General features: G+C 58.8%; 51 protein-coding genes and 1 riboswitch (2 of these 52 running past the window's edge). Of the genes, 43 read left to right on the forward strand and 8 right to left on the reverse strand.

Going from position 1 to position 57,671, the window contains the following annotated elements:
* On the forward strand, positions 1-1,570 hold the 3' portion of the coding sequence (locus tag PGS25_RS09140; RefSeq protein ID WP_270418371.1) for a DUF4914 family protein. It extends 305 nt beyond the left edge of the window; only the last 1,570 of its 1,875 coding nucleotides appear in the window; the start codon falls outside the window, past its left edge; it ends in the stop codon at positions 1,568-1,570.
* 86 nt (positions 1,571-1,656) lie between these two features.
* Here the strand turns inward: PGS25_RS09140 and tsaA are convergent, their stop codons facing one another.
* Positions 1,657-2,337: a tRNA (N6-threonylcarbamoyladenosine(37)-N6)-methyltransferase TrmO gene (gene tsaA / locus PGS25_RS09145; protein ID WP_118360841.1), complete on the reverse strand. Its 681-nt coding sequence runs from the start codon at positions 2,335-2,337 to the stop codon at positions 1,657-1,659.
* Positions 2,338-2,479: 142 nt separating this feature from the next.
* Between tsaA and PGS25_RS09150 the strand changes: the two genes are divergently transcribed.
* The 3 genes from PGS25_RS09150 to PGS25_RS09160 all read left to right on the forward strand — a co-directional run bounded on the left by PGS25_RS09150 (position 2,480) and on the right by PGS25_RS09160 (position 6,394).
* Positions 2,480-3,160, forward strand: a complete 681-nt coding sequence (locus PGS25_RS09150; protein WP_110435133.1) for a response regulator transcription factor — start codon at positions 2,480-2,482, stop codon at positions 3,158-3,160.
* Positions 3,161-3,163: 3 nt separating this feature from the next.
* Complete coding sequence (locus tag PGS25_RS09155) at positions 3,164-4,615, forward strand: sensor histidine kinase (RefSeq protein ID WP_270418372.1); 1,452 nt, start codon at positions 3,164-3,166, stop codon at positions 4,613-4,615.
* A 183-nt stretch (positions 4,616-4,798) separates the two neighbouring features.
* Positions 4,799-6,394 carry a S1C family serine protease gene (locus tag PGS25_RS09160; RefSeq protein WP_270418373.1) on the forward strand — a complete coding sequence of 532 codons (1,596 nt, stop codon included), beginning with the start codon at positions 4,799-4,801 and terminating at the stop codon, positions 6,392-6,394.
* 163 nt (positions 6,395-6,557) lie between these two features.
* Here PGS25_RS09160 and PGS25_RS09165 read toward each other — a convergent pair whose 3' ends face one another.
* Positions 6,558-7,760 carry an ATP-binding protein gene (locus PGS25_RS09165; protein WP_270418374.1) on the reverse strand — a complete coding sequence of 401 codons (1,203 nt, stop codon included), beginning with the start codon at positions 7,758-7,760 and terminating at the stop codon, positions 6,558-6,560.
* A 110-nt stretch (positions 7,761-7,870) separates the two neighbouring features.
* Entirely contained in the window at positions 7,871-8,035 is a 165-nt protein-coding gene (locus tag PGS25_RS09170; protein ID WP_270418375.1) for a hypothetical protein, read from the reverse strand.
* Positions 8,036-8,169: 134 nt separating this feature from the next.
* Between PGS25_RS09170 and PGS25_RS09175 the strand changes: the two genes are divergently transcribed.
* The 32 genes from PGS25_RS09175 to PGS25_RS09330 all read left to right on the forward strand — a co-directional run bounded on the left by PGS25_RS09175 (position 8,170) and on the right by PGS25_RS09330 (position 40,178).
* Positions 8,170-8,379 (forward strand): putative Se/S carrier-like protein, encoded by a 210-nt coding sequence (locus PGS25_RS09175; protein WP_270418376.1) that lies wholly within the window; start codon positions 8,170-8,172, stop codon positions 8,377-8,379.
* A gap of 1 nt (position 8,380) precedes the next feature.
* A complete protein-coding gene (locus PGS25_RS09180) occupies positions 8,381-9,508 on the forward strand; it encodes an aminotransferase class V-fold PLP-dependent enzyme (protein WP_270418378.1) in 1,128 nt (375 codons plus the stop codon).
* Positions 9,509-9,725: 217 nt separating this feature from the next.
* Positions 9,726-10,544: a diadenylate cyclase CdaA gene (cdaA, locus tag PGS25_RS09185; protein ID WP_242988095.1), complete on the forward strand. Its 819-nt coding sequence runs from the start codon at positions 9,726-9,728 to the stop codon at positions 10,542-10,544.
* Positions 10,541-11,911 (forward strand): CdaR family protein, encoded by a 1,371-nt coding sequence (locus PGS25_RS09190; protein ID WP_270418379.1) that lies wholly within the window; start codon positions 10,541-10,543, stop codon positions 11,909-11,911. Before cdaA ends, PGS25_RS09190 begins: the two co-directional genes overlap by 4 nt.
* Positions 11,912-11,916: 5 nt before the next feature.
* On the forward strand, positions 11,917-13,488 hold the full coding sequence (locus PGS25_RS09195; protein WP_270418442.1) for an NAD(P)/FAD-dependent oxidoreductase: 1,572 nt from the start codon (positions 11,917-11,919) through the stop codon (positions 13,486-13,488).
* 113 nt (positions 13,489-13,601) lie between these two features.
* Positions 13,602-14,015, forward strand: coding sequence for a SoxR reducing system RseC family protein (locus PGS25_RS09200; RefSeq protein WP_158574681.1), 414 nt, complete (start codon positions 13,602-13,604; stop codon positions 14,013-14,015).
* A 117-nt stretch (positions 14,016-14,132) separates the two neighbouring features.
* The gene (locus PGS25_RS09205; protein ID WP_270418380.1) at positions 14,133-15,065 is read left to right on the forward strand and encodes a DUF5685 family protein; all 933 of its coding nucleotides are present in this window, start codon (positions 14,133-14,135) and stop codon (positions 15,063-15,065) included.
* The gene (locus PGS25_RS09210) at positions 15,052-15,684 is read left to right on the forward strand and encodes a J domain-containing protein (protein WP_110435122.1); all 633 of its coding nucleotides are present in this window, start codon (positions 15,052-15,054) and stop codon (positions 15,682-15,684) included. The genes PGS25_RS09205 and PGS25_RS09210 overlap by 14 nt, the downstream gene beginning before the upstream one ends.
* Before the next feature lies 1 nt (position 15,685).
* Positions 15,686-16,192, forward strand: coding sequence for a hypothetical protein (locus PGS25_RS09215; protein WP_270418382.1), 507 nt, complete (start codon positions 15,686-15,688; stop codon positions 16,190-16,192).
* Between the two features lie 18 nt (positions 16,193-16,210).
* Positions 16,211-17,086 carry a YicC/YloC family endoribonuclease gene (locus PGS25_RS09220; RefSeq protein WP_270418383.1) on the forward strand — a complete coding sequence of 292 codons (876 nt, stop codon included), beginning with the start codon at positions 16,211-16,213 and terminating at the stop codon, positions 17,084-17,086.
* Between the two features lie 30 nt (positions 17,087-17,116).
* A complete protein-coding gene (locus PGS25_RS09225; RefSeq protein ID WP_110435119.1) occupies positions 17,117-17,380 on the forward strand; it encodes a DUF370 domain-containing protein in 264 nt (87 codons plus the stop codon).
* A complete protein-coding gene (gmk, locus tag PGS25_RS09230) occupies positions 17,373-17,930 on the forward strand; it encodes a guanylate kinase (protein ID WP_118478414.1) in 558 nt (185 codons plus the stop codon). Before PGS25_RS09225 ends, gmk begins: the two co-directional genes overlap by 8 nt.
* 69 nt (positions 17,931-17,999) lie before the next feature.
* Complete coding sequence (gene rpoZ, locus PGS25_RS09235) at positions 18,000-18,398, forward strand: DNA-directed RNA polymerase subunit omega (RefSeq protein WP_118730261.1); 399 nt, start codon at positions 18,000-18,002, stop codon at positions 18,396-18,398.
* Positions 18,399-18,401: 3 nt separating this feature from the next.
* Positions 18,402-19,598, forward strand: coding sequence for a bifunctional phosphopantothenoylcysteine decarboxylase/phosphopantothenate--cysteine ligase CoaBC (gene coaBC, locus PGS25_RS09240; RefSeq protein ID WP_270418384.1), 1,197 nt, complete (start codon positions 18,402-18,404; stop codon positions 19,596-19,598).
* Positions 19,599-19,933: 335 nt separating this feature from the next.
* The gene (gene priA, locus PGS25_RS09245) at positions 19,934-22,384 is read left to right on the forward strand and encodes a replication restart helicase PriA (protein WP_118730262.1); all 2,451 of its coding nucleotides are present in this window, start codon (positions 19,934-19,936) and stop codon (positions 22,382-22,384) included.
* A gap of 35 nt (positions 22,385-22,419) precedes the next feature.
* Positions 22,420-23,019: a GNAT family N-acetyltransferase gene (locus PGS25_RS09250; RefSeq protein WP_270418386.1), complete on the forward strand. Its 600-nt coding sequence runs from the start codon at positions 22,420-22,422 to the stop codon at positions 23,017-23,019.
* Positions 23,020-23,023: 4 nt separating this feature from the next.
* Positions 23,024-23,515, forward strand: coding sequence for a peptide deformylase (gene def / locus PGS25_RS09255; protein ID WP_110435113.1), 492 nt, complete (start codon positions 23,024-23,026; stop codon positions 23,513-23,515).
* A complete protein-coding gene (gene fmt / locus PGS25_RS09260; RefSeq protein ID WP_270418388.1) occupies positions 23,515-24,438 on the forward strand; it encodes a methionyl-tRNA formyltransferase in 924 nt (307 codons plus the stop codon). Before def ends, fmt begins: the two co-directional genes overlap by 1 nt.
* A gap of 92 nt (positions 24,439-24,530) precedes the next feature.
* Positions 24,531-25,241, forward strand: coding sequence for a zinc metallopeptidase (locus PGS25_RS09265; RefSeq protein WP_119189900.1), 711 nt, complete (start codon positions 24,531-24,533; stop codon positions 25,239-25,241).
* The gene (rsmB, locus tag PGS25_RS09270) at positions 25,231-26,577 is read left to right on the forward strand and encodes a 16S rRNA (cytosine(967)-C(5))-methyltransferase RsmB (RefSeq protein WP_270418390.1); all 1,347 of its coding nucleotides are present in this window, start codon (positions 25,231-25,233) and stop codon (positions 26,575-26,577) included. Before PGS25_RS09265 ends, rsmB begins: the two co-directional genes overlap by 11 nt.
* Positions 26,578-26,707: 130 nt before the next feature.
* Positions 26,708-27,757 carry a 23S rRNA (adenine(2503)-C(2))-methyltransferase RlmN gene (gene rlmN / locus PGS25_RS09275; protein WP_270418392.1) on the forward strand — a complete coding sequence of 350 codons (1,050 nt, stop codon included), beginning with the start codon at positions 26,708-26,710 and terminating at the stop codon, positions 27,755-27,757.
* Between the two features lie 44 nt (positions 27,758-27,801).
* A complete protein-coding gene (locus PGS25_RS09280; protein ID WP_118564022.1) occupies positions 27,802-28,554 on the forward strand; it encodes a Stp1/IreP family PP2C-type Ser/Thr phosphatase in 753 nt (250 codons plus the stop codon).
* A gap of 6 nt (positions 28,555-28,560) precedes the next feature.
* Positions 28,561-30,663, forward strand: a complete 2,103-nt coding sequence (pknB, locus tag PGS25_RS09285; RefSeq protein ID WP_270418396.1) for a Stk1 family PASTA domain-containing Ser/Thr kinase — start codon at positions 28,561-28,563, stop codon at positions 30,661-30,663.
* Positions 30,664-30,912: 249 nt separating this feature from the next.
* A complete protein-coding gene (gene rsgA, locus PGS25_RS09290; protein WP_243022142.1) occupies positions 30,913-31,812 on the forward strand; it encodes a ribosome small subunit-dependent GTPase A in 900 nt (299 codons plus the stop codon).
* On the forward strand, positions 31,782-32,438 hold the full coding sequence (locus PGS25_RS09295; protein WP_117488788.1) for a thiamine diphosphokinase: 657 nt from the start codon (positions 31,782-31,784) through the stop codon (positions 32,436-32,438). Before rsgA ends, PGS25_RS09295 begins: the two co-directional genes overlap by 31 nt.
* A 147-nt stretch (positions 32,439-32,585) precedes the next feature.
* Positions 32,586-33,785, forward strand: coding sequence for a pyridoxal phosphate-dependent aminotransferase (locus tag PGS25_RS09300; RefSeq protein WP_270418400.1), 1,200 nt, complete (start codon positions 32,586-32,588; stop codon positions 33,783-33,785).
* A gap of 302 nt (positions 33,786-34,087) precedes the next feature.
* A complete protein-coding gene (gene purB / locus PGS25_RS09305; protein ID WP_117488786.1) occupies positions 34,088-35,518 on the forward strand; it encodes an adenylosuccinate lyase in 1,431 nt (476 codons plus the stop codon).
* A gap of 329 nt (positions 35,519-35,847) precedes the next feature.
* Positions 35,848-38,238, forward strand: coding sequence for a protein translocase subunit SecD (gene secD, locus PGS25_RS09310; RefSeq protein WP_270418402.1), 2,391 nt, complete (start codon positions 35,848-35,850; stop codon positions 38,236-38,238).
* Between the two features lie 220 nt (positions 38,239-38,458).
* Entirely contained in the window at positions 38,459-38,914 is a 456-nt protein-coding gene (gene nrdR / locus PGS25_RS09315) for a transcriptional regulator NrdR (protein ID WP_270418404.1), read from the forward strand.
* A gap of 59 nt (positions 38,915-38,973) precedes the next feature.
* Positions 38,974-39,564: an HD domain-containing protein gene (locus tag PGS25_RS09320; protein ID WP_270418407.1), complete on the forward strand. Its 591-nt coding sequence runs from the start codon at positions 38,974-38,976 to the stop codon at positions 39,562-39,564.
* A 105-nt stretch (positions 39,565-39,669) separates the two neighbouring features.
* Entirely contained in the window at positions 39,670-39,915 is a 246-nt protein-coding gene (locus tag PGS25_RS09325) for a hypothetical protein (protein ID WP_118285681.1), read from the forward strand.
* Positions 39,912-40,178, forward strand: coding sequence for a phage holin (locus tag PGS25_RS09330; RefSeq protein ID WP_270418408.1), 267 nt, complete (start codon positions 39,912-39,914; stop codon positions 40,176-40,178). The genes PGS25_RS09325 and PGS25_RS09330 overlap by 4 nt, the downstream gene beginning before the upstream one ends.
* Positions 40,179-40,250: 72 nt before the next feature.
* Here PGS25_RS09330 and hisC read toward each other — a convergent pair whose 3' ends face one another.
* On the reverse strand, positions 40,251-41,306 hold the full coding sequence (hisC, locus tag PGS25_RS09335) for a histidinol-phosphate transaminase (protein WP_270418410.1): 1,056 nt from the start codon (positions 41,304-41,306) through the stop codon (positions 40,251-40,253).
* Between the two features lie 272 nt (positions 41,307-41,578).
* Here hisC and PGS25_RS09340 point away from each other — a divergent pair, with 272 nt between their 5' ends.
* A complete protein-coding gene (locus tag PGS25_RS09340; RefSeq protein WP_199667355.1) occupies positions 41,579-42,829 on the forward strand; it encodes a replication-associated recombination protein A in 1,251 nt (416 codons plus the stop codon).
* A gap of 52 nt (positions 42,830-42,881) precedes the next feature.
* Here PGS25_RS09340 and PGS25_RS09345 read toward each other — a convergent pair whose 3' ends face one another.
* Positions 42,882-43,820, reverse strand: a complete 939-nt coding sequence (locus tag PGS25_RS09345; protein ID WP_270418412.1) for a S1 RNA-binding domain-containing protein — start codon at positions 43,818-43,820, stop codon at positions 42,882-42,884.
* A gap of 119 nt (positions 43,821-43,939) precedes the next feature.
* Between PGS25_RS09345 and PGS25_RS09350 the strand changes: the two genes are divergently transcribed.
* From PGS25_RS09350 to PGS25_RS09370, 5 genes are all read left to right on the forward strand, one after another.
* Positions 43,940-44,179, forward strand: a complete 240-nt coding sequence (locus PGS25_RS09350; protein ID WP_118647765.1) for a FeoA family protein — start codon at positions 43,940-43,942, stop codon at positions 44,177-44,179.
* Positions 44,176-46,023: a ferrous iron transporter B gene (feoB, locus tag PGS25_RS09355; protein WP_270418415.1), complete on the forward strand. Its 1,848-nt coding sequence runs from the start codon at positions 44,176-44,178 to the stop codon at positions 46,021-46,023. Before PGS25_RS09350 ends, feoB begins: the two co-directional genes overlap by 4 nt.
* Before the next feature lie 275 nt (positions 46,024-46,298).
* Positions 46,299-48,680 (forward strand): diguanylate cyclase, encoded by a 2,382-nt coding sequence (locus PGS25_RS09360; protein WP_270418417.1) that lies wholly within the window; start codon positions 46,299-46,301, stop codon positions 48,678-48,680.
* Between the two features lie 14 nt (positions 48,681-48,694).
* Positions 48,695-49,042 carry an Hpt domain-containing protein gene (locus PGS25_RS09365; RefSeq protein ID WP_270418418.1) on the forward strand — a complete coding sequence of 116 codons (348 nt, stop codon included), beginning with the start codon at positions 48,695-48,697 and terminating at the stop codon, positions 49,040-49,042.
* A gap of 255 nt (positions 49,043-49,297) precedes the next feature.
* Positions 49,298-50,179 (forward strand): aldose 1-epimerase family protein, encoded by an 882-nt coding sequence (locus PGS25_RS09370; protein WP_270418420.1) that lies wholly within the window; start codon positions 49,298-49,300, stop codon positions 50,177-50,179.
* 51 nt (positions 50,180-50,230) lie between these two features.
* On the opposite strand, the gene PGS25_RS09375 is transcribed toward PGS25_RS09370, so the two are convergent.
* A complete protein-coding gene (locus PGS25_RS09375; RefSeq protein WP_330671883.1) occupies positions 50,231-51,499 on the reverse strand; it encodes a 2-hydroxyglutaryl-CoA dehydratase in 1,269 nt (422 codons plus the stop codon).
* On the reverse strand, positions 51,477-54,458 hold the full coding sequence (locus PGS25_RS09380) for an acyl-CoA dehydratase activase (RefSeq protein ID WP_270418421.1): 2,982 nt from the start codon (positions 54,456-54,458) through the stop codon (positions 51,477-51,479). Before PGS25_RS09380 ends, PGS25_RS09375 begins: the two co-directional genes overlap by 23 nt.
* A 252-nt stretch (positions 54,459-54,710) precedes the next feature.
* A riboswitch (SAM riboswitch) is annotated at positions 54,711-54,815 on the forward strand.
* Positions 54,816-54,895: 80 nt separating this feature from the next.
* Between PGS25_RS09380 and metK the strand changes: the two genes are divergently transcribed.
* On the forward strand, positions 54,896-56,083 hold the full coding sequence (gene metK, locus PGS25_RS09385) for a methionine adenosyltransferase (RefSeq protein ID WP_270418422.1): 1,188 nt from the start codon (positions 54,896-54,898) through the stop codon (positions 56,081-56,083).
* Between the two features lie 1,017 nt (positions 56,084-57,100).
* Here metK and PGS25_RS09390 read toward each other — a convergent pair.
* Positions 57,101-57,671 carry the 3' end of an MATE family efflux transporter gene (locus tag PGS25_RS09390; RefSeq protein ID WP_270418424.1) on the reverse strand. The gene runs 797 nt beyond the window's last position, so the window shows 571 of its 1,368 coding nt (coding positions 798-1,368); its start codon lies off the right edge, out of view; it ends in the stop codon at positions 57,101-57,103.

Raw genomic sequence — 57,671 nt, forward strand, 5'->3', positions numbered from 1 at the left:
TGTGTACGGCTACAAGTTTGACAAGCTGCGCCGCGAGACCATGGACTGGTTCAAGACGCAGGAGCTGATCCTCATGCCGTTTAATTCCGGCGGCAACCAGTACGGCTACGGCTCCATGCTCGTATGCCCGAAGCAGTGCGCGTTCTTCGCATTTGCGCTGGCACATCTGCAGGGCTTTGTAAGCGCAGAGGAGACCGAGGGCTACAAGCCGCGTGCGATCATCTACGTTGCACCTCCGTTCCGTCACACCCACTTTGAGGGCAAGCAGGTCGTTGTTCACAACCGTCTGGATGACTGCCACGAGGTATTCTCCTACAACCTGTATCCGGGCCCGTCTGCCAAGAAGGGTGTTTACTCCGTACTGCTCGACATTGGCGAGCAGGAGGGCTGGACCACCTGCCATACTTCCGCAGGCCGTCTGATCACCCCGTACGAGAACGAGCTTGTCATCATGCACGAGGGCGCTTCCGGCGGCGGCAAGAGCGAGATGCTGCAGGACATCGCCCGCGAGCCGGACGGCGAGGTGCTGCTCTCTACCAACACGGTAACGGGCGAAAAGACCTACCTGCATATCAGCTCCACCTGCAAGATCGAGCCGGTGTGCGACGATATGGCTACCTGCTATCCGGGCGTGCAGAACAAGTCCGGTAAGCTGGTACTCGTTGACGGTGAGGACGGCTGGTTCCTCCGTATGGACGGCGTAACCCACTACGGCTGCGATCCGGTTTACGAGCGCATCTGCACCGAGCCGAAGGAGCCGCTGTGCTTCTTCAACATGGAAGGCCATCCGGGTGCAACCCTGCTGATCTGGGAGCACACCCTGGATTCCAACGGCAAGCCGTGCTCCAACCCGCGTGCCATCGTGCCGCGCTGGGATGTTCCGAACATCGTCAAGGAACCGGTAGAAGTAGACGTACGCTCTTTCGGCGTTCGTATGCCCCCCTCCACCCGCGATAACCCGAACTACGGCATCATGGGTATGCTGCATATCATTCCGCCGGCACTGGCTTGGCTGTGGCGCCTGATCGCACCGCGCGGCTTCAATAACCCGTCTATCGTAACCGGCAACGAGCTGAAGAGCGAGGGCGTTGGTTCCTACTGGCCGTTTGCAACCGGCAAGCGCGTAAAGCAGGCCAACCTGCTGCTGCACCAGATCGTGGACAGCCCGAACACCCGCTACGTCCTGATCCCGAACCAGCACATCGGCGTTTACAAGGTCGGCTTTGCGGCTGAGTGGATCTCCCGTGAGTATCTGGCACGCCACGGCGGCGCAAAGATCCGCCGCGAGCACCTTGAGCCGGCACGCTGCCCGCTGCTCGGCTACGCGATGAAGGATCTGACCATCGACGGCCAGAAGATCCGCTCTAAGTTCCTGCGCGTTGATACGCAGGACCGCGTAGGCACCGACGGCTACGACGCAGGCGCAAAGATCCTGACCGACTTCTTCCGCAAGGAACTGGCGAAGTTCGATACGCCGGAGCTTGAGCCGCTCGGCAAGCAGATCATCGACTGCTTCATGAACGGCGGCACGCTGGAGGACTTCGAGAAGATCACTCCGACCGGCCTCTAATAAAACGTAAAAGAAAATCACCGAAACAAATCGTTTCGGTGATTTTTTTGTTTTCGGCACGGAATAGACGGGGAACATGAACCGCGTTAGCGACTCTCGATTTGCAGAACGGTCAGCAAGTCACCTTCCACGGTGAATTTTACCTCAAATCCCGCAAACGGGAACCCGTACACGCGGCCTGCCTCGTGCTGATAGCCCGGTCTCGGGTCCTGCGCGAGCACGTTCAGCAGGGTTTGACGGCGTTCCTGCGGCAGCTTTTCGAGCAGGCTTGCCGGACATTCCACGCGCACAGCATCGGTCGTGAGCGCAAAGCCGCCGAGCGCCTCCGGATGCGAGTCCGTGTACGCAAGATACGGCTTGATGTCGAAAATCGGCGTGCCGTCCATCAGATCCGCGCCCGAAATGTGCAGCACCGGACCGTCCGGCGTGTTGGGCTCCACGCGGTCAAGCCGCACCGAGGACAGCCCGATCTCGTTCGGCCGGAACGGCGAGCGTGTCGCAAACACGCCGATGCGCTTATTGCCGCCCAGCTTGGGCGGGCGCACGGTCGGCGACCAGCCGTCGCGCACGGCTGCCGAAAACTGCCAGATCAGCCACAGGTGCGAGAAACCCTCTATGCCGCGCAGCGCATCCGCGTTGCGGTATTCCGGCTCGAATACAATGCGCGCCGGTACGTCCGCCAGTCCGCTCTGCCGCGGAATGCCGAATTTGGTGGGAAAATCGCTGTGTATCCGCGCAATAATATGCATTTCTACCGTCTGTGACATAAAAATTCTCCTTTTGGGTGATATATTCAGTATAGCACAGGAACTGTCAGGTGCAAAGCGGTGTTTTACAGATTGTTAATGCTTTTTCCTCAAAAACGCGCTATAATAGAATTAGATTAAACTGGGAAAGCAGGGGAGAACTATGCCCAAGAAGATATTGATCGTAGAGGACGAGGCCAACATCCGTGAGCTGCTGCGCCTGTATCTGGAGCGCGAAGGCTACACGGTGCTCGAGGCGGAAAACGGCGTGGAGGGCATCAAAAAGTGGAAGTCGGACAAGCCGGACATGCTGCTGCTCGACGTGATGATGCCGGTGATGGACGGCTGGGCGGTCTGCAGGGAGATCCGCGCGGAGAGCGATGTGCCGATCATCATGCTGACGGCCAAGGGCGAAACCGCCGACCGCGTTTCCGGTCTGGAGATGGGCGCGGACGACTACATCGTAAAGCCGCTCGAAATGCCGGAGGTCATTGCGCGCGTGCGTGCGGTGTTCCGCCGCATGGCGCCGGATGATGCGCCCGAGAAGCTGTCGTTTGACAATCTTGTCATCGACAAGCAGGCGTACGATCTGGTCATCAAGGGTAAGCGCGTGGACGCACCGCCGAAGGAGATCGAGCTGCTGTACTTCCTCGCGTCCAGTCCGAACCGCGTGTTCACCCGCGCACAGCTGCTCGACGATGTCTGGGGCTTTGACTATTTCGGTGATACGAGAACGGTTGACGTACACGTCAAGCGTCTGCGCGAAAAGCTGGAGGGCGTTTCGGACAAGTGGGAGCTGAAAACCGTATGGGGTGTCGGCTACAAGTTTGAGACCAAGGAGTAAGCCATGGGCAGACGCAGTTTTTTCTTCAAGGACTATGTGGCCCATCTGGTTTTGATCGTGTGCGCGTTTGCACTGGCCGGCGTGGTGTTCTGCTACCAGATGAGCAGCTACGCGCTGCACGCCAAGCAGACCGAGCTGCGCACGACCGTGCAGAGCCTTGCCGAGCAGAGCAAGCTGCTCGAGGGTACGGACTCTGACGTGATCCGTCAGATTTATGTGCTGTCTATCGCGCGCGTGGCCAAGGAGGATGAGCTGACCGTGCTCATCACGGACGCGGACGGCAACATTGAAATGGGCGCCAAGCCGGACGGCACGACCTACACGCTGCCCGGCTATCATATCTCAAACGAAGTGGTCGCGGAGATGCACAAAAACGGCAGTTATGCGTCTGTCGGGTCACTCGGTGTGCTGAGTGAGTCCTCGTTTTACACGGTGGGCACCTGCGTCAAGGATGATAACGGCGATGCGGATTTGATGATCTTCGTCTCCACGCAGGACCCGAATTCGGCAGGCGTGGTGCGTCACTCGACGCAGACGCTCGTGCTCATCCTGCTGGTGACACTGGCGGTCATGCTGGTGATTTCGTTCATAATCTCTCAGCACGTCACGCGTCCGCTCAAGACGATTGCCGCCGCCGCTAAGGAATTTGCGGGCGGCAACTTCGATGTGCGCGTGCCCGAGGACAACCGCTGCTATGAGATTGACGAGCTGGCGGTCTCGTTCAACAACATGGCGCGCGACCTTGACCAGCTCGAGGAGCTGACCCGCGGCTTCATTTCCAACGTCAGCCACGAGTTCAAGACCCCGATGACGACCATCGGCGGCTTTGTGGACGGCATGATCGACGGCACGATTCCGCTCGACCAGCGCGACAAGTATCTGAAGATCATCGCGGAGGAGACCAAACGCCTGTCCCGCATGGTAAACCGCATGCTGGATGCCGCAAAAATTCAGTCCGGCGAGCTGATCCTCAGTCCGGCGCCGTTCGACTTTACCGAAATGACGGCGCAGATCCTGCTCTCGTTCGAGCAGAAGATTGAGAAAAAGAAGCTGGATGTGCAGTGCGATCTCGAGGAACGGCTGACCGTCATGGGCGACCGCGACCACCTGTACCGCGCGGTGTACAACCTGACCGATAACGCGGTAAAGTTCATCGAGGACGGCGGTACGCTGGGGCTGAAGGTCCATCAGGAGGGACAGCTGTGCGTGTTCGCCATCAGCAACACCGGTATCGGCATCTCGGCGGAGGATCTGCCGCATGTGTTCGACCGCTTCTACAAGACCGACCGTTCGCGCTCGATGGATAAGACCGGCGCAGGTCTCGGCCTGTATATTGTGAAGAATATCATCAACCTGCACGGCGGCGAGATCTCCGTCCGCTCGGGCGGCGGCGAAACCGAGTTTGAGTTCACCCTGCCGCTCGCACCGGAGCAGAATAAACCGAATAACGCCTAAAAAACGACCTCCGTGTGCAGCAATGCGCAGGGAGGTCGTTCTCTGCACGGACACAGATTCTTGATTGAGTGTTCAAAAAATATTCATATTGTTTTCAACAAACTGCCACATTGAGAAACTATGATAGAAGCATCAACAGAGGGAACGGAATGGTCCCGCGAATAACAACAGGAGGTCAGTATCATGGACGACTTCAACATGAACAACAAAACACCGCTGAACAGCAGCGATCAGAATAACGAACAGCCGGCCGCCGAAACCCGGAACACTGCACCGCAGAACGAGCAGCCGATGCAGCAGCCGCAGGCAGAGCAGCCCGCACAGGCTCCGCAGAGCGAGCAGCCGATGCAGCAGCCGCAGGCGGAACAGCCCGCACAGGCACCGCAGAACGAGCAGCCGCAGGCAGAAGAGCCGCGCACGCCGTTCCAGACGCCGGTGCAGCATCCGGAGTTCCATCAGGCGCAGCAGCAGACCGGCTTCGGCGAGGTTCCGCCGATGAGTCAGAAGCCGCACACCCCGAAGAATAAAAAGCACAGCAGAGGCTTAGCGCTCGGCCTGTGCGGTGTAGCAGCTGCGTGCCTGCTGTTTGCAGGCGGCGCCGTTGTCGGCAATATGGCGTTCGGCGGCAATGCAAACAGCGATTCCGGCGCTTCGGCATCGACCTCGGATTCCGCGCCGACGCTGCAAATCAACAGCAAGCCGACCTCGGATTCGAGCAACTCCTCGGACAACTACGACACCGCGGATGGCATGGCCGGTGAGGATATCTATAAAAAGGTCAATCCGTCGGTCGTATCGGTTATCTCCACCACCTCGGAGGGCACAGGCAGCGGCTCGGGCGTCATCATGAGCAAGGACGGCTACATCATCACCAACAACCACGTTGTGGACGGCGCGCAGTCGGTTTCGGTACAGCTGAGCGACGGCACCTCTCTTGATGCCGAGATCATCGGCACGGATGAGCAGACCGACCTTGCGGTCATCAAGGTAACGCCGACAAGCGACCTGACCGCCGCAGAGTTCGGTGACTCGGATGAGCTGGAGCCGGGCGAGTATGCCTACGCGATCGGTTCTCCCGGCGGCGTGCAGTTTGCGAACACCATCACCGGCGGCCGTATTTCCGCCATCAACCGCGATCTGACCGTCAATGACCGTGTTATGACGCTGATTCAGACCGATGCTTCCATCAACAACGGTAACTCCGGCGGCGCACTGATCAACAAGTACGGTCAGGTGGTCGGCATCACGTCCGCTAAGCTGTCCGGCAATGCGTTCGGCAGCGCCACCGTTGAGGGCATGGGCTTTGCCATCCCGATCAACACCGCCAAGGATATTGTTGATGAGCTGATTCAGAACGGTTACGTCTCCGGCCGTCCGTCCATCGGCATCACCGGCCAGAACGTCGAGTCCGCGGACGGCAAGGTGTCTGGCGTGCAGGTATATTCCATTGATTCCCGTGCAAAGGCAGCCAGTGAGGGTCTGCAGGTCGGTGATGTCATCACCGCCGTTGACGGTACCCCGACCCCGGACATGGATAAGGTAAACGAACTCAAGCAGGATAAGAAGGCCGGCGACAAGCTGACGCTGAGCGTATACCGCATTTCGACCGGCAAGACGCTCAATATCACCATCACGCTGACCGATTCGCACGACCTCGAGGGCGATGACCCGAATGCCCAGACCCAGCAGCGCCAGAGCAGCCAGAGCGATAATTCGCAGCAGAATGACGGCTACGGCAGCTATCGGTTCTCCAGTCCGTTTGGTTCGTTCGGCTGGTAAATAATTGAGGATTGAAAATGGAGCGGTATCCCATAGGGTGCGCCGCCTTCGGCACACCCTATGGCAAAGATGCTGCAAATGGTAAAACAAAAGGCAGATTTTCAAACGAAAATCTGCCTTTTCTGCACACGAAGTGGAAAATGAAATCATTCTCCATTTTCAATTACTTGCCATACTGCTCCGCCAGCTGCTGGCTGATGAACTGTCTTGCGGTACGCGGCGAGCGGCCGTTGCGGCGCAGCGCAAAGCGCTCTGCAAGCAGGTGCAGCTCGTCCGTATCAAGGTTCAGCTCGTTCTCCTTAGCCAGCTGCTCGACGATGTACAGATACTCGTCCTTATCCGGCACGGAGAAGGTGATCTCCAGACCGAAACGGTCGGACAGCGAGGTGACGGTCTCGAGGGTGTCACGCACGCGCACCTCATCGCCCTGACGGTCAGCCATGCTCTCACGGATGAGATGACGGCGGTTGGACGTTGCGTAAATGACCAGATTGGACGGTTTTCCGGCCAGACCGCCCTCGATAAATGCCTTGAGCGCGGCAAAGTTGTCGTCCTCGCTGCTGAAGGTCAGGTCGTCGAGGAATACGATGAAGCGGAACGGCGAACGCAGGGTCTGCTCGAACAGCTTGGGGAAGTTGGTGATCTGCCGCGGAGACATCTCGATGATCTTCAGGCCGCAGTCGGCGTACTCATTGGCAACCGCCTTGACGGTCGAGGACTTGCCGGTGCCCTTGTCGCCGTAGAGCAGGATGTTGTTGGCATCGCGTCCGTCGAGGAAGGCAAGCGTGTTCTTGAGGATTTTCTGCTTCTGCATTTCGTAGCCGGGCAGGTCGTGCAGACGGATGGCGTCCGGATGCACGATCGGGGTCGCCGAGCCGTCGTCCTGCATGGCAAACGCAGAGGACTGTGCGAAGAAGCCGTAGCCCTCCTCGCGGTAGTAATCGGCAAGAGCCGCACCGGTGGAGAACGGAAGCGAGTCCGCGGCCTCGAAGTCCGGCAGATCCTCGAGGGCAGGCTCGTAGAACTTGTCCGCTGCTGCGGACTTGAAGGCTTCGCCATCGAGCGCGAGCAGAGCGTTCAGCACGTCCAGATCGTGGGTTGCGGCATTGAGCACAGCCGCTTCCGGTGCGTTGATGGTATCGGTCAGGGTGTTGGTGTCAAAGTGCACGGCATCGAGCACTGCCTGCGCGATATCGACGCAGGAGAAGCGGGTCGCGCACAGTGCGCCGTAGCGGTCGGCAAAGTCGGCGGCTGTGCCGTCGAGCGCGGTCAGCGCGTCGCTGTAGGCGCGCACCAGCGGATGGGGGAGCAGTCCGCGCAGCACGGAAAGCGCGCGCAGACGCAGGGAAAGGGCGGAAAGCTCCATTGTTTTCAACTCCAGTCGGGATTGTAGTTTATAACTTACTCAGCATAGCACACTTTTTCGCTCATTTCAACATAGTATGAGGGGAGAAACCTTAGGGTAACACCGCACAATTAAAGCTGCGGCTCCTTGCGCAGGCTCCGGTCGCGCTGCCGCGGCTCCTTGCGCAGGCTCCGGTCGCGCTGCCGCGGCTCTTTGCGGAAATTTTGTGCCCTGACTTTGGCTTCGGTTCCTTGCGCGAGTTCCGTCCGCGCTGCCGAGATTTCACGGTAATACATCAAGTATTACCGCAAAACTGCGCCTCGTCAGTCCGCAAAATTTACTCACAAATCGCTTTTGTTCAATTATGCGGTATTGCCTTAGTTTCTCAGAATTGGGAGGGAGGAGTGCCCTTATGGGCGGTTATGCGCTGTTGATCTGCCGCAGTCAGACCGAGGCCATCGGCCTGCGGCGGCATTTGGCGCGGTTGGGTGTACCGGGAGAGGTCACGCGCCCGCCGCGTCACGAACGAACCGAATCCTGCGGATGGGCGGTGCGCGTGAGCGCGCAGCAGGCGGACTGGGCTGTGCATCGGCTGCGGCAGCTTGGTGCGCCGCCGTGCCGTGTGCTGCGGGAGGACTGACATGATCTATCTGGATAATGCTGCCACCACCTTGTATAAGCCGCGGGCGGTCGAGCAGGCGGTTCGCCGTGCGATGTATGGCGCGGCAGGCTACGCACGAGGCAGCTACGCGGCAGCCGGTCGAGCGGGAGAGCTGGTGTACGCCTGTCGGGAGCAGGCAGCGGCGCTGTTCGGCGTGGGCGAGCCGGAGCGCGTCATTTTTACGCTGAACGCCACACATGCGCTGAATATTGCGGTAAATGCTCTGGTTGCGCCGGATTCCCGCGTCATTGTGAGCGGTTACGAGCACAATGCGGTCATGCGGCCGCTGACGGCTCGAAATATTGAGCCGACCGTGCTGGATACGCCGCTGTGGGACGGCGCGGCTATGGTTTCCGCGCTGAAACAGGCGCTTGTGCAGGGCGCCGACCTGATGATACTCAGCCATGTTTCCAACGTGTTCGGCAGCATTGCGCCGCTGGACGAAATTGCGGAATTGCTGACGGCGGCAGGCGTGCCGCTCATCCTGGATGCGTCGCAGTCGGCGGGCGTGGCGGAGATTGACGTAAAGCGCTATCCGTGTCTTGCGGCGGTGTGCATGCCCGGACACAAGGCGCTGTACGGACCGATGGGCACGGGCATTCTGCTGGCGCTCGACGACCGGATTGCCGCGAAGCCGCTGCTGACCGGAGGAACGGGCAGTCTGTCCGAGAAGCTGCGTCAGCCGGATTTTCTGCCGGATGCGCTCGAGAGCGGCACGCCGAATGTGCCCGGCATCGCGGGACTCGCGGCGGGCATCGCCTTTGTCCGGGCGGTCACGCCGGCACACATTGCCGGGCAGGAGAGACGGCTGGTGCATGAGCTTGCCCGTGCGCTCTCCCGCGAAAGCAAAATCGAGTGCTTTGCCGGAAAGGAGCAGACCGGCGTGCTGTCCTTCCGTGTTCCCGGCACGCCGAGTGAGGTGCTCGCGGATATGCTCTCGGACGAGGGCGTGTGCACCCGGGCGGGGCTGCACTGTGCGCCGCTCGCGCACCGGACGGCGGGCACGGAGGACACCGGAACCGTGCGGCTGTCCCTGTCGTTCTACTCAACGGCGCGGCAGCTGGAGCAGGCCGCAGACAAAGTTTGCAGATTGGTAAAAAAACTGTGAACACGCTATACAGAAAGCCGGATTTGTGGTAGTATAAGTAAGGTAAAACATGGTGTTTGCGTGCAATCTGCTGCGTGCATCCGCAAATGCCCGCGAATATGAGGAGCAAGTTAGGATAGGTGACAAAATGGGAGCGCTGCAAAATGTATTCTCACCGAATTTATCATGGCGGACCATAATAAGTTCTTTTTTCAGTGCGTTTGATCAATTCCGCACAATGACGCCGATCGACGTGGTGGATATCCTCGTCGTGGCGTATATCATTTACCGTGTTATGAAGCTGCTGAAGGATACCAGCGCCGCACGACTGGCCAAGGGTATTCTTATTCTGGTGCTTATCATGCTGTTCGCCAGCTTCCTGCATCTGACCATGATCTCGTGGCTGCTGCGCAACGCGCTCAGCGTCGGCGTATTCGCCGTTGTGGTCATTTTTCAGCCGGAGCTGCGCCGCCTGCTCGAGCAGATCGGCAAGGGCAACCTCAGCCGCATGCTGATTCCGGATACCGACCCGAATGTGGTGGAGAGCATGATCGTTGCAACCGTTTCCGCGTGCGCGGATATGTCCAGGACCAAGACCGGCGCGCTCATCGTGTTCGAGCGCAAGGAGCGTCTCGGTGAGATCATCGCCACCGGCACGAGAGTGGACGCAGCACCGTCTGCCGAGCTCATCAAGAACATTTTCTTCAAGAACAGCCCGCTGCATGACGGTGCCATGATCGTCCGTGCCGGACGGGTGTGCGCTGCAGGCTGCGTGCTGCCGCTTTCCGGCAATCAGGGTCTGTCGCGCGACCTCGGCACGCGCCACCGCGCGGCTGTCGGCATGAGCGAGACTGCGGACAGCGTGCTCGTTGTCGTCTCCGAGGAGACCGGCGCGATCTCTGTCGCCATCGGCGGCATGCTCAAGCGCCATCTGTCGCCCGAGATTCTGCAGAAAATGCTCGAGAGCGAGCTGCTCGGCGATGAACTCAGGAACAGGAACGAAAAAAGCCGTATTGCCGCCATCCGCGACAAGTGGAAGGGAGGTGCCGGCAAGTGAAGAAGAATTTTATCAAAAAGCAGGATTTTCTGCTGAAGCTCCTGTCGCTGGCGCTGTCTATCGTTCTGTGGGCAGTTGTTATGGATATTGACAATCCTGAGCGCAACATGCGCTTTGACGATGTGCCGGTGCGCGTCATCGGTGCGTCGCAGCTGAAAGCATCGACCGGTCTGGAACTCATCGAGGGCGAGAACACAACGGTCACTGTCAGCCTGCGCGGTCAGAGCAAGAGCGTCGGCGAGGTCCGCGCCAGCCAGATCACCGCAACGGTGGATATCTCGGGTCTGACCGAGGCGAATGAATACGATCTTCCGGTCACCGTGTCGGTCAGCAAGTCCGGCGTGGAGACTAACTATGTCAATCCCGGCAAGGTGCACGTCCGCGTGGACCGCGTGGAGAGCAAGGATGTTCCGATCGAGGTCAATGTGACCGGCACACCGAGCGACGGCTACCGCGCAGGCAAGCCGACCGCGGCCACCAAAAAGGTCACCGTTTTCGGTCCGGCAACCGATCTGGCGCAGGTGGCCAAGGCGGTTGCAGCCGTGGATGTTACCGGCCGCAATTCCTCGCTGACCAACTACGAATGCAGGATAACCCTGTATGATCAGGACGGTGCGGCGTTCACCTCGAACTATATCACCAGCCAGACCGAAAAGATCAAGGTTTCGGTTCCGATCTACCGCGTCAACAACATTCCGCTGACCGTTATCCTCAAGGACGGCGGCAGCCTGACGCAGAATCAGGTGCAGTGCGTCATCGACCCGGAGAACGTAGAGGTTATCGCGAGCGATCAGGCGGTGCTGAGCGACATCAAGGAGATCAACCTCGGTGAGATCGACCTCGGCAGCGTCCACACGGGCACGCCGATCTCCATGTCCATCAAGGATAAGCTGCCGAGCGGCGTTTCGCTCGTCAGTGGTCAGCCGGAAACGGCAAACGTCACCATCTCGGTGGACGGTATTGCAACCCGCAAGGTGCAGGTCTCCAAGTTCGCGTGGAACGATACCGCGCAGGAGAATACGCCGTACAAGGTTTCCATCCTCACCAAGTCGGTCGAGATGGAGCTGCGCGGCAGTGAAAGCCAGCTGCAGAAGGTCGATGTGAATAACCTGTCCATCGGTCTGACCTACGATTCGGTATCGCTCGGCGTCGGCAGACACACGGTCAAGGGCGTGGCTACGACCGTCGGTCTGCCGAGCGGCGTAACGCTCGTCGAGGAGGATATCGAGGTCGAGATTGAGATCACCGACCCGCATGTGTCGGATGAGACGATCACCTCGGATAAGACAGACAGTACAGACGATACGGACAGCACGGCCGCAGAGCCGACCGTGCACCGTACAAGAAAGGGCGGTGACAGCCAGTGAGCCTGATGGTAACCGGCATCCGTCTGCCGTTTGATCTGCCGGAGCAGGCCGCCATTGCGGAGGCACGCCGGCTGACCGGTCTCACGGCAAACGACATACAAGCGGCGGTCTGCCGCGTCAGCATTGACGCGCGGCGCGGACAGATCAGCCGGGTATATTCGGTGCGTCTGGACGCGCCGTTCGACGAAAAGGCATTTGCGGAAAAACTGCAAATGCCCTTCGTGCGTTATAAACCCAATACGAAAATCGTCATTCCGCACGGCGAAAAGCGGCTCGAGCACCGTCCGGTGGTGGTCGGTCTCGGCCCTGCGGGACTGTTCGCCGCCTATGTGCTGGCAAAGCACGGCTACCGTCCGCTCGTGCTCGAGCGCGGCGGAGATCTGGACGAGCGCGACAAGGTCGTGGACGCGTTCTGGAAGGGCGGTGCGCTCGATACCGACTGCAATATCCAGTTCGGCGAAGGCGGCGCCGGCGCTTACTCGGACGGCAAGCTGACCACGCGCATCGGTGATCCGCTGTGCGACAATGTGCTGGAAATTCTTGCCGCGCACGGTGCTCCGGCGGATATCGTCAAAAAGGCGAAGCCGCACGTCGGCACGGATATCCTCAAGGATGTAGTTCGTGAAATGCGCCGCGAGATCATCAAAAACGGCGGTGAAGTGCGCTTCCGCACGCCGCTGACCGGCGTTTCGGTCAAAAACGGTGCGCTCTGCGCCGTTCAGGCAGACGGGCAGGACATCGCCTGCGAGCGGGCGGTGCTGGCCATCGGTCACTCGGCGCGCGACACCTTTGCCGCGCTGCATGGAAACGGCGTGTACTTTGAGCCGAAGGCGTTCTCTGTGGGCGTGCGCATCGAGCACCTGCAGACCGAGATCGACCGCGCTCTGTACGGAAAGGCGGCGGGACATCCCATGCTGCCGCCTGCGGAGTACAATCTCTCGCGCAGAGCCGACGGACGCGCGTGCTATTCCTTCTGCATGTGCCCGGGCGGCGTGGTCGTTGCGGCACAGAGCGAGGAGAACACGGTCGTCACCAACGGCATGAGCTATCATGCGCGCGACGGCAAAAACGCCAACGCGGCGCTTGCCGTGTCGGTTGACCCGAAGGACTACGACGACGGCACGCCGTTCGGCGGCGTGGCGCTGCAGCGCCGGATCGAGCACGCGGCGTACACGCAGACCGGCTCGTACCGCGCGCCGTGCCAGAAGGTCGGGGATTTTCTGAACGGCAAGCCGACCCGAAAACTCGGTGCGGTCAAGCCCAGCTATCCCATCGGCGTGGAGCTGGGAGAGGCGGCAGCCTGCCTGCCGGACTTCGCGCAGACCATGCTGCGGGACAGCCTGCCGTATTTCGGCCGTAAAATCCGCGGCTATGACACGGCGGACGCGCTGCTGACCGGTCCGGAAACGCGGACCTCGTCTCCGGTGCGCATGACGCGCGGCGAGGACCTGTTCGGACTCGGCTGCAGCGGCATCATTCCGTGCGGCGAAGGCGCCGGATACGCCGGAGGCATTATGTCCGCCGCCGTGGACGGTATCCGTGCGGCATTTCGGATTATGGGAGAGTTTGCAGATTGAAAATGGAAAATGGAGAATGAATGTGCTTTGTGCATGACCATAATTTTCAATTCTCCATTCTCAATTTCCCATTACTGCAACTGGTTTTGAATAATAGAGAGGAAGATTTCAACGTGACCCAACAGGGAACCATCAAAAAGCTGCTGCCGAACGGCCTGGCAGAGGTCGAGGTAACGCGCCGCTCGGCGTGCGGCCATGACTGTGCCAAGTGCGGCGGCTGCGGCGGTCTGGAAACCCAGACACTTTACGTTACCGCACGCAATCACGCGCATGCGTCCGTCGGCGACCGCGTGCTGCTCGAGGGCGAGACCAAGCAGGTGCTCGGCTTTGCCGTGCTCGTGTATCTGCTGCCGCTCGTGCTGTTTTTTGTCGGCTACGGCGTTGGCGCAGGAATGAAACTTGGCGGCGGACTGTCCGCGCTCATCGGCGGCGTGCTGTTCGTCGGCGGCATTCTGGCGGCGATGTGGTACAGCCATAAGCTGAAGCTCAGAAATGAAGCGCCGTTTGCCATCACCGAGCGGCTTTGATGCGGAATAGAGTCGGTGAAACCGTGGTTTCACGACAGGCAGTTTTAATTTTTTATGAATTTTCGCCAATTTTCTGTGTTCGCCCTTGTCAGATACGCAAAAGTTCGGTAAAATAGATTGAATACGAAAGTCCGTGCACACCGCACGGCGGGAAAGGGCTATGCGATGTTTGGCTTTATCCGTCCGGTGAAGGCCGAGCTGCGGGTGAAGGAGGCTGACCGTTTTCAGCAGGTTTACTGCGGCTTATGCCACACGATCCGCGCAGAATACGGCAGATTTTACACCTTGTTTTTAAGCTACGATATGACGTTTTTTGCACTTGTTGCAGGAAGTGAGGAGGCGGAGACTGCTCCGCCGTGCAGAAAACGATGCGACGCTTCTCCGTTTCGGCGGAAAAGCTGCGCTGAGACAGACGATGCACTTCGTCTGGCGGCGGACGCGAGCATCCTGCTGACCTATCACAAGTTTCAGGATGATCTGGCGGACGAAAAGGGCGCGAAACGCGCGCTTGCGGCGCTGCTGTGCCGCCTTGGCCGCCGCGGCTACGAGAAGGCGCGCGCACGCATGCCCGAAGCGGACGAGGACATCCGGCAGGCACTCGAGGATCTGCGCTGTCTGGAGGCGGAACGCTGCCCGTCCATGGATCGTGCGGCGGATACGTCCTCGCGCATGACGGCTGCCGTTGTGCCGCGCACCGGAGACACCCGCGAGCGTATTCTGCACCAGATGTTCTACCAGATCGGCAGGTGGATCTACCTTGTCGATGCGGTGCAGGACATCCAAAAGGATATGGAAGAGAACAGCTACAATCCGGTCGTTCTGCGGTACGAGCTGCAAACGCCGGACATCTCTGCGGTAAGGGAACCGCTCGAGCGCACGCTCGAACGCTCACTGGCGGATATCTGCATGGCATTTGACCTGCTGAGTCCCCGGAGAGATGCGGACCTGATCCGCAATATCATTTTTCTTGGTATGCCGACCGTTACCCGACAGGTACTGAACGGCACCTACCAGACGAACGAAGGAAGGGGCAAACATGGATCCCTATAAAGTGCTCGGTGTAACACCGCAAACAAGTGATGATGACGTCAAGCGTGCGTACCGTGAACTGGCGCGCAAGTATCATCCGGATAACTATGTAAACAATCCGCTGGCAGATTTGGCCGAAACCCGCATGAAGGAGATCAACGAAGCGTACGACATGATCATGAACGAACGCAGGAATCCGGCGGGAGGCAGCAGCGGACAGCAGCAGAGCTATGGCGGCGCATACAACGGTCAGCAGTACGGCGGCTATCAGCAGCGCACCTACACCGGTGCGAATGCTGCGCTGTACAGTCAGGTGCGGCAGGCCATCAATCAGGGCAACCTCGGCATGGCGGAGGCGCTGCTGCAGCGTGCCGCAGGACGGGATGCGGAGTGGTTCTATCTGACCGGCACGGTATACTACCGCAAGGGCTGGTACGATGAGGCCGCCCGCGCGTACACGCAGGCGTGTCAGATGGACCCGAACAACGCGGAGTACCAGCACGCGCTGCAGAATCTCCATCTGTCCGGCGGCTACGGCGGCTACCGGCCGATGCAGGAGACAAGCATGTGCGACTGCTGTGTGCAGACGCTCATCTGCAACTGCTGCCTGAACATGTGCTGCGGCGGAGGCGGCTGCTGATATGAGCACGCGCGAGATCGCCCGCGGCGGACTTCTGGCAGCGGCGGCCACGGCGTGGCTGTATTTCGGCGGCGTGATGCCGCAGATCGGACCGGCGGCCTGCCTGATAGCAGGTGCGGCCTCAGCGATACCGCTGCTGCGCCGCGCAAACGTGAAAACGGCGGTGCTGCTGTACCTCGTCACCTCGGTACTGGGACTGCTGCTGACACCGCGCAAGCTGATCGCGGCGGCCTATGTGCTGCTGTTCGGCCTGTACCCGATCGTGAAATATCTGATCGAGTGCCGTCTGCCGGTTTTCACGCAGCTGAGCGGCAAACTGGCGTATTTTAACATTGTGCTGGTGCTCGCGGCTGTTCTGGTAAGCTGCGGTCTGTTTCCGCAGCTGGAAATGCCGGGTATTTTTCGGCTTGCCGGACTGTGGATCGCGGCAAATATCGGCTTTATTGTATATGATATCGGGCTGTCAAAGGTGATCGCGCTGCTGCGCCGCACCCTGCCGCCCGAATAAGAAGGGAAAGAGATATCTATGAAGAGTATGACCGGCTACGGACGTGCCAAGCAGGAGCTGCACGGCAGAACCATCACAGCAGAGCTGCGTGCGGTCAACCACCGCTATCTGGACTGCACGGTAAAGGCTCCGCGTCAGTACGGCTTTCTGGATGATGCCGTAAAAAAGGCCGCTGCGGCGCGTATTGCACGCGGCAAGGTTGAGGTTTACATCGGCGTGGAGACGCAGGAGGGCGGCGACATTGCGGTTACGGTGAACCATACGGTCGCGGAGCACTATCTGGCGGCGCTGCATGAGCTGGCCGACAAGTACGGTCTGCGCGATGACGTGAGCGTGATGAGTCTGGCGAAGCTGCCGGATGTGCTCGGCTCCGAGCGCATCGAGCAGGACGCGGACGAGATGACCCGCGATGTGCTGTCCGTATTTGGCGAAGCCTGCGACAATTTCGACGAAATGCGTACCCGCGAGGGTGCTAAACTGGCTGAGGATGTGCGAAACCGCGCGTCCGAGATCGAGCGCATGGTCGGTGAGGTGGAGGTCCGCTCGCCGGAGCGCGTGCGCGAGTACCGCGAGAAGCTGCTCGCCCGCATGAAGGAGGTGCTGGCGGATACGTCCATCGACGAGACCCGCATCGTCACCGAGGCGGCCATCTACGCGGACAAGACTGCTGTGGACGAGGAAACCGTGCGTCTGCGCAGCCATCTGCAGCAGCTGGACGGCATGCTGAATGAGGTCAAGCCGGTCGGCCGCAAGCTGGATTTTCTCGTGCAGGAAATGAACCGCGAGACCAATACCATCGGCTCCAAGGCAAACGATGTGTCCATGGCGCAGGTCGTGGTCAATATCAAGAGTGAAATTGAGAAGATCCGCGAACAGATTCAGAATATCGAGTAATTTACAGTATATCGAGGAGTGAGGTCAGCGATGAAGCTCATCAATATCGGATTTGGCAATATGGTCGCTTCGTCGCGGCTGATCGCCATTGTCAGCCCGGAATCCGCGCCGGTCAAGCGCACCGTGCAGGAGGCCCGCGACCGCGGCATGGTCGTGGACGGCACCTACGGCAGACGCACCCGCGCCGTGCTCATCATGGACAGCGACCATGTGGTGCTCAGTGCTCTGCAGCCGGAGACCGTTGCGGCTCGTTTTGCGGGCGAGACCGAGGAAGGAGAACCAGAAGATGCGTAAGGGAACGTTGTATGTATTCACCGGACCGTCCGGTGCAGGCAAGGGCACCGTGCTGTCCAGGCTGCTGAGCGAGGACGAGAAGCTGTTCTTCTCGATCTCTGCGACGACCCGTGCGCCGCGTCCGGGCGAAAAGGACGGCGTACAGTATTATTTCCTCACGAAAGAGGACTTTGAGGCGAAGATCGCCGCTAATGCGTTCCTCGAGCACGCGAAGTACGTGGATAACTACTACGGCACGCTGGAGGCTCCGGTGAACGAAAAGCTGGAGGAAGGCTGCGATGTTATCCTCGAGATCGAGGTGCAGGGCGCGATGCAGGTGCATGAAAAGCGTCCGGATGCCGTGATGGTGTTCATTGCGCCGCCGTCGTTCGAGGAACTTGCGAACCGTCTGCGCGGACGCGGCACCGAGGACGAAGCCAAGGTGCAGAAGCGTCTGGAAACGGCGAAAGGCGAACTCGCGCAGCAGGATAAATTCGATTACGTCGTCGTAAACGACACGGTGGAGCGTGCAGTAAACGAACTGCATGAAATCCTTAACAAGCGTCGATAAGCGACAGTATATAAACAGAAATTTTCATAAAATAAAACTATATCTGGTAAATAAGGAGAACTGATTACTATGCTGAACCCTTCTATGCAGGAACTGATGAAACGAGTAGGCAACCGCTATCTGCTGGTAAACCTGGCAGCACAGCGCGCCCGCGATATTGCCGATGAGTCGGAGGAAAAGGGCGAGCCGCTGCCGGACAAGGCTGTTAAGCTGGCGCTCGATGAGATCGCAGCCGGCAAGATCGTTTACCGTCCGGGTCCGCGTGTAGAGACTGCTATTCCGCAGAACAATGCCATTGCAGCCGCTATGGTTGATGTGGACGATACCCTTGATCTGGATGAGGACGAGGAGCACTCCGACTCCGAGGATGACGAGGACAAGGATGAGAACGCGGACGAGGTGCGCCGCCTGAACGAGTTTGACGACGGCTCTCTGAGCGACGGCGACATTCCGGAGGAGGACCTCTAAGCCATGCGTTTTGCAGGGAAAACGGTCGTTCTGTGCGTGACGGGCGGCATTGCGGCTTATAAAGCTGCCGATCTCACCAGCAAGCTGCATCAGAACGGCGCGACTGTCCATGTGCTGATGACCGAGTCCGCGACTCAGTTTATCGCGCCGATGACGTTTGAAACACTGTCCGGCAACCGCGCGGTCGTGGATACGTTCGACCGCAGCTTTCCGTGGGAGGTGGAGCACATTTCGCTCGCGAAGGCGGCTGACGTGTTCGTTATCGCACCGGCGACCGCCAATGTCATCGCCAAGGCGGCGCACGGCATCGCGGACGACATGGTGACGACCACGCTGCTTGCCACCAAGGCGCCGGTCGTTGTCGCTCCCGCGATGAACACCGGCATGTATGACAATCCGGTGACGCAGGAGAACCTCGCTGCGCTGAGAAAGCGCGGCTTCCACATCATCGAGCCGGACGCAGGCCACCTCGCCTGCGGCGACAGCGGCCGCGGCAAGCTGCCGGACACGCCGACGCTCCTATGGGGCATTGAGAAGGCGCTGACCGAGCAGGATCTGGCAGGCAGGCATGTTCTTGTTACCGCCGGCCCGACACAGGAGGCCATGGACCCGGTTCGGTTCCTGTCCAACCACTCCACCGGCAAAATGGGCTACGCGATCGCGGCCCGCGCGGCCATGCGCGGCGCTGACGCAACGCTCGTTTCTGGACCGACCGCGCTCGATACGCCGCACGGTGTCACGCGCGTGGATATCGTTTCCGCGCGGGATATGTACGACGCGGTGACGAGCCGCGCACCCGAGCAGGATTTCATCATCAAGGCTGCCGCCGTCGGTGATTACCGTCCGGCGCAGACTGCGAATGAAAAGCTCAAAAAGGGTGACGGCGAGATGAATATCGAGCTGACCCGCAATCCGGATATCCTCGCCGCGCTCGGCAAGGACAAAAAGCCGGGACAGCTGCTGTGCGGCTTTGCGATGGAAACGCAGAACCTTCTCGATAACGCCGAGAGCAAGCTGCGCCGCAAGAACTGCGATATGCTCGTGGCGAATTCGCTGCGCGATAAGGGCGCGGGCTTCGGTACGGATACCAATGTGGCTACCTTGCTGTTCAAGGACGGCCATCGGGAGACCCCGCCGATGATGAGCAAGGAAGCACTTGCTGACCTGATTCTCGATAGACTTCTCTCGATGAGTAATTGAGAATGGAGAATTAACGTAAGGGTTTGTGTTTGCTTCATTCTGTGGGAGGCAATCTAAATGCCAACCAAACGATTTGTGCGGCGCTATCATGCCGCACCTGCGTAGATTTTCCGATATGTGTAGCAGTACGCTATCCGAGAACTGCGAAGAATTTACGAAATAAATGCAAGAGTAGACCGACTGCCGTTCCTCTTATCGAAGCGGTCGCCGGTCTCTGACCTGCGCCGGGTTGGGAAACAAAGGAAATTGGAGTCAAGAGGATAGAAACCTTGGTGTCTATCCTTTTGTTCCCGCGGCGAAACCGCCGCAAGATAAGAGAAAGGTTGGTGTGTTCCTTGGCGGAAAAAATCTGTGCGGCCGCCGTGGATGCGGCAACCTATGCCATCGACAAGCTATATTCTTACCGTGTGCCGGACGAGCTGCGGGAACAGGTGCAGATCGGCACCCGCGTTCTCGTGCCGTTCGGCTTTGGCAATAAACGGGCGGAAGCGGTGGTGCTCGCCTTCCGCGAGGATGCGGGCGAGTTCAAGCTCAAGCCCATCGTGGAGGTGCTGGACGAAACGCCGATTCTGACCGCCGAGCAGCTGAGACTCGCGGCGTGGATGCGGGAGAGATTGTACTGCACCTACTTCGACTGCGTACACGCCATGCTGCCCGCCGGCTTGTGGTTCAAGCGAAACGAGACGTACACGCTCGCGCCGGACGCGGATTTGGCGGCTCTGCGGGAGCGGGACGGCGAAGACGGTCAGGTGCTGGCGCTGTTTGAGCAGCCGGGACAGACGCTTTCGGTGAGTGAGATACGCGACCGGCTCGGCAAAGGCGCGGGACAGACACTGGACGCGCTGGCAGGCGAGGGAATCCTCATCTACCACAGCAATACAGCGCAGAAAACCGGTGATAAGACCGAGAAAATGCTCCGTCTGGATATGGAAGCAAGTGAAGCCATGTCGCACATCAGCCGCCGCAGTCCGGCACGGATGGACGTGGTGTCGCTGCTGTCGGACGGCGGTGCGATGAGCCAGAAGGAAATCGTCTACATGACCGGCGTGAGCGACGCCGCGCTGCGCGACATGACGAAAAAGGGCATCCTCCGCGCGGAATACGAGGAAGTGCTGCGCGCACCGGACTTTTCCGAGGTGCCGCGCGCCGCGGCTCCGGTGCTTTCGGCGGCGCAGCAGCAGGCGTATGACGGCATGGCGGCGCTCATGGACGAAAACGCGCCTCGTGCGGCGCTTCTGTTCGGCGTGACCGGCAGCGGCAAGACGCAGGTATACCTGCAGCTGATCGCGCACGCGCTTGAGCAGGGCAAAAGCGCCATTGTGCTCGTGCCCGAGATCGGACTGACACCGCAGCTTCTGCGGCAGTTTGCGGCTCGATTTGGCGAAGAAGTCGCGGTTCTGCACTCGGCGCTGTCCGCCGGTGAGCGGTATGACAGCTTCAAGAAGATAAAAACCGGCAGAGCAAGGGTGGTCATCGGCACACGCTCGGCGGTGTTCGCGCCCGCGAAGAACCTCGGCGTTATCATCATCGACGAGGAGCAGGACGCGGCGTACCGCTCGGAGCAGTCGCCGCGCTACCATGCGCGGGATGTGGCAAAGTACCGCGCGGCGCAGACGGACGCGCTGCTCGTGCTCGGCTCGGCAACACCGTCGGTCGAGACGTATTACGGCGCAAAACAGGGAAAATACCCGGTTTTCACGCTCACCGAGCGGTTTCTCGGTGCCGGACTGCCCGAGGTCATCATCTCGGACATGCGCGGTCTGGCACGCGAGGGACGGAGCGGCATCATCGGGCCTGACCTCGAGCGCGAACTGATCAGCACGCTCGAAAAGGGAAAGCAGGCCATCCTGTTCCTCAACCGGCGCGGCAACAGCCGCGTGATCGGCTGCGGCGTGTGCGGCTGGGTGCCCGAGTGCCCGTCCTGCTCGACTACCATGACCTACCATTCAGTGTCCGGCCGCGCGATGTGCCACTACTGCGGCGCATCCATCAAGATAACCGGCAAGTGCCCGGCCTGCGGCAGCACGAGCCTGTTCACCGAAACGCCCGGCACGCAGAAGCTGGAGGAGGAGCTGCATGAGCGGTTTCCGTCCGCGCGGGTGCTCCGCATGGACGCGGACACCATGACCGCCAAGGGCGCACACGAACGCCTGCTGAATCAATTCGGCAAAGGCGAAGCCGATATCCTTATCGGCACCCAGATGGTGACCAAGGGACTGGATTTTGAGAACGTCACGCTGGTCGGTGTGCTGGACGCGGACCAGAGCCTGTACGCGCAGGACTACCGCGCGCATGAGCGCACGTTTTCGCTCATCACGCAGGTGGTCGGCCGCGCCGGACGGCGATTTGACACCGGCCGCGCCGTGATCCAGACGTACAGCCCGCTGCATCCGGTCATCCTGACCGCCGCGCGGCAGGACTACGAGGCGTTCTACGAGAGCGAAATGCAGACGCGCGAAGCGCTTCGGTGCCCGCCCGTGTGCGACATCACCATGATAACCGCCGTCGGTGAACTGGAGCAGCAGGTGCTCAGCAGTCTGCTCGCGCTCAAAACGCGCTTGCAGAGCCTGATGGAAGGGCAGTTTGCCGATGTGAAAGCGCCCGTGCTCGGCCCTGCCGCGGCGCAGATGGTCAAGGTGATGGGACGGTATCGCTACCACCTCACCATCCGTGCGAAGGACTGCGCAAGATGGCGCAGGCTCATCTCGGGCGTGCTGCGGGAGTTTATGCAGGACGGTAAAAACCGGGGCGTTACTGTGTTCGCGGATTCCAATAATGAAATGTAGCAGTAATTGAGACCCCGGCAAAGAAGGTTAATTCAATGAGTAAATTTGTCATTCGCAAGGCAACAGAAAACGATGCAGAATCGCTTTTGAAGATTTACGAGCCTTACATAACGGATACAACCATCACGTTTGAATATGAGGTGCCGACGGCTGAAGCGTTTGCGGACCGTATCCGCGAAACGGCGGCTGCGTTTCCGTATCTCGTCTGCGAGTGTGACGGCGTTATCATGGGTTACGCCTACGCGCACCGCATTCGTGAGCGCGCGGCATACGACTGGGATGCGGAGCTGTCCATCTATCTGGCACAGGGCACCCACGGACATGGTGTGGGCACGACCGTGCTGGCGTGCCTGATCGACCTGCTCGAGCTGCAGGGGCTGCGCCACCTGTACAGCTGCGTGACCCTGCCGAACGAAAAGAGCATCCGCATGCAGCGCAGACTGGGCTTTGCGGACGCAGGCGTGTGGCACGACTCCGGCTGGAAGTTTGACGGCTGGCACGATGTGGCATGGCTGGAAAAGCATATCGGCAGCGGAAAGCCGCAGCCGGTGACGCCGTTTCCGGCGCTCGATGAGAAAAATATACAGGAATGTTTACAAAAATACATGGATAAGCTGAATCAAGTGGAGGAATAAAACAATGGCACTGAGAAAGATTTTGACCGAGGGCGACGAGCAGCTCTTAAAGCACAGCCGCAAGGTAGAGAAGTTTGACGACCGCCTGCATACGCTGATCGACGATATGCGCGAAACGCTGGAGAACTCCGGCGGCGTTGGTCTGGCAGCACCGCAGGTGGGAATCCTGCGCCGCGTTGTTGTGCTGCTGGATGTGAACAAGGAGCCGGAGGAGATGGTCGAGCTGGTAAACCCGGAAGTCATCGAGCAGAAAGGCTCCGAGCGCGTTGTCGAGGGCTGCCTGTCCGTGCCGGGCGTTTACGGCTATGTGACCCGTCCGACCTGGGCGAAGATTCGCGCACAGGACCGCAATGGCAACTGGTTCGAGCGCGAAGGCGAGGGCATTGTAGCGCAGTGCTTCTGCCACGAGACCGAGCATCTGGACGGCCATCTGTTCACCGAGAAGGTCGAGGAGTATATCGACCCGGAGGCAATGCAGGGTGGTGACGAGGAATAATGCGTATCGTATTCATGGGCACGCCGGACTTCGCCGTGCCGAGCCTGCAGGCGCTCATCGACGCCGGACATGACGTCTGCGCCGTGTACACCCAGCCGGATAAGCCGCAGGGCCGCAAGCAGATTCTCACTGCACCGCCGGTGAAAACGCTCGCACTTGAGCATGATATTCCGGTTTTCCAGCCGAATACCCTCAAAAATGAGGACGAGCAGGCGCGTCTGCGCGAGCTGGCACCCGAGGTTATCATCGTAGTGGCCTACGGCAAGCTGCTGCCCAAGGCGGTGCTCGATATCCCGCCGCACGGCTGCATCAACGTGCATGGTTCACTGCTGCCGCGCTGGCGCGGCGCCGCGCCCATCCAGTGGGCTGTTATCGCGGGCGACGAAATGGCAGGCGTTACCACCATGCAGATGGCGGAGGGTCTGGACACCGGCGATATGCTGCTCACCTATGAGACCAAGGTCGGTGAGAAGGAGACCGCAGGCGAACTTTTTGACCGTCTGGCACAGTCTGGTGCGGAACTTTTGATCCAAACGCTCGTCAAATTAGATGAGATCACGCCGCGTCCGCAGGACGATGCACAGAGCTGCTACGCCCATATGCTGGATAAGCAGATGGCGGTGATCGACTGGAACAAGTCCGCACATGAAATCGACTGTCTGATTCGCGGTTTGAATCCGTGGCCGATCGCGCTGACCACGCTTTCCGGCGAAAGACTGAAGGTGTTTGCCGCCGAAAAGGCAAACGGCAGGGGAGAGCCGGGCACGGTGCTCGAAGCCGACCCGAAAAAGGGGCTGACCGTGGCGTGCGGAGAGGGCGCGCTTAAACTGACCGAGATTCAGCTGGTCGGCGGCAAGAGAATGAAGGCGACGGACTTTCTCAGAGGACACAGTCTGGAAGTTGGCGTGAAGCTGGGAGAGTAATAAAGAGAGTGAAGAGTGTAGAGTGAAGAGTGGAGAGAACGTAATCTTCACTCTACACTCTCCAATCTCCACTCTGAATTGGAGGGTTTTTAATGCCTTACTATGGTTATTACGGAATTGACATGTACTACATCGTACTGGTTCTGCCGTGCGTTTTATTTGCATTCTGGGCGCAGAGCAAGGTAAACAGCACGTTTAACCGCTACTCGCGGGTGCAAAATCTGCGGGGACTGACCGGCGCACAGGCGGCGGAGGCTGTCCTGCGGTACAACGGCGTTTCCGGTGTGCGGATCGAGTACGTTTCCGGCAAGCTGACCGACCATTTTGACCCGAGAAGCAATGTCATTCGCTTATCGAGTGCGGTGTACTCGTCCACGTCGGTGGCGTCCATCGGCGTTGCCGCGCACGAGGCAGGGCACGCGGTGCAGTACGCCATCGGCTATGCGCCGATCAAGCTGCGTGCGGCGATCATCCCGCTGACGCAGTTCGGCTCGATGGCGGCGATGCCGCTGCTGATCCTCGGCCTGATCCTGAACACGAGCACGCTCGTCACGATCGGCATTGCGGCGTTCGGTCTTTCCACGCTGTTCCAGCTGGTGACCCTGCCGGTGGAGCTGGATGCATCCCGCCGCGCTTTGCAGACCATTCAGCAGAACGGCCTGCTGACCGCAGACGAGTACCCGATGGCGAAAAAGACGCTCACGGCGGCGGCGCTGACCTATGTTGCCGCGCTGGCGACCTCGCTGGCACAGCTGCTGCGTCTGGTGCTGATTTTTGGAGGAAGAGACCGCAATGATAGATAAACGCCCCAAAACACCGCGTGAGGTGGCGGCATTCTCGCTGTTTTCCATGGCAGAGGAGGCCGCCTGGTCGGACGGTGCGCTGCACCACTATTTATCCCGCGCGGGACTGGACAGCCGCGATGCGGCGCTGGCCTCGCGGCTGACCTACGGCACGGTGCAGAACCAAATTTTACTGGACTGGTACCTGCGGCACTTCTCGAGCGTGCGGCTGAAAAAGATCGCGCCGCGTGTGCTGGCGTGCCTGCGGATGGGTCTTTACCAGCTCATCTTGATGGACAAGATTCCCGCGCATGCGGCGGTTGCCGAGACGGTCGCGCTGGTCAAGCACTACTGCCATGCAAATGACCGCACGGTCGCCTTTGTCAATGCGGTGCTGAGAAATGCCGCAAATGCGGCTCAAAACGGCTCTTTGCCGCGCCTGAACTGTCCGGATAAGGAAAGCTACTACGCGCTGCAGTACAGCCACCCGGAGTGGCTCGTGCGCCTGCTTTCCGAGCAGTACGGCCAGAAGCTGACGCAGAAAATCTGTCAGGCGGATAACGCGGACGCGCCGATTTCGGTGCGCGTGAACACGATGAAATGCACGTCTGCCGAGGCTCAGGCAGAGCTGGAGGCCGCCGGACTGACCGTGCAGCCGCACGAGGCATTCCCGGAAATCCTGCTGTGCAGCGGCGGAGACGCAGCCGCGCTTCCGGCGTTTATCGAGGGCCGCGTGACCGTGCAGGACGCGGCAAGCGCACTCGCGGCGGTGGTCGCTGACCCGAAACCGGGCAGCACCGTGCTCGATTGCTGCGCGGCGCCCGGCGGCAAGAGCTTTGCCATGGCTGAAAAAATGCAGGGGAAAGGCAGCGTCACCTCGTGCGATATTTACGAGCACAAGCTGAAGCGCATCCGCGACGGCGCAGCCCGCCTCGGATTGCCGAATATCCGCACCGAGCTGCAGGACGCATCGGTCTGCCGCGAGGAATGGAAGGACAGCGCGGACGTTGTGCTGTGCGACGTGCCCTGCTCGGGACTAGGCATTATCCGCAAGAAACCCGAAATCCGGTTCAAGAATCCGGACGAAATTCAGACTTTGCCGGAGATTCAGGCGAAAATCCTTGCAAACTGTGCACAGTATGTAAAGAAGGGCGGCACGCTCGTCTACTCGACCTGTACCATCCTGCAGCGGGAAAACGAGGACGTTGTCCGCGCGTTTCTCACCGAAAACCCGGAGTTTGAAGCGGTTTCTTGGACGCATCCGGTCTGCGGAGAGAGGGCAGACGGTATGGTGACATTGCTGCCGCCCGTTCACAATACGGATGGGTTCTTTATTGCGAAAATGTACCGTAAGTGATAGCGGAACCGCAGGGCGGGGCACCCCGCCCTACGGTATATTTGTTAAACGGTTATAAGGTTATATAAATTGACAATCGGCGGAACAATCCGCCATATAAGAAACAAGAGAAGATTTGAAGGAGAGACACATGGTCGAAATCAAATCCCTTACAATAGATGAACTGAAAAGCGCTTTGAAGGAAATGGGCGAAAAGCCGTTCCGTGCGGGACAGATCTTCAAATGGCTTCACGAGGGTGTGGAGTCCTTTGAAGAGATGTCCAACTTATCCAAGGACTTACGGGCGCGTTTAGCGGAAAATTTCCTGCTGACCGTACCGGAGGTCGCCCGCAAGCAGGTGAGCCGTGTTGACGGCACGGTGAAATACCTATGGCGTCTGCGGGACGGCAACTGCGTGGAGTCCGTACTGATGCACTACGAGCACGGCGTGTCCGTCTGCGTTTCGACGCAGGTCGGCTGCCGGATGGGCTGCAAGTTCTGTGCCTCCGGTCTGAACGGACGCACGCGCAGTCTGTCCGCAGGCGAGATTCTGGACGAAATCCTGTTCATGCAGAAGGACAGCGGCGAAAAGGTCTCCAACATTGTGCTGATGGGCACCGGCGAGCCGCTCGACAACTACGACAACGTGCTCAAGTTCCTGCATCTGGTAAGCTGTCCGGAGGGGATCAACATCGGACAGCGCCATATCTCCTTGTCAACCAGCGGAATTGCTGATAGAATAGAGATGTTAGCACGGGAAAAGCTGCAGATCACGCTGTCTGTGTCGCTGCACGCACCGGATGACGAAACACGCTCGTCCATCATGCCGGTGAACGACGCGTATCCGGTCGAGCGCTTGATGAAGGCGTGCCGGTACTATTTCGACACCACCGGACGGCGCATTTCCTACGAGTACATGATGGCGCGCGACAAGACCGACCGCCCGTGGCAGGCCGACCTGCTGGCGAAGCTGCTGAAAGGAAGACCGGCGCACGTCAACCTCATTCCGCTGAATGAGGTGGCGGAAAGCCCGCTGAAACCGTCCAGACCGGAAACCGTCCGCAAGTTCCAGCAGGCGCTCGAGAAGCGCGGCGTTACCGCGACCGTAAGGCGCAAGCTGGGTCCGGATATTGATGCGGCCTGCGGTCAGCTCCGTCAGCGGCAGCTGAAGGAGGACAAAAAGAGCAGTTCTCGTGATTAACTTGAATATTCTCACATATAAACACAATCGAAGGAGGTTGTGAAATGGAATATTTCGGCTTGACCGATAAGGGACGGGTGCGCCCGACCAATCAGGATATTTTTCAAATCGAAGCGCGGGAGGACAACCGGACCGCGCTCCTCGTCGTGTGCGACGGCATGGGCGGTGCAAATGCGGGCAACGTAGCCAGCCGCTTTGCCGCGCAGAGCTTTATCGAGTCCGCGGGTGACGCTTTAAGCGGCACGCTGGACGAAACGGCACGGCAGAACCTGCTGACGCAGGCGCTCAAGCAGGCGAACGAGACGGTTTTCTCTCTGGCGGGCAGGCAGCCGGAGTTCCGCGGTATGGGCACGACGCTGGTTGCCGCGCTCATTCAGGGCGACTGCGCGACCGTTATCAACGTGGGTGACAGCCGCGCGTACCGCTTTGACGGCGAAGCTATGCACCAGATCAGCGAGGACCACTCCTATGTGGAGGAAATGCGCCGCCGCGGCAAGATCACCGAGGCGGATGCGCGCACCCATCCGCAGAAAAACCTCATCACCCGTGCGGTAGGCGTGGAGCCGTATGTCGAAGGCGACCTGTTTGAAGTGCGCCTGACCGAAAAGGACATGCTGCTGCTCTGCTCGGACGGTCTGACCGGCATGGCGGAGGACAGCCGGATCGCGGAGGTGCTGGCAAACGCGCCGACGCTCGAGCTGGCCGGTGACGCGCTGCTGCAGCTGGCGCTTGACGGCGGCGGCCGCGACAACATCACCGTTGCGCTGTTCACCCTCGGCAAAAAGCAGGGAGCGTGACGGACTATGGATAAATATATCGGCAGTATGCTCGGCGGACGCTATCAGATTGAGGAAATCGTCGGCGTCGGCGGCATGGCGGTCGTTTACCGGGCGCGGGATACCGTTCTCGGGCGCGATGTGGCACTCAAGGTGCTCAAAAAGGAGTTCGCGGAGGACCCGGATATCCGCAAGCGGTTCTCCATTGAGTCGCGCGCCGTTGCCAAGCTGAGCCACCACAATATTGTTTCCGTGTTCGACGTCGGCAGCGAGGACGGCACGGATTATATCGTTATGGAGCTGATTGAGGGCATCACCCTCAAGCAGTATCTGCAGCGCAAGGGCCATCTGTCGTGGCAGGAGACCATTTTCTTCGCTGAGCAGGTTGCCCGCGCACTTATGCACGCACACTCGCGCGGCATCATCCATCAGGACGTTAAGCCGCAGAACGTTATCATTCTGCGGGACGGCACGGCAAAGCTGACCGATTTCGGCATTGCCTCGTTCGCTGCCGCGCAGGAGACCCGCGTGGTGCAGGAGGCCATCGGCTCGGTACACTATATCTCGCCGGAGCAGGCCAAGGGCAGCAAGATCGACTACCGCACCGACCTGTACTCGCTCGGCGTGATGATGTACGAAATGCTGACCGGCAAGCTGCCGTTTGAGGGTGAAACCGCGCTCCAGATCGTCATGCAGCACATCAATGAGGTGCCGATCATCCCGAGTGCGTTTGTGCCGGGCATTCCAAAGGGCATGGACGACATTGTCATGCACGCCATGAGCGCGAACATCAGCCGCCGGTACGAGTCCGCGGAAAAGATGTACGAGGATATGGAGCAGATCCGCTCGGACCCGAACGCGCGATTCCACTATGTGGCAAGCGAGGACAACTCGGGCGAGACGCAGATCATCGGCGCGGACATTCAGCGCGCGGCGCGCCGCAGTGCGGCAGAGCATGAAGCCGCTTCTGTTGAGGGCGCAGCTGCGCCGCGCACCCGCACGCGCACGCAGACCCAGCCCCGCACCCGCACCGGTTTCCGCAAAAAAGAGCAGGATGAGCCGAACGGCTTTTTTGAAAAGCTGGCCGAACGGCCCGGCATGGCGGTCGGCATGGCGGTCGGCGTGATTGCGGTGATCAGTCTGCTGCTGGTCGGCATTCTGATGCTCACCGGCAGCAGCGACAAGTCGGAGAAGATTATCGTGCCCGACCTCCTCGGACGCAATATCGATGAAGTGATGGCCGACCCGGATATAACCGACAACTTCACGGTAAAGGAAGCGACCGAACGGCAGGAATCCGACCGTCCGGTCGGTGAGATACTCGAGCAGGACCCGAACGCCGACGGTAAGAAAAAGGCAACCAAGGGTACGATCATCACGGTAACGGTGTCCTCGGGCGGCGAAAACGTCAAGGATACCTACAAGGTGATCGACTTTACCGGCAAGACGCTCGATTATGTACAGGCGGCGCTGGCATCGCACGACATCAAGTGCGAGGTTGTTGAGGAATACAGCGACGACGTGGAGGAAGGCAAGGTCATCCGCACCGACCCGGAGGCAGGCACCGAGCTGGAAAAGGGCGCGACGCTGACCGTCTATATCAGTAAGGGCAAGCAGAAGGACGATAACGAAAACGTTGCTGTGCCCGGTCTGCTCGGCATGACAAAGGACCAGGCGGAAAAGGCCCTGACGGAAAAGGGTCTGTCCATCGGTTCGGTGAACGAGGTCGAGAGCACCGCTGAGGCCGGTTCGGTCGTATGGCAGTCGCAGGATGCGGGCGCGGAGGTCGCAAAGGGCACTGTCGTCAACATCCAGATCTCCAAGGGCAAGAGCGCATCGAACAATAACTCGCCGGATAACGGCGGCGGCAATTCCGGCGGTCAGGACAACGGCGATGGCGGCTACGATGATACGCCGAGCCTCGGCAGTGCGACCATTCCGGTTTCGCTGCCGGACAACACGGATACCGCGCATGTTATCATCTATGTGGACGGCGTGATCCAGTATGACGACACCTGCAGCACGAGCGGCGGCAGCACGTCCATCTCGGTGAGCGGCTCGGTGGGCGACCATGATGTTACGGTCAGCGTGGACGGTTCGACTACCTCGCAGACGTACACATTCAGTTAAGGCAACACCGCACAATTAAAGCGGCGGCTCCTTGTGCAGGCTCCGGTCGCACTGCCGCGGCGCTTTGTGAAAATTTTACGCCCTGACTTTGGCTTCGGTTCCTTGCGCGAGTTCCGTCCGCGCTGCCGAAGTTTCACGGTAATACAGCAAGTATTACCGCAAAATCGCGTCTCATCAGTACGCAAAATTTATGCACAAATCGCTCTTGTTCAATTATGCGGTATTACCTTAAAAACGGAGGGATTAAGTTTGATCGAAGGGATCATTCTGAAGGGCATCGGCGGTTTCTACTATGTGGATACCGCCGAGGGTCTCATTGAATGCAAAGCACGCGGACGGTTCCGCAAGACCGTGGGCAAGCCTATTGTCGGGGACCGAGTAACGCTGGAAATCCAGCCGGAGGACGGCACCGGCTATCTGCAGACGATCGCGCCGCGCAAGAACAGCCTGATCCGGCCGGCTGTGGCGAATCTGGATCTGGTCGTTGCCGTGGCGAGCGCGGCACCGCCGGTGACCGACCCGTTCCTGATCGACAAGGTAACGGCGATCGCGGTGCACAAGAACATGGACGCACTGGTCGTCATCAACAAGACGGACGCGAATCCGGGTGACGAGCTGTATGAAACCTACCGCAGGAGCGGCATCGAGGTGCTGCGCGTGAGCGCGCACACCGGCGAAGGCATTGACGCACTGCGCGAGCGCATCCGCGGCAGGGTGAGCGCGTTTGCGGGCAACTCGGGTGTCGGCAAGTCGAGCGTGCTCAACCGGCTGGACAGCTCGTTCGGCGCTGAGGTCGGTGCGATTTCGGATAAGATCGGCCGCGGCAAGCACACCACCCGTCATGTGGAGCTGCACCCGATCGAAGGCGGCGGCTATATCGCGGACACGCCCGGCTTCTCCTCGTTTGAGACCGAGCAGATGGATTTGGTGCTTGCCGAGGATCTGCAGTACGCATTTCCGGAGTTCGAGCCGTACATCGGGCAGTGTAAATTCACCGGCTGCGCGCATGTCAAGGAGAAGGGCTGCGCCATCCTTGCGGCGGTGGAAAACGGCGAAATTGCGAAAACCCGTCATGAAAGCTATGTAAAGCTGTACGAAAGTGTAAAGGATCTGAAGGAATGGGAACTTACCAAGGGCGGCACGCGCTGATTTTTGCGGCTGCACCGGAAACCGATTACGGTTACATCCGCGCGTTTCTGCGCGAGCATCCGTCCGCGCTCGTTGCGTGTGCGGACGGCGGCCTGCGGCATGCGCGGGCACTCGGTCTGCACCCGGATTTCATGATCTCCGACCGGGATTCCATGACCGAGGTGGAGGGAGAGGACGTTATCCTCTTGAAGCCCGAAAAGGACGACACGGATTCGCAGAGCTGTCTGCGCGAGGTGTTCCGCCGCGGCTGCCGCGAGGCAACGCTCGTGTGTGCGACCGGCGGGCGCATCGACCATATGCTGGCAAATCTCTCGCTGCTTGAGGAAGCAAAAACGCTCGGCGGCCACCTGACCATCCTCGATCCGTACAACCGCGTCGAGCTGCATCAGGGCGGACGGCAGGAATTCATCATGCCGGAGACGTTTACCTACTTCTCGGTCGTGCCGATGGACGCGGTGCTCGAGGGCGTGACCATCGAGAATGCAAAATATGAATTAACGAACGGCACGGTTACCCGTGTCGGCATGATCTCCACCTCGAACGAGGCAAAACCGAACAGCCGCTTTGCCGTCACGATTGAACGGGGAACGGCTCTGATTATCTTCTCGCGCGACCGTGTTTTGTGAAAATTCCACACCTGACCCGCCAATATCGGCGGGTTTTTTTATTGTGTCGATTTTGCAATTTATTAAGTCAGGACTTGCAAAAATAAGTTCGCAGGCATATAATAAAAACACATGATAACTGATGAGAGATATAAGGGAGTGCTGAGCATGGCATTGAAGCCGATTTCCAAGATTGCAGCAGGTGTGCAGGCGTCCACGACGCTGGCCATTGATTCGCTGTTCAAGCAGATGAAGGCAGAGGGCAAGGACGTTGTCGGCTTTGGTGCCGGTGAGCCGGATTTTCCGACGCCGGAGCACATCAAGCAGGCCGGTATTGAGGCCATTGAGAACAACCAGACCAAGTACACGCCGGCAGCCGGTCTGATGGATCTGCGCAAGGCAGCCTGCTACCGTCTGAAGGAGGACTGCGGTCTGGACTACGAGCCGACGCAGATCGTTGTGGCTTCGGGTGCAAAGCACTCGGTTTATATCGCGCTGATGACGCTGTGCAACCCGGGCGATGAGGTCGTTATCGCGGCTCCGTACTGGGTAAGCTACTCCGAGATGGTAAAGCAGGCAGGTGCAATCCCGGTCATCGTAGCCGCAACCGAGGAGGCGGACTTCAAGATCACCGCAGAGCAGCTGGATGCCGCCATTACCGACAAGACCAAGGTGTTCATGCTGAACTCTCCGTCCAACCCGACCGGCATGGTATACACCAAGGCCGAGCTGGAGGCGATCGCTGAGGTTTGCTGCCGCCATAACATCTACGTTATCGCGGATGAGATTTACTGCAACCTTGTATACGATAACAACGAGTTTGTGTCCTTCGCTTCTCTGGGCGAGGACGTGAAAGAGCGCACCATTCTGGTCAACGGCGTATCCAAGAGCTACGCGATGACCGGCTGGCGTATCGGCTACAGCGCGTCCAATCCGCAGCTGGCCAAGGTGATGGCGAACTACCTGAGCCACTCCACCTCTGCACCGTCCACCATTTCGCAGCAGGCGGCTATCACTGCACTGACCGGCCCGCAGGAGGATATGCAGGTGATGAAGCAGGCGTTCGAGCAGCGCCGCGACCATCTGGTAGAGCGCATGAACAAGATCGAGGGCGTTTCCTGCATCAAGCCGGAGGGCGCGTTCTATGTTATGATGAACATGACCGGCTTCCTCGGCAAGACCATGTACGGCAAGGTCATCGAGAGCGCCGAGGACTTCGCGCAGCTGTTCCTTGAGAAGGGTCTGGTTGCGACCGTTCCGTGCACCGCATTTGCCGCGCCGGGCTTCATCCGCTGGAGCTATGCAACCTCGCTCACCGAGATTGACAAGGGTCTCGACCGCCTCGAAGCGTTTATCAAGAACGCGTAAGCCTTCGTAATTCCGAGCAGCACTCTGAAAAGGGTGCTGCTTTTTGGTTTCTGCACCGAACCTCTGGGGCACTTGAACCGCGCAGCCGGTGCAGGAAAAAGGGGAGGACGCAAAATCTAACGGCGAAACCGCTGCAAACTTTGTTTATTGCTACAAGATAGCGCAAAACCGGTCGGTTTTGCTTGAAATGACCGGTGCAAAGTGTTAAACTAAAATCGGACTGTTATGGAAGATTAGATACCATCCAAGTCCGTTATTTCGTTATAATTTGGATAAAATACACACCGGAAAGGACGAATAACATGAACAACGTGTACGAAAGCCCGCTTTCTTCGCGCTACGCTTCCAAGGAGATGCTCTACACCTTCTCCTCGGATATGAAGTTCTCCACCTGGCGTCGGCTGTGGCTGTCGCTGGCTAAGGCGGAGCGGGCGCTCGGTCTGCCGATCACGCAGGAGCAGGTGGACGAGATGGCCGCGCACCTGACCGACATCGACTACGATATGGCCCGTCAGCGCGAGAAGGAGGTACGCCATGACGTTATGGCGCACGTTTACACCTTCGGCAAGGCGGCTCCCAAGGCGGCCGGCATTATCCACCTCGGCGCTACCAGCGCGTATGTCGGCGACAATACCGACATCATCCAGATCCGCGAGGGTCTGCTGCTGGTTCGCAAAAAGCTGGCGACCGTACTGGACAAGCTGGCGCAGTTCGCGGATGCGCACAAGTCCCAGCCGACCCTCGGCTTCACCCACTTCCAGCCGGCGCAGCTGACCACGGTCGGCAAGCGCGCTACCCTGTGGATGAACGAGCTGCTGATGGATTTGAACGAGGTAGAATACCGCATCGAAAACCTGCGCATGCTCGGCAGCAAGGGCACGACCGGCACGCAGGCGTCCTTCATGGAGCTGTTTGACGGCGACGAGAGCAAGGTTAAGGAGCTGGAGAAGCGCATTGCCGACGATTTCGGCTTTGCAGGCGTGGTTCCGGTCTCCGGCCAGACCTACTCCCGCAAGATCGACGCGCAGACGCTCGCAACGCTCGCCGGTATCGCAGAATCCGCTTCCAAGTTCGCAACCGACCTGCGTCTGCTGCAGCACCTGAAGGAAGTAGAGGAGCCGTTCGAGAAGAACCAGATCGGCTCGTCCGCTATGCCGTACAAGCGCAACCCGATGCGCTCCGAGCGTATCTGCGCACTGGCGCGCTACGTCATCTGCGACAGCCTGAACCCGGCGTTCACCTCGGCTACCCAGTGGTTCGAGCGCACGCTCGACGACTCTGCGAACAAGCGCATTTCCGTGCCGGAGGCATTCCTTGCCGTTGACGCAATCCTCAACATCATGATCAACGTCGTTTCCGGTCTGGTCGTTTACCCGAAGGTCATCGAGGCGCACGTTATGAACGAGCTGCCGTTCATGGCAACCGAGAACATCATGATGGACGCCGTAAAGCGCGGCGGCAACCGTCAGGACCTGCACGAGCGCATCCGCGAGCACTCCATGGCTGCGGGCAAGCGCATCAAGGAGGAGGGTCTGGAGAACGATATGGTTGACCGCATTGCCGGTGACCCGATGTTCGGCATGACCCGTGAGCAGATCCTCGAGCACCTCGACCCGTCCGCTTACATCGGCCGCTGCCCGTCTCAGGTAGACGAGTTCCTGAACGAGTGTGTTCGTCCGGCGATCGCGCCGTACCTCACCGGTGAGGATGTAAAGGTAGAGATCAACCTTTGATTCGTTTCAGATCACAGTCTGAAACGAGATAGGATGTACCGCACACGGCGCGGATACATCACGGGCGCATATTTGCGCGCCGCACGCGGCACACAAATATGCTTACCGGTATAAAAACCGGTGCTAACCTTACGCGGCATTAAAAAGCTGCGCTGCACAGGTACATGCCCCACGGTTTTTATGAATATCCCGCGCAGCGGGATATTCTATTGCACACGCGCCACAGGCGCGGAATTGTTATACAATATGTGCAGAATGATTGACTTTTTGGCTATTATGCTGTATACTAAATCAGTTGTGTAACAAAAAAATAAAGGAGGCACTTGCAAGTGAAAAAGAGTGTAACTTCCTTTATCGCGGTCATGCTGATCATCATTTTCCTCGGCGTGACGGCGGTAACAGGAGTGTACATTCCGGGCGGCTGGACCATGCCGTTCCGGAACACGGCAACGTCCGACACGTCTGCGACGGATACGAGCGATACCTCGTCTACCGACAGCAGCGCAGACAAGGCGGACAACAAGGCAGACAGCACGGATGCGTCTGCTGACACCTCTGCTGACTCGGCTTCGACCGATTCTGCAGACACGACAGACTCCGGTCTGAAGGCCATCATCCCGAGCGTACTCGATACCGACAACGGTATCCGTCTGGGTCTGGATCTGGTCGGCGGCTCCCGTATCGTATACGAGGCCGAAATCCCGGACGGCTACGACACCAGCAACCTGTCCGACGACATGAACTCGGTACAGAAGGTCATCCGTCAGCGACTGACCGGTAAGGGCTTTACCGAGGCTACCGTATCCCTCAGCGGCGAGAACCGCGTAACGGTTGAGATCCCGCAGATCACCAACCCGGAGGAGGCCGTACAGACCCTCGGCACCACCGCACAGCTCACCTTTGTTGATGCTGACGGCAAGGAGTGGCTGACCGGCTCTGACGTTAAGAAAGCTACTTACGGCTATGGCCGCCCGACCGGCAACGAAGTTGCGGATACCCATTATGTAGAGGTACAGTTTACCTCTGAGGGCAAGCAGAAGTTTGCTGAAGCGACCGAGAGCATCGCGGCCCGCACTGACGGCACCAACGTGATGGCTATTGTCATGGACGATCAGGTTATTTCCGCACCGTCCGTTTCTTCCAAGATCGACAGCGACAGCTGCGTAATCTCCGGCTCGTTCACCCGCGACAGCGCGACCGAGCTGGCAAACCTCATCAACGCAGGTCAGATCCCGTTCTCGCTCAAGCAGGTAGAGCTTCGCTCTGTCGGCCCGCAGCTGGGCGCAGACGCGATGAGCTCCAGCCTGAAGGCAGGTATGATCGGTCTGATCCTCGTTATGCTGTTCATGATCATCATGTACCGCGTTCCGGGCGTTGTTTCCTGCTTCGCTCTGTGCTTCTACATGGTTATCGAGGCGCTGCTGTTCAGCCTGATCCGCGTAAACCTGTCCCTGCCGGGCATTGCAGGTATTATCCTGTCCATCGGTATGGCGGTTGACGCAAACGTCATTATCTTCGAGCGCATCAAGGAGGAAATGGCTGCCGGCAAGACCGTCAAGAGCGCTATCGACTCCGGCTTCAAGCGTGCATTCACCGCAATTCTGGACTCCAACATCACCACCCTGATCGCGTGCGGCGTGCTGTTCTTCCTCGGCACCGGCACGATCGTCGGCTTCGCTACCACGCTGGGCATCGGTGTTATCGTGTCCATGTTCACCGCGCTGACCATCACGCACTTCCTGCTCAACCGCATGGTGGATTTCCACATCCGCAACCCGAAGGCTTACGGTCTGCGTGAGCGCAAGGAAGAGAAGAAGCATTTCCCGATCCTCAAGAACTTCAAGATCTTTGGCGGTATCTCTGTCGTACTGGTCGCTACCGGCCTTGTCGCGCTGATCCTGCTGCCGTTCGGCAAGAACCTGTTCAACCTGAGCATCGACTTTGCCGGCGGTACCGAGATGGAGTTCAACATGCATACCGCTGTTACGCAGGATATCCAGACCGAGGTCAGCGATCTGTTCAAGGACGCAACCGGTGTGGACGCATCCTCTGTAACCTCCTCCGGTGACGGCAACGAGGACGTGCTGATCCGCTCCACCTCGATCGATTCCGAGCAGCGTGCTGCCGTGATCGACAAGATGCTGGAGAAGTACAGCCTTGCCGATACCGATATCCTCAACAACAACGACGTATCCGCTTCTGTCGGCAGCGACCTGCAGCGTTCGGCATTCCTCTGCTCGATCCTTGCAATCCTGCTGATGCTGGTGTACATCACCTTCCGCTTCGAGCTGACCAGTGGTCTGGCTGCGATCTGCTGCCTGGTTCACGACCTGCTCGTTATGCTGAGCGTTTACGTTCTGCTGCAGATTCCGCTCGACAGCAACTTCATTGCTGCTGCACTGACCATCCTCGGCTACTCCATCAACGCGTCCATCATCGTATTCGACCGCGTTCGTGAAAACCTGCGCACCGCGCGCAAGGAGCCGTTTGAGGTCATCGGCGAGAAGAGCATCTGGCAGACCATGGGCCGTACCATCAACACCACGCTTACCACGCTGTTCACCATCGGCATGGTATACATCCTCGGTGTTCCGTCGCTCAAGCAGTTCACGCTGCCGCTGATCGTCGGTATCCTGGCCGGCGGCTGGTCGTCTGTTATGCTGTCTACCGGTCTGTGGGGCTTCTTCCGTAAGAAGTTCCGCCGCCGTCGCAAGATCTAACGACTATCGAAAAGGCACCCGTTCGGGTGCCTTTTTTGCGTTTGTTTATCGGCACAGGGTGACCGGCACAGAGAAAAGAGCCGCCCGGATAGGGCAGTGCAGGAAAAGGTGCCGCTTTATCACAATAAAAAATTGACTTAACAGCACCCCGCGTAGTATAATAACAGCAGACAGATAACAAACCACGCGTGTGAAGCGGTGTTCACAAGGGGGAAGTACGATGAAGTGCCCATTTTGCAGCTTTGAAGACAGCAAGGTCGTGGACTCCCGTCCGACGGACGAGGGTACCAGCATCCGCCGCCGGCGTGAATGTCTCCACTGCGGAAAACGCTTTACCACCTACGAGACGGTGGAGCGCATGCCGCTTATGCTGATCAAGCGCGATGGCACCCGGCAGGCGTATGACCGCCAGAAGCTGCTCAACGGTCTGGTGAAGGCGTGCGAGAAACGCCCGGTTTCGCTGATGCAGCTGGAACAGATCGTCGATCACGTCGAGCAGAAGCTGTTCAGCTCGCTCGAAAGCGAGGTTTCCAGCAAGGTCATCGGTGAGCTTGTCATGGAGCAGCTGCGTAAGGTTGATGAGGTCGCGTATGTGCGGTTTGCCTCGGTCTACCGCCAGTTTAAGGACATCAACACCTTTATGGAAGAGCTGAACACGCTCCTCAAAGATAAATAATTCGGCGGGTATGGCGCAGGCTGTACCCGTTTTCATTTCGGCAGAAAGAAGGCAGATTTATGGACGAACGGCTGCAGAAACAGCTGAATTTCATTCTTGAGATCGACAAGGAGAAGAATATTTTCCGGCAGACGCATCTCTCCGGTCACGGCCGCCGCGAGAACGACGCCGAGCACGCATGGCACATGGCCATCATGGCGTATCTGCTGCAGGAATATTCCAACGAGCCGGTGGATGTGGCGCGGGTCATGCTCATGTGCCTGCTGCACGATGTGGTGGAGATTGACGCAGGCGACACCTATGCCTACGACGCCGACGGTCTGAAGACGCAGAAGACGCGCGAGGACGCGGCAAAGCAGCGCATTTATTCGCTCCTGCCGGACGACCAGAAGCACGAGCTGATGGCTGTTTTTGACGAATTTGAGGCCGATGAGACAGCCGAGGCGCACTTTGCCCACGCGATGGACAATCTGCAGCCGCTTCTGCTCAACAACAGCAACGGCGGCAGCGACTGGGCTGACCACGATGTGACCGCCAAGCAGGTCTACGGTCGCCAGAGCCGCACGGAGAAAGGCTCGGCGTACCTGTATGAGCTGACAGATAACATTCTGCAGGCGAACATCGAAAAGGGTGCGCTCAAAGAAAAATAAAAGAAAATAGAAATAGTTTTCGACCGAGTTGACCATTCGTGGTCAATTTTCCCCTCTGAACGGCGTATGGGTGCAGGCACTTATGCAAAGCAAGGAGGTGAAAACGTGTCAGCTGAGATCATCATTGCGGGACTGAGTCTGCTGGGGACGCTGGCGGGCACGGCCGGCGGCATTATCGTCTCCGGAAAGCTGGTTAATTACCGCATCGAACAGCTTGAAAAGAAGGTCGAAAAGCACAATAACCTCATCACCCGAACCTTCAGGCTGGAGCAGCAGGTCGCGCTGCTGGACGAGCGTGTCCGCGTGGCTAACCACCGCATCAGTGATTTGGAAAAGGAGGAAGTCGAGTGAACTGGAAGGTGCGGCTTAGGAATCCGGTATTCTGGGTGCAGATCGTCGTGAGCGCGTTCGCTGCGGTGCTGGCGTATGCCGGTCTGACCGCCGCTGACCTCACCACCTGGGAGAGTGTCGGCGCGCTGCTCTGCAATGCGGTGCGCAATCCGTATTGCCTGTTCCTTGTGCTGTCGAGCGTGTGGAACGCCGTCAATGACCCGACAACTAAGGGTGTCGCGGACAGCGAACGGGCAAAGCAGTATACCATTCCGCAGAAGTAAACAGAAAAAATCCCTCTCATAGAGCAATGTCAGCTTAACTTACTGACATTGCTCGTTTGAGAGGGTTTTTCCTTACAGAATCTCTTTCAGCGCGGCGATAAGCTTATCCATCTGCTCATCTGTGCCGACGGTGATACGCAGGTAATTATCAATGCGCGGCAGCTTGAAATAGCGGATAAAGATACCCTTTTCGCGCAGGGCGGCGAAGATATCTGGTGCTTTCTTGTTCGGGTGGGTGACAAACAGGAAATTTGTCAGCGACGGCAGCACGGTAAAGCAGAGCGCCCGCAGCGCCTCCGCCGAGCGGTCACGGGTGGTGCTGACCTTACGGCAGGTCTGCTGGAAATAATCCTCGTCGCGGATGGATGCCTCACCGACAGCGAGTGCGATGGCGTCCATCGTGTACGAGTTGTACGAGTTTTTAACCGCTTCGAGCGTGGAAATCAGCGTCTCCGAGCCGAGCGCGTAGCCGATGCGCATGCCCGCGAGCGAGCGCGACTTGCTGGTTGTCTGCACGATGAGCAGGTTTTCGTACTTGCCGAGCAGCGGAACCGCGCTCTGCGCGCCGAAGTCCACATACGCCTCGTCGATGATGACAACGCAGTCCTGATTGTGCTGCAGCAGGTCCTCGAGGAACTCGAGCGTTACGCCGCGTCCGGTCGGCGCGTTCGGATTCGGCAGCACGATACCGCCGTTCGGCTTGTCGTAATCACGCACATTGACGCAGAAATCCTCGTCAAGCGGCATGTTTTCGTACGGAATGCGGAACAGATCGCACCAGACCGGATAGAACGAGTAGGTGATGTCCGGATAGAGGATAGGCTTGTCCGAGCAGAAGAACGACTGGAACGCCAGCGCGAGCACATCATCCGAGCCGTTGCCGAGGAATACCTGCGACGGCTGCAGGTCAAACCGCTCTGCGATAGCGGTTTTGAGTGCTTTCGCGTTCGCATCTGGGTAAATCGCGAGTTTTGCGGCGTCAAACGTGCGCAGAACCTCGGTCACGCCCGGAGCGGGCGGGTACGGGTTTTCGTTGGCGTTCAGCTTGATGATATTGTCGGTTTTCGGCTGCTCGCCCGGCACATACGGGTCGATCTTGCGCAGCTTATCGAGAAAAGGCTTGTCCATGGGAAGACCTCCTGTGTTCGTTTTCTTTGATGGGGATAGTTTATCATAATAAAGCGATAAAGTCAAGAGGGTTTGTCGATAACTAAAATTTGTGGTATAATTCATAACATATGAACGATAATCGTAGGGCGCGACGACTCGGCGCGCCGCATTGAACGGTATGCAGATGGTTTACAACGGCGTGCTGAGGTCGTCCTCCAGAGGACCATCTCTTGCCCTGCAGGGCAATTCACCTTGTCACGCCCTACGAAAAAAATGGTTAAGGTGAAATTATGTACCAACCTTTAGCAGACAAAATCCGTCCGAAGACTTTGGACGATGTGGTCGGGCAGCGGCATTTACTGGGCGAAAACGGCCTTTTGCGCCGCGTCATTGAAAGCGGCAGCATCCCGAACCTGATATTTTACGGGCCGTCCGGCGTGGGCAAGACCACGGTCGCGTCCATCATCGCGCAGCAGACCGACCGCAAGCTGTACCACCTGAACGCCACCACAGCGGGCATTGCCGATATCAAGGCGATCATCGACGAGCTGGACACCTTTCTTGCGCCGAACGGTGCGCTTGTGTACCTCGATGAGATCCAGTATTTCAACAAAAAGCAGCAGCAGAGCCTGCTGGAGTTCATCGAAACCGGCAAGATCACGCTCATCGCATCCACGACGGAAAACCCGTATTTTTACATCTACAACGCGATTTTAAGCCGCTGCACGGTATTCGAGTTCAAGCCGGTCGAGGCTGCCGATATGCGCCGTGCAGTGGAACGTGCGTTGAAACTTGCCATGGGCGAGGACGCAAAGCCGGTCGAGGACGGCGTGGCAGATTACATCGCGCAGGCGGTCGGCGGCGACGTGCGAAAGGCGCTCGGCGCGGTCGAGCTGCTCGTCTCCGGTGCGGGGGCGGACGGCATTACGCTCGCGGACGCGCAGCAGGCGGCGCAGCGCTCCAACATGCGCTACGACCGCGATGGTGACAGCCATTACGATATCCTCTCGGCGCTGCAGAAGTCCGTGCGCGGCTCCGACCCGGACGCGGCGCTGCATTATCTCGCGCGGCTGCTCGAGGCAGGCGATATGATCTCCGCGGCGCGGCGCATGCTTGTCATTGCAAGTGAGGATATCGGTTTGGCGTACCCGCAGTGCGCCGCCATCGTCAAGGCGTGCGTGGACAGCGCGTTCCAGCTGGGATTGCCCGAGGCGCGGATTCCGCTCGCGGAAGCGATCATTTTGATGGCAACTGCGCCCAAATCCAACAGTGCCATCAATGGCATTGATGCCGCCATTGCCGATATTCGGGCGGGCAGGGCAGGCGATATTCCGGCGCACCTCAAGGATACGCATTACGGCGGCGCAAAGAAATTAGGCCGCGGGTTGACGTATCAGTATCCGCATATGTACCCCAACCATTGGGTGCAGCAGGAGTATCTGCCTGAGGAGCTGCGCGGCGCACAATACTACGAATACGGCCCGAATAAGACCGAACAGGCCGCGAAAGCGTACTGGGATAGAGTGAAAAATCAGAAATAATGGAAAATGGAGAATGAACGTGACGGTTTCATTCTCCATTTTTTTTCGCTGTTCACTCGAAAACGGTTTTAACCGGCTTTTTATCGCACCCAACCGGCGTATAGGTCCACGCATCAATATGTCCGCCCGTGATGAAATACCGTGGCGGTGTCGGTGCGTCATACGGTGAGAGAACGTCGATGATGGTCAGCTTTACCTTCATCCGCTGCGGCAGGATGGACTTGATGTACACGGATACCGCCATGCCGGGCCGCAGATCCGCGCGCGGCTCCGCAAGGCCGGACAGGTTGGGCGTAAGCTCGATGAACACGCCGTACGGCTCGATGGAGCGGACAACGCCGCGCACGGTCTCACCGACGGAGAACAGCGCCGCGTTCTGCGCCCAGGTGCCGAGCAGCTCGCGGTGGGTGAGTGAAATTCGCCGGTTTTCCGGCTCCACGGTGCGGACAGCGGCTAAAATGGACTGCCCGACGGTCAATCGGTCGCCCGGGTGGCAGATGCGCGACACGGACAGATTTTCGATGCCGATGAGCGACGGCACGCCGCAGCCTGCGTCCACGAATGCACCGAACGGCTCCAGATGCGTTACACGCGCCGGAATCACGTCACCCGGACGGAGGGAATCAAGCATCCGGTCCTGCGCCTTCTGCTGAACGATGGTGCGCGACAGCCACGCCGTGGGCGGGTCCGTGCTCTCGTCGATATCGGTGACGACGAAGCAGGTGGGCTTGCCCACACGCGACAGGATGGCAATCTCGCGCGTGTCGCCTTGCTCGATGCCGAGCGCGCAGGACACGCGCGGCAGGATGCCCTGCGCGATGCCGAGGTCGAACAGCAGGTCGTGCGCGGCGGTGCACCGCTGTGCGACAGCTTCCAGAATGCGTCCCTCGTCCTGCGCCTGCCGCAGCGCGCCGAGTGTCGAAAATGCCTGCCGGACCGCAGGCTGTACCATGTAGCTGCCCTCGGGCAGATAGGATTCGCTTGTTTTCATATGCAGCCGAGCCTCCTTTGGGGTCTGCCTTACTATATGTGCAGGCAGGGCGGAGTAGCACCAAATTTCGCAAAAGTGCATAGTCTGTAAGCAGAAATTATGGATAAGGGGCTGATTGGATGGCAGATTCGGCAAATATTTCGCTGTCGGCGCTGCGGGACGGACAGCGGGCGCGGGTCGCGGCGCTGCACCTCAGCGGCGGCATGCGGCGGCGCGTGCAGGATTTAGGGTTAGTGCCGGGCACGCGCGTAACCTGTGTGCGGCGTGCGCTCTCGGGCGACCCGATCGCGTACCGGATACGCGGTGCGGTGGTTGCCCTGCGTAAATGCGATGCCGCTCAAATCGAGGTGCAGCCATGAGGCGCACCGTGGCGTTGGCGGGCAACCCGAACGTCGGCAAATCGACCGTGTTCAACGCCCTGACCGGCAGCCGTCAGCACACCGGCAACTGGAGCGGAAAAACAGTCGCGTGCGCCGAGGGCAGGCTGCGCGGCGGCGGTCTGACGCTGACCGACCTGCCGGGTACTTACTCGCTGCGGGCGCACTCGGAGGAGGAGCGTGCCGCGCGGGAATTTCTGGTTTCGGGTCAGGCGTGCGCGGTGGTGCTCGTGGCGGACGCAGGCTGTCTGGAGCGCAGCCTCATCCTTGCTTTGCAGGTACTGGAGGTACAGAAAAACGCCATTCTGTGCCTGAATCTCATGGATGAAGCCGCGAAAAAGGGCATTGAGATTGATGTTGCCGCGCTCGAGCGGGAGCTTGGCATACCGGTGATACCGTGCGCCGCACGGCAGGGAAAGGGTCTGCACAAGCTCGAAGCCGCGATACGCCGAGCGGCGGCAGGCGAAAATGAAACGCACCCGACCGCCATCCGCTATCCGGCGATGGACGAGGATTTGACGGAGGAGCAGAGGGACGATATTGCAACCGCAGCGGCGGCACTCCGCGCGGAGGAGATCGCGCTGACGTGCGTCAGACAGCCGGAATGCGCCTGCGCGCGGGACGATAAAGCGGACGATGTTATCCTCAGCCGGAGGTTCGGCGTGCCGCTCATGCTTTTACTGCTCGCAGGCGTGTTTTACATCACTCTATTCGGCGCAAACGTGCCGAGCGAGTGGCTGAGCACGCATCTTCTGGCACTCGGCACGCCGTTTGCAGGCGCGCTTGCGAAGCTGGGACTGCCGCCGTTTTTCGTCTCGATGCTGACCGACGGGTTATGGCGCGTACTGGCAACCGTTGTCTCGGTCATGCTGCCGCCGATGGCGATTTTCTTCCCGCTGTTCACGCTGCTCGAGGACGCGGGCTACCTGCCGCGCGTGGCGTTTCAGCTTGACCACGCCTTCCAGTGCGCGAGAGCGAGCGGCAAGCAGAGCCTTACCATGTGCATGGGTTTCGGGTGCAACGCCTGCGGCGTGACAGGCTGCCGCATCATCGACTCGCCGCGGGAGCGGCTGATTGCCATCCTCACCAACAGCTTTGCGCCGTGCAACGGACGGTTTCCGCTGCTTATTTTTCTGTGCTCGGTGTTCTTCGCGGGCAGCGCGGCAGGCGGCGCGCTGCTGCTGACCGGCGTCATCGCGGCAAGCGTGGGCTTGACGCTGCTCGTGTCGCGCATGCTCTCGGCAACGGTTTTGCGCGGAGAGGCGGTGTCGTTTGCGCTCGAGCTGCCGCCGTACCGCATGCCGCAGATTGGGCGCGTTATCGTGCGCAGCGTGCGCGACCGGACGCTGTTCGTCCTTGCGAGAGCCGCCGCTGTGGCGGCTCCGGCGGGCGTGCTCATCTGGCTGCTCGCCAATGTGCAGATAGGGAATACCGCTATCCTGTCGCACATCACGGCATTTTTAGACCCGGCAGCGCGGGTGTTCGGAATAGACGGCGTGATTCTGCTTGCGTTCATCCTCGGCTTTCCGGCGAACGAACTGGTCATGCCGCTCATCGTGATGGGCTACCTCTCGTCCGGCACGATTGCCTCCGGCGTGGACTTTGCCTCCTTCCGCGCGCTGCTGCTGGCAAACGGCTGGACGGTGCAGACCGCGCTCTGCACACTGGTGCTCACCGTGGCGCACGCGCCGTGCTCGACAACCTGCCTTACCATCCTGCGGGAGACGCGCAGCGCAAAGTGGACACTGGCGGCGGTGCTGATTCCTGCGGGAGTCGGGCTTGCCTTTTGCATATTGATACGCTGCATGCTTGCTTCGGCAGGCTGAAAAGCAGGCAAAAGTGCGTTTTTTTTTTTTTTTTTAGGGTAAAACGTGTAAAATGTTAAAAAATCTGCATTTTCAAAACAAAATAGCTTGCATAAACCTGCAAAGAATGTTATCATACTAATGGATTATTTTAGCGTTATCCCTGCCGGTTTTCTGCCCTGCAGACTTCGGCTTTTATGCATGCAGATGCATGCAGGAACACGATTTGTTTTATGCGGCCTGTGATCAATCAATCACGGTATCTATTGCTTGACCGGCAGGAGGTTTTAGCACGAATGAAAGAGAAAAGCACGATTCTGATCGTAGATGATTCCGAGCTGAATCGCACGATCTTAGCCGATATTCTTGGTGATGAATACAATTTTATCGAGGCAGAAAACGGCGCACGCGCGATCGAGTTGCTGCGGGCGCACACCGATATCGACCTTATCCTGCTGGATATGGTCATGCCGGAGATGAACGGCTTTGACGTGCTGACCGCGATGAACAACAACCGCCAGATCGAGGATATCCCGGTGGTGATGATCTCGGCGGAGAACGGCATCGAGCACATCGAGCGCGCGTATGACCTTGGCGTTACCAACTATATCAGCCGCCCGTTCGACCGCATGGTCGTGCGCCGCCGCGTGGTCAACGCGCTGATACTGGCCGCCAAGCAGAAGCGGCTGATGCGGCTTGCCGCCGAGCAGATTTACGAAAAAGAAAAGATCAGCGACCTGATGATCAATATCTTCAGCCATATTGTCGAGTTCCGCAACGGCGAGAGCGGCCCGCATGTGCTGCACATCCGCACCATCACCGAGGTGCTGCTGAACCGCCTGGTGCAGAAGACCGACCGCTATTCGCTGACGCAGGAGGATATTCAGCTGATCTCCAATGCGTCCGCGCTGCACGATATCGGCAAGGTCAGCATTCCGGATGAGATCATCAACAAACCCGGCAAGCTGACAAAGGAAGAGTTCGAGATCATGAAGTCGCACACGACGGTCGGCGCGGATATCCTGCACGACCTGCCGTTCTCGAATGAGGAGCCGCTGCTCAAGACCGCGTATGAGATCGCGCGCTGGCACCATGAGCGCTACGACGGCCGCGGCTATCCGGACGGTCTGACCGGCGAGGAGATCCCGATCGCGGCGCAGGTCGTTTCGGTTGCCGATGTGTACGACGCGCTGACAAGCGTGCGCTGCTACAAGTCCGCGTATGACCACGAGACCGCCCTGCAGATGATCGTAAACGGCGAGTGCGGCACGTTCAATCCGCTGCTGCTCGAGTGCCTGCTCGATGCGTCGCTGCAGATCAGGGAGCGTCTGCGCGAGGCGAACGAGGGATATATGCACAGCACGGCGCACACGCAGCAGCTTTCGGCCGAAATGATGCTCAAGAAGGCGACGCCGCAGGTCGGGCGCTCGATTCAGGCGCTCGAGACCGAGCGTATCAAGACCGACTTCTTTGCCAAGCAGTCCTGCGGCATTCAGTTCGACTATGATGCGGCAACGCGCACCATCTCTGTGACGGACCACACGGATACGCTGCCGTTTGCCAGCCGTCTGTATGATGCGGCGGATACGGAAAAATTCACGATCTTCAGCAAGGATGACCTTCACCGCCTGGAAAACGCGCTGTATGTTACCACGCGGGATGCTCCGGATGTCAGCATGCCGATCACCCTGCGGTTTCCGGAGAACGGCTGGGAACACGAGTACATGCTCGCGGCCCGTGCGCTCTGGTCGAGTGACGCCAAGCCGCGGTATCTCGGCGCTGTCGGTCAGTTCCGCGAGATGCAGACCGATATCATGCTGCCGGAAATGGCGCTGCCGGATTCCGGCGCTGTCACCGGCAGGCAGCTTGCGGCTTCAATGGAGGGCATGAGCCGTATTTTTGATGTGGTGCGGCTGGTTGATCCGAAAAGGGGCGAAATCCTGCAGCTGAATGCGGACGGCACATTCTCGGACCGCGTCCTACCGTGCTCTCCGGTGTGGAATCACGGAAAAAGATGCAGCAGATGCATTTCCTGCTGCTGCATGGAGGACAAGACGCACATGAGCAAGCTGGAGCTTACCGACGAGTGCGCGTATCAGCTGATTTCGCGCTATCTGGTCGTGGACGGACGCGAGTGCGTGCTCGAGCTGGGCAGCCGGCTCAGCGACAGCGTTTGGGTGACGAGCGGCGGACGGCAGTTCCGGCTGGATGCCTCGCACGGAGAGGATTTTTATCTGGATCCGGTGACGGGCGCGTACGGGCGCCGCTACCTCGAGGACCAGCAGCCCGAGCTGGAAAAGGCGGAGGCGCTGGCGGTGATCGACATTGACCACTTTAAGAAGATCAACGACGAATACGGCCACCTTGCGGGCGACGCGGTGCTGCGGCACGTTGCGAATGTCATTCTCGCGCGCGTCAACACAGCGGACACACTCGTCCGCTACGGCGGCGATGAATTTGTGCTGCTGCTGTCGCATATCCCGGCGGAGAAATTCCGTTCGACACTCGAGCACATTCGGGGAGCCGTGTACACGACCGAAATACCGCAGTACAAGAATATCCACCCGACCGTCAGCATCGGCGGTGTGTATCAGGCGCATCCGCTGGTCGAGGCCATCCGCCGGGCGGACAAGCTGATGTACTGGGCAAAGCAAAAGCGCAACGACGTACAGACCTGAGGAGGAGTACATACATGAATCTGGAAGAGTTTTACGCACAGATCGGCGGCGATTATGCGGATACGCTGCAGCGCCTGTGCAATGAGAACATGGTGAAAAAGTTCGTGAAGAAGTATCAGGACGACCCGACCTGCGCCAACCTGCACAACGCGGCCCTGCAGCAGGACTGGGAAGCTGCCTTTCGCGGTGCGCATACCATCAAGGGCGTAGCGCAGAACCTTGGCTTTGAGCGGCTGTATCAGGTCAGCGCTGTGCTGACCGAGGCCATGAGAGGCAATAAGCCGCTCGAGGACAGGAGCCTGCTCGACGCTGTGGAGCAGCAGGATGCCGCAATCCGCAGAGCGATTTCGGAGCTGGAGTAAAAGCAAAGGACGAACCGTTGGTTCGTCCTTTTTTCTTGACTTTACCGGATAAAGTGGGTATCCTGAACTTAAGGTAATACCACATAATTGAACAAGAGCGATTTACGAGTAAATTTTGCGTACTGACAAGACGCGGTTTTGCGGTAATACTTGATGTATTACCGTGAAATCGCAACGAAGTCAGGACACAAAATTTCCGTAAAGCGCCGCAGCTTTAATTATGTGGTATTGCCTCAAGTAAAGGAGGAAAAACCCATGCAGGTATTGGAAAACGAACGCTTTCGCGTGGAAATTAACGAATTCGGTGCCGAGCTGACCCGCTTTACGAGCAAAAAGGACGGCACGGAGTACGTCTGGAAGGGCGATCCGGCGGCATGGAAACGCCATGCGCCCATTCTGTTCCCGATCGTGGGACGGCTCAAGGACAAGACCTACACCGTGGACGGCAGACCGTATGAGATCACGCAGCACGGCTTCGGGCGCGATCTGGAGTGGCAGGCACAGAAAATCAGCGGCACCTGTGCGGAATTCACGCTCACGCCGAGCGAGTACACGAAAAAGATGTATCCGTGGGATTTTATCTGCACCGTGCGCTATACTTTGGACGGAAATGCGCTGAAAAAGGAGCATATCGTCAAGAATACGAGCGATTCCGTGATGTATTACGAGGTTGGCGGTCATGACGCCTACACGCTCTGCTGGGAGGACGGCGAGAAGATAACCGACTACTATGTGGAGTTTGAGGGCACGGACGCGCTGAGCCGCATTGCAACCGACGAGAACGTCATGCTGACCGCCGACCGCGTTTCCGTTCCGCTGACCGACGGCAGGCTGCCGATTTCCCGTGAGCTGTTCGCAAACGATGCGGTTATGACCGAGGGTCTGCCGTTTCGCACGGCGACCATTGCCAGCAGCAAAAATCACCGCCGTGTGACGATGGACTTCACCGACTTCGACTATTTCGCGGTGTGGAGCCCGTATAAGGATTTCGAGGTGCCGTTCGTCTGCCTCGAGCCGTGGAGCACCCTGCCGGACGGCAATCACCTTGACCATGCCATTGAGCACAAGCAGGGCATCCGCAAGCTGCATCCGAACGAAAGCGAAACCCTGACGTTCACCACCATCATCGACGAGTAATGCACAGCCTGTGCATAAAAAAGAGGACTGCGTTTGGCAGTCCTCTTTGCTTTACTCTGCGCTCGAAAGCATGAGCTTGATTCTGTTCTCCTGGTTAATTTTCGATGCGCCAGGGTCGTAATCCACCGCGACGATATTCGCCTGCGGGTACACCTCGCGGATCTTTCGTATCATGCCCTTGCCCGCGATGTGGTTCGGCAGGCAGCCGAACGGCTGGGTGCAGACGATGTTGGTCACGCCCTCGCTGATCAGCTCGACCATTTCGGCGGGGAGCAGCCAGCCTTCGCCCATCTTGACACCCTGACCGATAATGGCGTGCGATTTTTTGCGTACCTCGTCAAACGGCATCGGCGGACGGAAATGACCGTCTTTCTTCATCATTTTGATGATATCGGCCTGCTTGCCGAGCACAAACTGGTACACCATTTTGTAGACGGCGGCGGTTTTGCCGTTGCGGCCGTACAGCTCGTGGTCGATGACCGAGTTGTAGATGCAGTACAGGCAGAAGTCCATCAGACCGGGCAGCACCGGCTCGCAGCCTTCGCTGAGCAGGAATTCTTCCAGACGGTTGTTGCCGAGCGGCGAGAACTTGACGTAGATCTCACCGACGATGCCGACCAGCTTTTTCTTCTGCGTTTTATCCAGCTTCAGCTTGCCGAATACGGTCAGCACGAACCGGAACAGGTGCTTTACCTCGCCGTAGCGCACCATGCGCTCGCCGGTGAAGCGCCCCGTGACCGCGTCCATGCAGATGTCGATCGCCTTGTCGGTCGAGCCGGGCACGACCTCGTACGGACGGCACTGGTTGGCGACCATCATAATCAGATCACCGATCAGAAGCGCGTACGCCACCTGCACGAGCATGGTCTTGGTCAGCTTGAAGCCGGGGTTGCTCTCCAGACCGGAAAAGTTCAGCGAAATGACCGGAATAAAGCCGTAGCCGTTCTTTTCCAGTGCCTTGCGGAGCAGATGGATATAGTTGGAGGCACGGCAGCCGCCGCCGGTCTGCGGCAGGATGAGCGCGATTTTGTGAATGTCGTACCTGCCGGATTCGATCGCGTCCATCAGCTGACCGATGACCAGCAGGGCGGGGTAGCAGGTGTCGTTGTGCACGTTGCGCAGACCCTGCTCCGCGATGTTCGGACCCTCGGTGTGCAGCAGCTCCATGTCGTAGCCGTAGTTTTTCATTAGGCGGCAGATGAGTCCAAGCTGCACGGGCAGCATGTTCGGCACCAGTATCTTATAGGTTTTTCGCATTTCCTCCGTGAACTGCGGGTAGGAATATGCGGGCGTTGCCTCAGGCGTTTTGCTGTTCTGCAAGCTTGCGTCCCTCCTCTACGGCGGCCAGCATGCTGCGGATACGGATTTTTGCCGCACCGAGGTTGCTGATCTCGTCGATTTTCAGCTGTGTGTAAATTTTGCCGCCGTTTTCGCAGATGGCGCGAATCTCGTCGGTCGTGATGGCGTCAATGCCGCAGCCGAAGGACACCAGCTGGATGAGCTGGGCGTTCTCCTTCTGGGTGACGTACTTGGCTGCGCCGTACATACGCGAGTGGTATGTCCACTGGTTGAGAACGTGTACCTCGGGTGCATCGGTCAGCTGCCAGACCGCATCCTCGGACACGATGACCAGACCGAACGACGCGATCAGCTGGTCGATGCCGTGGTTGATCTCCGGGTCAACGTGGTACGGACGGCCTGCAATAACGGCAACGTCAAGGTCGTGCTCGTCCGCGTAGCGGATGGCGCGCTGACCCTCGATGCGAACGTCAATGTAGTATTCGTCCTGCGCCATGTATGCGTCCTCGACAGCGGCGATGACCTGCTTTTTCTTGATCTGCGGGTACTTGCCGCAGAAATACTTAACGGCGTGCTTCGTGAAGTGCTTTTTGTCCGCGAGTTCAAAGTACGGCATCATAAAGTCGAAGTCCGCGAGTGCGGAGACGTTCGCCTTCAAAAGCTCCGGATAGTAGGCAACGACCGGACAGTTATAGTGGTTGGTCGCGCGTTCCTCATCGAGGTTGTAGGTCATGCACGGATAGAAGATCGCGTCCACGCCCTTTTCAAGCAGGTTCTCGATGTGGCCGTGCATCAGCTTTGCCGGATAGCAAACCGTATCGGATGGGATGGAATGCTGTCCCTGCATGTACATATCGCGGGTGGAAACGTCGCTGAGGACGGTCTCGAAGCCGAGTTTACGCAGAAATGCCGTCCAAAACGGCAGCAGCTCGAAGTTATTCAGTCCGAACGGCAGACCGATTTTTGCAATCGGGTTTGCGATGCCGGACGGCTTGCCGTAGCTTTTCAGCTTTTCCAGCTTCCATTTATAAAGGTTGGGCAGGTCGGCCTTTTTCGTGCCGCCGAGCGGACGCTCGCAGCGGTTGCCCGAAATGAAGCGGCGGCCGCCGCCGAAGTCGTTAATCGTCAGATTGCAGTGGTTCTCACACAGACCGCAGCGCGTGGAGCGCACGTTGTGCTCGAAGCCTGCGAGGATATCCGTGCCGATGAGCGTGGTGGTGTCCCTGCGGTTGTCCTTGGCGTGCAGTGCTGCACCGTATGCGCCCATCAGACCCGAGATAGCCGGGCGGGTCACGTCGCGGCCGATTTCCTGCTCGAACGAGCGCAGGATGGCGTCATTGAGGAACGTGCCGCCCTGTACAACGATGTGCTGACCGAGGTCGTCCGGCGAGTGGGCGCGGATAACCTTGTACAGCGCGTTCTTGACAACGGATACCGACAGACCGGCGGAAATCGCATCAATGCCCGCGCCGTCCTTCTGCGCCTGCTTGACGGACGAGTTCATGAACACCGTGCAGCGCGAGCCGAGGTCGATGGGGTGCTTTGCAAACAGACCCAGCTTGCAGAATTCCTCGATGGAGTAGCCCATCGAGCGGGCAAACGTCTCGATGAACGAGCCGCAGCCGGACGAGCACGCCTCATTGAGCGAAATATTGTCGATGCATTTGTTGCGGATTTTGAAGCACTTGATGTCCTGACCGCCGATATCGATGATGAAATCAACATCCGGGCAGAAGTGCCGCGCCGCGCGGAAGTGCGCGACCGTCTCGACCAGACCGAAATCCACGCCGAAGGCGTTCTGGATGAGCGCTTCGCCGTAGCCGGTGACCGCCGAGGACACGATATGTACGCGGTCGCCGCACAGCTCGTACAGGCGGGTGAGCTGCTCGCGGATAACGTCCGCCGGATTGCCCTTGTTGGACTGGTAGTGGTGGAACAAAATCTGGTCGTCCGCACCGATGAGCACCAGCTTGGTGGTGGTGGAGCCGCAGTCGATGCCGAGGTACGCATCGCCCTCGTACATGGTGACGTTCTGCGTCATGACATCGTGCATGGCGTGACGGTGCTTGAATTCCTCGTACTGCTGCTCATCCTCGAACAGCGGCGGCAGGTAGTTGGCAACGACCGGAGCGTCCGCCGCCTTTTCGAGCGCCGCGAGCAGCGAATCGACCGTGTAGGTCTTCTGCGTGCCGCCTGCGTACTCCGCCGCGCCCGCCGCGATGGCATACGGCGCGAGAGCCGGGAAGTGCGCGTGCGCGTCATCCAGCTTCAGCGTCTCCTGAAAGCGCTTCTGCAGACCCTTGAAGAAGAACAGCGGACCGCCGAGGAACAGCACATCGCCCTTGACCTCGCGGCCCTGCGCCAGACCGGCAATGGTCTGGTTGACGACCGCCTGAAAGATGGACGCGGCAACGTCCTCCTTGCGCGCGCCCTCGTTGAGCAGCGGCTGAATATCCGACTTGGCGAATACGCCGCAGCGGGACGCGATGGTGTAGATGCGCTCCGCGCCCTGTGCCAGTTCATCGAGCTCGGACGGCGTAACGTCCAGCAGGACCGCCATCTGGTCGATGAAAGCGCCGGTGCCGCCCGCGCAGGAGCCGTTCATGCGCTCCTCCAGCTGACCGGTGAGGAATACAATCTTCGCGTCCTCGCCGCCCAGCTCAATGACAACATCAGCCTGCGGAACGTGCACGCCTACCGCCTTGCGGGTGGCGAACACCTCCTGTACAAAATCAATATCCGCGGCCTTCGCCACGCCTAAACCGGCCGAGCCGGTGATCGAACAGCGGAGGGGTGTGTCCTCGCCGATGAGCTCGCGCGCCGCGCGCACCAGCTCGACCGCCTTTTCACGCACCTTGGAAAAATGCCGTTCGTAGTGCTTGTGGATGATCTCTCCATCGCGGACAACGACGATCTTAACGGTCGTTGAGCCGATGTCGATTCCAACATTTACATTCATAATACCCTTGATCTCTCCCATAACAAAACAGAGCGCCGTTCAGGCAATAATAAGGTATCGCCCTGGCGCAAAGTGAATGCGGGTAAGTGCTGCCGTGCGTCAGCCTGAGAAGGCCATATGATGTGATAAATATGCAGGGCAAATTCTTACCTCTATTACTATAACGGTGCAAGCGGAAAATGTCAATGCGGCGATTTTCTCCTTGGATGCCGAAAATACCCCTTGACAAAGCCGGAAATTTTATATAAAATATACGGCGTAAGTGAATACATGTCCTTATCGAGAGCGGTGGAGGGAACGGCCCTGTGAAACCCGGCAACCTGCGTTGTTTTGCAACGTAAGGTGCCAAATCCGGCGTAAGAATACGAAAGATGAGGGAGCAAAACGAACTTTTCGCTCCCGCTGAGGAGCGTTTTTTAATGCTCTGAAAATGAACTGGAGAAAGGAACTGATACTTAATGGCACATCATTTTTTCACCTCGGAATCGGTTACGGAAGGCCATCCCGATAAAATCTGCGACCAGATCTCGGACGCGATCCTTAACGAGATTTTAACGCAGGATCCGTATGCCCGCGTAGCCTGTGAGACCACCTGCACCACCGGTATGGTTCAGGTAATGGGCGAGATTTCCACTTCCTGCTATGTGGACATCCCGAAGGTTGTCCGCGACACGGTTCGTGAGATCGGCTACGACCGCGCGAAGTACGGCTTTGACTGCGACACCTGCGCTGTCCTGACTGCGATCGACGAGCAGTCCGCCGACATTGCACTCGGCGTTGACAACTCCCTCGAGCGCAAGGAGGGCGCCGCTGAGGCCGACCTCGCCATCGGCGCAGGCGATCAGGGCATGATGTTCGGCTATGCGTGTGATGAGACCAAGGAGCTGATGCCGCTGCCGATCTCTCTGGCGCACAAGCTGGCAAAGCGCCTGACCGACGTTCGCAAGAACGGCACGTTCGACTATCTGCGTCCGGACGGCAAGAGCCAGGTTACGGTTGAATATGACGAGGACAATCAGCCCGTCCGCGTGGATACGGTTGTTATTTCCACCCAGCACAGCCCGGAGGTGTCCCTCGCGCAGATTCGCGAGGACATGATCGAGCAGGTGGTAAAGAAGGTCATTCCGTCCCATCTGCTGGATGAGAATACCAAGTATTTCATCAACCCGACCGGCCGTTTCGTCATCGGCGGCCCGCACGGCGACTCCGGTCTGACCGGCCGTAAGATCATCGTTGACACCTACGGCGGCATCGGCCGTCACGGCGGCGGCGCGTTCTCCGGCAAGGACCCGACCAAGGTGGACCGCTCGGGCGCGTATGCGGCTCGCTGGGTTGCGAAGAACATCGTTGCGGCAGGTCTGGCAAAGCGCTGCGAGATTCAGCTGGCGTATGCCATCGGCGTTGCCGAGCCGGTTTCCATCATGGTAGAGACCTTCGGCACAGGCGTTGTTGGCGACGATGTGCTTGAGAAGGCCGTAGAGAAGGTGTTCGACCTGCGTCCGGCAGCGATCATCGAGCAGCTTGACCTGCGTAAGCCGATCTACAAGCAGCTGGCAGCCTACGGCCACATGGGCCGCGAGGAGCTTGGCGTCAAGTGGGAGAATACCGATAAGGTTGAGGCGCTGAAGGCAGCGGTAAACGGTTAATTTGCGCTGAAATTGCATAGAAAAAGGCTCTGGAGCATATCCAGAGCCTTTTTTTGTATCTCAAAATTTCGCGGCAGGGATTGACCGGGGCACGCGAACTGCGTAAGCGTGTTCGTCCTTTCCGGGCGGGAAGTTTTTCGCTGAGATTCAGCGGGGGATTCGCCGTCTGCGGACGGCGGGAGTGACGCCGTACCCACGGCGGTGGGCAAAAAGGAAGGACAACCTGCGGTTTTCCTTCCTCTTTGAACTCCTACCTTTCCCTTGCTTCCTAATCCGGCGCAGATTCCATATATGTGACCGCTTTGAAAATAGGGAACGGCAGAGGATTTTTTCTTCCGTGTTTTTCGCAACCTGTTCGCAGTGTCAGATACCGTTCTGCTACACATGTGATTAAATCAACGCAGGCGCAACATGACCGTGTTGCGCAATTCGTGAGCGCGTTGTAATAGACAGCACCTGCGAAGATAAATAGTATCAAACGCCTAATCCGTAGGTGCCGTCCGGTATAACACGTTAAAGAGTTGCGCGACACGGGTATGTCGCGCCTGCGTGGATTTAACCGTATGTGTAGCAGTACGCTATCTGTGAACTGCGAAAAGGCGGAGAAAGACACGCTGCGGTAACCCGACTGCCGTTCCTTTTTTTCGCAGCGGTCACATGTCGGCAATCTGCGCCAGACTATCCAAGGGAAAGGGGTGATTCACAAGAGGGTGGAAACCGCAGGTGTCTACCCTCTTGTGCGCCCGCGCGGCGTCAGCGCACGTTCCCGCGCTCCGCAGAGCGCAACTCCCCGCTGAATCTCAGCGAAAAAGACTGCCGCCCGGATAGGGTGAACCGCGTGCGCGGTTCAAGTACCCCGCTGGGGCGGTGCTGAAAAAGGCTGCCGCCCGTCAGGGGCGAACACGCTTGCGCAGTTCGTGTACCCCGCTCAGCCGATGCTGAAAAAGGCTGCCGCCCGGATAGGGCGTAGCGCTACGCGCCTCGTGTACCCCGCACAGCCGATGCAGGGAAATTGGTTCACATATCTCGCGTGATCTGCCGAAACCGCAGCAAAAACAGCGTTGTCGTTGTAGCCGCGGCTAATAAATCCGCGACCGGCTCTGCGAGGAACACAGCGAACAGCTTATCCGCGAAAAAGTGCGGCAGGATTAAAATAAACGGTATCAGCAGGAAAACCTTGCGCTCGAGCGCGAGAAAAAGCGAGATTCTCGCCTCGCCGAGCGCCACAAACGACTGCTGGAATCCGGTCTGGAACGCATTGGTAAATCCAAGCGCAAAGTACACGCGCAGCGCCCAGATGGTGCGTTCGACCAGCTCCTCATCCGAGGTGAACAGATGCACGACCGTATGCGGGAACAGCTGCACAGCTGCCCAGATCGAAAACGCGAACACGAACGCCGCCGCGAGATTCAGCTGCACGACGCGCTTCATGCGGTCGGGCCGCTTCGCGCCGCAGGCGTAGCTGAGGATGGGCTGCGCGCCCTGCGCCAGACCGGTCAGCGGCAGCTGCACCATTTGCGCCACCGAGGTCAGGATGGTCATTGCGCCGACGGCTGCGTCGCCGCCGTACTTCTGCAGCGATACGTTG

Source organism: Butyricicoccus sp. AM78-15b2TA (genome assembly GCF_027665985.1).
GTDB classification, from domain to species: Bacteria; Bacillota; Clostridia; order Oscillospirales; family Butyricicoccaceae; genus Agathobaculum; species Agathobaculum butyriciproducens.

Coding starts and splice junctions, on each gene's coding strand:
- PGS25_RS09195 (WP_270418442.1), top strand. CDS start 11,917: ATGGTAACCGGCATCCGTCTGCCGTTTGATCTGCCGGAGCAGGCCGCC.
- cdaA (WP_242988095.1), top strand. CDS start 9,726: ATGACGCCGATCGACGTGGTGGATATCCTCGTCGTGGCGTATATCATT.
- coaBC (WP_270418384.1), top strand. CDS start 18,402: ATGCGTTTTGCAGGGAAAACGGTCGTTCTGTGCGTGACGGGCGGCATT.
- rlmN (WP_270418392.1), top strand. CDS start 26,708: ATGGTCGAAATCAAATCCCTTACAATAGATGAACTGAAAAGCGCTTTG.
- PGS25_RS09345 (WP_270418412.1), bottom strand. CDS start 43,820: ATGAAAACAAGCGAATCCTATCTGCCCGAGGGCAGCTACATGGTACAG.
- PGS25_RS09150 (WP_110435133.1), top strand. CDS start 2,480: ATGCCCAAGAAGATATTGATCGTAGAGGACGAGGCCAACATCCGTGAG.
- PGS25_RS09180 (WP_270418378.1), top strand. CDS start 8,381: ATGATCTATCTGGATAATGCTGCCACCACCTTGTATAAGCCGCGGGCG.
- tsaA (WP_118360841.1), bottom strand. CDS start 2,337: ATGTCACAGACGGTAGAAATGCATATTATTGCGCGGATACACAGCGAT.
- PGS25_RS09225 (WP_110435119.1), top strand. CDS start 17,117: ATGAAGCTCATCAATATCGGATTTGGCAATATGGTCGCTTCGTCGCGG.
- fmt (WP_270418388.1), top strand. CDS start 23,515: ATGCGTATCGTATTCATGGGCACGCCGGACTTCGCCGTGCCGAGCCTG.
- rsmB (WP_270418390.1), top strand. CDS start 25,231: ATGATAGATAAACGCCCCAAAACACCGCGTGAGGTGGCGGCATTCTCG.
- PGS25_RS09265 (WP_119189900.1), top strand. CDS start 24,531: ATGCCTTACTATGGTTATTACGGAATTGACATGTACTACATCGTACTG.
- PGS25_RS09370 (WP_270418420.1), top strand. CDS start 49,298: ATGCAGGTATTGGAAAACGAACGCTTTCGCGTGGAAATTAACGAATTC.
- PGS25_RS09320 (WP_270418407.1), top strand. CDS start 38,974: ATGGACGAACGGCTGCAGAAACAGCTGAATTTCATTCTTGAGATCGAC.
- rpoZ (WP_118730261.1), top strand. CDS start 18,000: ATGCTGAACCCTTCTATGCAGGAACTGATGAAACGAGTAGGCAACCGC.
- def (WP_110435113.1), top strand. CDS start 23,024: ATGGCACTGAGAAAGATTTTGACCGAGGGCGACGAGCAGCTCTTAAAG.
- PGS25_RS09300 (WP_270418400.1), top strand. CDS start 32,586: ATGGCATTGAAGCCGATTTCCAAGATTGCAGCAGGTGTGCAGGCGTCC.
- pknB (WP_270418396.1), top strand. CDS start 28,561: ATGGATAAATATATCGGCAGTATGCTCGGCGGACGCTATCAGATTGAG.
- gmk (WP_118478414.1), top strand. CDS start 17,373: ATGCGTAAGGGAACGTTGTATGTATTCACCGGACCGTCCGGTGCAGGC.
- purB (WP_117488786.1), top strand. CDS start 34,088: ATGAACAACGTGTACGAAAGCCCGCTTTCTTCGCGCTACGCTTCCAAG.
- PGS25_RS09295 (WP_117488788.1), top strand. CDS start 31,782: ATGGGAACTTACCAAGGGCGGCACGCGCTGATTTTTGCGGCTGCACCG.
- metK (WP_270418422.1), top strand. CDS start 54,896: ATGGCACATCATTTTTTCACCTCGGAATCGGTTACGGAAGGCCATCCC.
- PGS25_RS09165 (WP_270418374.1), bottom strand. CDS start 7,760: ATGGAGCTTTCCGCCCTTTCCCTGCGTCTGCGCGCGCTTTCCGTGCTG.
- PGS25_RS09210 (WP_110435122.1), top strand. CDS start 15,052: ATGGATCCCTATAAAGTGCTCGGTGTAACACCGCAAACAAGTGATGAT.
- PGS25_RS09250 (WP_270418386.1), top strand. CDS start 22,420: ATGAGTAAATTTGTCATTCGCAAGGCAACAGAAAACGATGCAGAATCG.
- PGS25_RS09155 (WP_270418372.1), top strand. CDS start 3,164: ATGGGCAGACGCAGTTTTTTCTTCAAGGACTATGTGGCCCATCTGGTT.
- PGS25_RS09170 (WP_270418375.1), bottom strand. CDS start 8,035: ATGTATTACCGTGAAATCTCGGCAGCGCGGACGGAACTCGCGCAAGGA.
- nrdR (WP_270418404.1), top strand. CDS start 38,459: ATGAAGTGCCCATTTTGCAGCTTTGAAGACAGCAAGGTCGTGGACTCC.
- PGS25_RS09220 (WP_270418383.1), top strand. CDS start 16,211: ATGAAGAGTATGACCGGCTACGGACGTGCCAAGCAGGAGCTGCACGGC.
- PGS25_RS09350 (WP_118647765.1), top strand. CDS start 43,940: ATGGCAGATTCGGCAAATATTTCGCTGTCGGCGCTGCGGGACGGACAG.
- PGS25_RS09160 (WP_270418373.1), top strand. CDS start 4,799: ATGGACGACTTCAACATGAACAACAAAACACCGCTGAACAGCAGCGAT.
- feoB (WP_270418415.1), top strand. CDS start 44,176: ATGAGGCGCACCGTGGCGTTGGCGGGCAACCCGAACGTCGGCAAATCG.
- PGS25_RS09340 (WP_199667355.1), top strand. CDS start 41,579: ATGTACCAACCTTTAGCAGACAAAATCCGTCCGAAGACTTTGGACGAT.
- PGS25_RS09280 (WP_118564022.1), top strand. CDS start 27,802: ATGGAATATTTCGGCTTGACCGATAAGGGACGGGTGCGCCCGACCAAT.
- hisC (WP_270418410.1), bottom strand. CDS start 41,306: ATGGACAAGCCTTTTCTCGATAAGCTGCGCAAGATCGACCCGTATGTG.
- PGS25_RS09380 (WP_270418421.1), bottom strand. CDS start 54,458: ATGGGAGAGATCAAGGGTATTATGAATGTAAATGTTGGAATCGACATC.
- PGS25_RS09215 (WP_270418382.1), top strand. CDS start 15,686: ATGAGCACGCGCGAGATCGCCCGCGGCGGACTTCTGGCAGCGGCGGCC.
- PGS25_RS09365 (WP_270418418.1), top strand. CDS start 48,695: ATGAATCTGGAAGAGTTTTACGCACAGATCGGCGGCGATTATGCGGAT.
- PGS25_RS09360 (WP_270418417.1), top strand. CDS start 46,299: ATGAAAGAGAAAAGCACGATTCTGATCGTAGATGATTCCGAGCTGAAT.